66 protein-coding genes, 1 pseudogene and 2 other annotated features are annotated in these 56,739 nt (G+C 36.1%); of the genes and pseudogenes, 18 read left to right on the top strand and 49 right to left on the bottom strand.

Features of this window, described 5'->3' with window-relative positions; all coding sequences use genetic code 11:
* Window positions 1-3 precede the first annotated feature (3 nt).
* The 9 genes from ACIQXF_RS15340 to hmpA form a co-directional block, all read right to left on the bottom strand.
* The gene (locus tag ACIQXF_RS15340; RefSeq protein WP_402784192.1) at window positions 4-1,131 is read right to left on the bottom strand and encodes an MBL fold metallo-hydrolase; all 1,128 of its coding nucleotides are present in this window, start codon (window positions 1,129-1,131) and stop codon (window positions 4-6) included.
* A 111-nt stretch (window positions 1,132-1,242) separates the two neighbouring features.
* A complete protein-coding gene (locus ACIQXF_RS15335; RefSeq protein ID WP_402784190.1) occupies window positions 1,243-1,638 on the bottom strand; it encodes a DsrE/DsrF/DrsH-like family protein in 396 nt (131 codons plus the stop codon).
* Between the two features lie 12 nt (window positions 1,639-1,650).
* Window positions 1,651-2,205, bottom strand: a complete 555-nt coding sequence (locus ACIQXF_RS15330) for a sulfurtransferase TusA family protein (RefSeq protein WP_402784188.1) — start codon at window positions 2,203-2,205, stop codon at window positions 1,651-1,653.
* A 76-nt stretch (window positions 2,206-2,281) separates the two neighbouring features.
* Window positions 2,282-2,578 (bottom strand): rhodanese-like domain-containing protein, encoded by a 297-nt coding sequence (locus ACIQXF_RS15325; RefSeq protein WP_402784186.1) that lies wholly within the window; start codon window positions 2,576-2,578, stop codon window positions 2,282-2,284.
* Window positions 2,579-2,590: 12 nt separating this feature from the next.
* Window positions 2,591-2,932 (bottom strand): rhodanese-like domain-containing protein, encoded by a 342-nt coding sequence (locus ACIQXF_RS15320; RefSeq protein WP_402784184.1) that lies wholly within the window; start codon window positions 2,930-2,932, stop codon window positions 2,591-2,593.
* Window positions 2,933-2,975: 43 nt separating this feature from the next.
* Window positions 2,976-3,236: a metal-sensitive transcriptional regulator gene (locus tag ACIQXF_RS15315; RefSeq protein WP_402784183.1), complete on the bottom strand. Its 261-nt coding sequence runs from the start codon at window positions 3,234-3,236 to the stop codon at window positions 2,976-2,978.
* 270 nt (window positions 3,237-3,506) lie between these two features.
* Complete coding sequence (locus tag ACIQXF_RS15310) at window positions 3,507-3,731, bottom strand: sulfurtransferase TusA family protein (protein ID WP_402784182.1); 225 nt, start codon at window positions 3,729-3,731, stop codon at window positions 3,507-3,509.
* A gap of 16 nt (window positions 3,732-3,747) precedes the next feature.
* Window positions 3,748-4,809 (bottom strand): YeeE/YedE thiosulfate transporter family protein, encoded by a 1,062-nt coding sequence (locus ACIQXF_RS15305; protein WP_402784180.1) that lies wholly within the window; start codon window positions 4,807-4,809, stop codon window positions 3,748-3,750.
* A 160-nt stretch (window positions 4,810-4,969) separates the two neighbouring features.
* Window positions 4,970-6,136, bottom strand: coding sequence for an NO-inducible flavohemoprotein (gene hmpA / locus ACIQXF_RS15300; protein WP_402784178.1), 1,167 nt, complete (start codon window positions 6,134-6,136; stop codon window positions 4,970-4,972).
* A gap of 191 nt (window positions 6,137-6,327) precedes the next feature.
* Here hmpA and ACIQXF_RS15295 point away from each other — a divergent pair, with 191 nt between their 5' ends.
* Window positions 6,328-6,765, top strand: coding sequence for an Rrf2 family transcriptional regulator (locus tag ACIQXF_RS15295; protein WP_402784176.1), 438 nt, complete (start codon window positions 6,328-6,330; stop codon window positions 6,763-6,765).
* A 41-nt stretch (window positions 6,766-6,806) separates the two neighbouring features.
* Here the strand turns inward: ACIQXF_RS15295 and ACIQXF_RS15290 are convergent, their stop codons facing one another.
* From ACIQXF_RS15290 to ACIQXF_RS15275, 4 genes are all read right to left on the bottom strand, one after another.
* Complete coding sequence (locus ACIQXF_RS15290; protein WP_402784174.1) at window positions 6,807-7,787, bottom strand: GNAT family N-acetyltransferase; 981 nt, start codon at window positions 7,785-7,787, stop codon at window positions 6,807-6,809.
* 127 nt (window positions 7,788-7,914) lie between these two features.
* The gene (locus ACIQXF_RS15285) at window positions 7,915-8,292 is read right to left on the bottom strand and encodes a VOC family protein (RefSeq protein ID WP_402784173.1); all 378 of its coding nucleotides are present in this window, start codon (window positions 8,290-8,292) and stop codon (window positions 7,915-7,917) included.
* 189 nt (window positions 8,293-8,481) lie between these two features.
* Complete coding sequence (locus ACIQXF_RS15280; RefSeq protein WP_402784171.1) at window positions 8,482-9,135, bottom strand: YdeI/OmpD-associated family protein; 654 nt, start codon at window positions 9,133-9,135, stop codon at window positions 8,482-8,484.
* A gap of 139 nt (window positions 9,136-9,274) precedes the next feature.
* A complete protein-coding gene (locus tag ACIQXF_RS15275; protein ID WP_402784169.1) occupies window positions 9,275-9,769 on the bottom strand; it encodes a DUF1648 domain-containing protein in 495 nt (164 codons plus the stop codon).
* A gap of 311 nt (window positions 9,770-10,080) precedes the next feature.
* On the opposite strand from ACIQXF_RS15275, the gene ACIQXF_RS15270 reads away from it, so the two are divergent.
* Both ACIQXF_RS15270 and ACIQXF_RS15265 read left to right on the top strand, forming a co-directional pair.
* The gene (locus ACIQXF_RS15270; protein WP_402784167.1) at window positions 10,081-11,775 is read left to right on the top strand and encodes a methyl-accepting chemotaxis protein; all 1,695 of its coding nucleotides are present in this window, start codon (window positions 10,081-10,083) and stop codon (window positions 11,773-11,775) included.
* A 157-nt stretch (window positions 11,776-11,932) separates the two neighbouring features.
* Window positions 11,933-12,175 (top strand) — a binding site (T-box leader).
* 143 nt (window positions 12,176-12,318) lie between these two features.
* Window positions 12,319-13,890, top strand: coding sequence for a 2-isopropylmalate synthase (locus ACIQXF_RS15265; RefSeq protein WP_402784165.1), 1,572 nt, complete (start codon window positions 12,319-12,321; stop codon window positions 13,888-13,890).
* 92 nt (window positions 13,891-13,982) lie between these two features.
* Here ACIQXF_RS15265 and metG read toward each other — a convergent pair whose 3' ends face one another.
* From metG to rsgA, 4 genes are all read right to left on the bottom strand, one after another.
* On the bottom strand, window positions 13,983-15,617 hold the full coding sequence (metG, locus tag ACIQXF_RS15260) for a methionine--tRNA ligase (RefSeq protein ID WP_402784163.1): 1,635 nt from the start codon (window positions 15,615-15,617) through the stop codon (window positions 13,983-13,985).
* Window positions 15,618-15,914: 297 nt separating this feature from the next.
* Window positions 15,915-16,216, bottom strand: a binding site (T-box leader).
* Window positions 16,217-16,360: 144 nt separating this feature from the next.
* Window positions 16,361-17,008 carry an HAD hydrolase-like protein gene (locus tag ACIQXF_RS15255; protein WP_402784161.1) on the bottom strand — a complete coding sequence of 216 codons (648 nt, stop codon included), beginning with the start codon at window positions 17,006-17,008 and terminating at the stop codon, window positions 16,361-16,363.
* Between the two features lie 14 nt (window positions 17,009-17,022).
* Window positions 17,023-17,445: a FosM family fosfomycin resistance protein gene (fosM, locus tag ACIQXF_RS15250; protein ID WP_402784159.1), complete on the bottom strand. Its 423-nt coding sequence runs from the start codon at window positions 17,443-17,445 to the stop codon at window positions 17,023-17,025.
* 67 nt (window positions 17,446-17,512) lie between these two features.
* Window positions 17,513-18,583 (bottom strand): ribosome small subunit-dependent GTPase A, encoded by a 1,071-nt coding sequence (gene rsgA, locus ACIQXF_RS15245; RefSeq protein ID WP_402784156.1) that lies wholly within the window; start codon window positions 18,581-18,583, stop codon window positions 17,513-17,515.
* Between the two features lie 546 nt (window positions 18,584-19,129).
* Here rsgA and ACIQXF_RS15240 point away from each other — a divergent pair.
* Window positions 19,130-20,212, top strand: a complete 1,083-nt coding sequence (locus ACIQXF_RS15240; protein ID WP_402784154.1) for a type III polyketide synthase — start codon at window positions 19,130-19,132, stop codon at window positions 20,210-20,212.
* Window position 20,213: 1 nt separating this feature from the next.
* Window positions 20,214-20,756: an isoprenylcysteine carboxyl methyltransferase family protein gene (locus ACIQXF_RS15235; protein ID WP_402784152.1), complete on the top strand. Its 543-nt coding sequence runs from the start codon at window positions 20,214-20,216 to the stop codon at window positions 20,754-20,756.
* 20 nt (window positions 20,757-20,776) lie between these two features.
* On the opposite strand, the gene ACIQXF_RS15230 is transcribed toward ACIQXF_RS15235, so the two are convergent.
* Window positions 20,777-21,970: a GTP-binding protein gene (locus ACIQXF_RS15230; RefSeq protein ID WP_402784150.1), complete on the bottom strand. Its 1,194-nt coding sequence runs from the start codon at window positions 21,968-21,970 to the stop codon at window positions 20,777-20,779.
* Between the two features lie 169 nt (window positions 21,971-22,139).
* Here ACIQXF_RS15230 and rpmG point away from each other — a divergent pair, with 169 nt between their 5' ends.
* A complete protein-coding gene (rpmG, locus tag ACIQXF_RS15225) occupies window positions 22,140-22,289 on the top strand; it encodes a 50S ribosomal protein L33 (protein WP_004231780.1) in 150 nt (49 codons plus the stop codon).
* Between the two features lie 148 nt (window positions 22,290-22,437).
* Here the strand turns inward: rpmG and ACIQXF_RS15220 are convergent, their stop codons facing one another.
* From ACIQXF_RS15220 to ACIQXF_RS15205, 4 genes are all read right to left on the bottom strand, one after another.
* A complete protein-coding gene (locus ACIQXF_RS15220; RefSeq protein WP_402784146.1) occupies window positions 22,438-23,253 on the bottom strand; it encodes a hypothetical protein in 816 nt (271 codons plus the stop codon).
* A 14-nt stretch (window positions 23,254-23,267) separates the two neighbouring features.
* Complete coding sequence (locus ACIQXF_RS15215; RefSeq protein ID WP_402784144.1) at window positions 23,268-23,564, bottom strand: hypothetical protein; 297 nt, start codon at window positions 23,562-23,564, stop codon at window positions 23,268-23,270.
* On the bottom strand, window positions 23,557-24,132 hold the full coding sequence (locus ACIQXF_RS15210) for a hypothetical protein (RefSeq protein WP_402784142.1): 576 nt from the start codon (window positions 24,130-24,132) through the stop codon (window positions 23,557-23,559). The genes ACIQXF_RS15215 and ACIQXF_RS15210 overlap by 8 nt, the downstream gene beginning before the upstream one ends.
* Before the next feature lie 140 nt (window positions 24,133-24,272).
* Window positions 24,273-24,905, bottom strand: a complete 633-nt coding sequence (locus ACIQXF_RS15205) for a BMQ_0737 family morphogenetic spore coat protein (RefSeq protein WP_402784140.1) — start codon at window positions 24,903-24,905, stop codon at window positions 24,273-24,275.
* A 226-nt stretch (window positions 24,906-25,131) separates the two neighbouring features.
* On the opposite strand from ACIQXF_RS15205, the gene ACIQXF_RS15200 reads away from it, so the two are divergent.
* Window positions 25,132-26,190, top strand: a complete 1,059-nt coding sequence (locus ACIQXF_RS15200) for a hypothetical protein (RefSeq protein WP_402784138.1) — start codon at window positions 25,132-25,134, stop codon at window positions 26,188-26,190.
* 213 nt (window positions 26,191-26,403) lie between these two features.
* Window positions 26,404-27,006 (top strand): exosporium glycoprotein BclB-related protein, encoded by a 603-nt coding sequence (locus tag ACIQXF_RS15195; protein ID WP_402784136.1) that lies wholly within the window; start codon window positions 26,404-26,406, stop codon window positions 27,004-27,006.
* 126 nt (window positions 27,007-27,132) lie between these two features.
* Here the strand turns inward: ACIQXF_RS15195 and ACIQXF_RS15190 are convergent, their stop codons facing one another.
* The 9 genes from ACIQXF_RS15190 to ACIQXF_RS15150 form a co-directional block, all read right to left on the bottom strand.
* Window positions 27,133-27,645, bottom strand: coding sequence for a YfiT family bacillithiol transferase (locus ACIQXF_RS15190; RefSeq protein ID WP_402784134.1), 513 nt, complete (start codon window positions 27,643-27,645; stop codon window positions 27,133-27,135).
* A gap of 37 nt (window positions 27,646-27,682) precedes the next feature.
* A complete protein-coding gene (locus ACIQXF_RS15185; RefSeq protein ID WP_402784132.1) occupies window positions 27,683-28,636 on the bottom strand; it encodes a hypothetical protein in 954 nt (317 codons plus the stop codon).
* Window positions 28,626-29,156, bottom strand: coding sequence for an RNA polymerase sigma factor (locus tag ACIQXF_RS15180; RefSeq protein WP_402784130.1), 531 nt, complete (start codon window positions 29,154-29,156; stop codon window positions 28,626-28,628). The genes ACIQXF_RS15185 and ACIQXF_RS15180 overlap by 11 nt, the downstream gene beginning before the upstream one ends.
* A 134-nt stretch (window positions 29,157-29,290) precedes the next feature.
* On the bottom strand, window positions 29,291-29,773 hold the full coding sequence (locus tag ACIQXF_RS15175) for a hypothetical protein (RefSeq protein WP_402784128.1): 483 nt from the start codon (window positions 29,771-29,773) through the stop codon (window positions 29,291-29,293).
* 102 nt (window positions 29,774-29,875) lie between these two features.
* Window positions 29,876-30,520 (bottom strand): hypothetical protein, encoded by a 645-nt coding sequence (locus ACIQXF_RS15170; RefSeq protein ID WP_402784126.1) that lies wholly within the window; start codon window positions 30,518-30,520, stop codon window positions 29,876-29,878.
* Window positions 30,521-30,532: 12 nt separating this feature from the next.
* Window positions 30,533-31,006: a GNAT family N-acetyltransferase gene (locus tag ACIQXF_RS15165; RefSeq protein ID WP_402784124.1), complete on the bottom strand. Its 474-nt coding sequence runs from the start codon at window positions 31,004-31,006 to the stop codon at window positions 30,533-30,535.
* Window positions 31,007-31,133: 127 nt separating this feature from the next.
* Window positions 31,134-31,628: a DinB family protein gene (locus ACIQXF_RS15160; protein WP_402784122.1), complete on the bottom strand. Its 495-nt coding sequence runs from the start codon at window positions 31,626-31,628 to the stop codon at window positions 31,134-31,136.
* A gap of 21 nt (window positions 31,629-31,649) precedes the next feature.
* On the bottom strand, window positions 31,650-32,216 hold the full coding sequence (locus tag ACIQXF_RS15155; protein ID WP_402784120.1) for a nucleotidyltransferase family protein: 567 nt from the start codon (window positions 32,214-32,216) through the stop codon (window positions 31,650-31,652).
* 21 nt (window positions 32,217-32,237) lie between these two features.
* Window positions 32,238-33,047, bottom strand: coding sequence for an alpha/beta fold hydrolase (locus ACIQXF_RS15150; protein WP_402784118.1), 810 nt, complete (start codon window positions 33,045-33,047; stop codon window positions 32,238-32,240).
* 279 nt (window positions 33,048-33,326) lie between these two features.
* On the opposite strand from ACIQXF_RS15150, the gene ACIQXF_RS15145 reads away from it, so the two are divergent.
* Complete coding sequence (locus tag ACIQXF_RS15145) at window positions 33,327-34,079, top strand: sulfite exporter TauE/SafE family protein (protein WP_402784208.1); 753 nt, start codon at window positions 33,327-33,329, stop codon at window positions 34,077-34,079.
* Here the strand turns inward: ACIQXF_RS15145 and ACIQXF_RS15140 are convergent.
* Both ACIQXF_RS15140 and ACIQXF_RS15135 read right to left on the bottom strand, forming a co-directional pair.
* On the bottom strand, window positions 34,076-34,435 hold the full coding sequence (locus tag ACIQXF_RS15140) for a YybH family protein (protein WP_402784116.1): 360 nt from the start codon (window positions 34,433-34,435) through the stop codon (window positions 34,076-34,078). The two genes, ACIQXF_RS15145 and ACIQXF_RS15140, sit on opposite strands and share 4 nt — an antisense overlap.
* Before the next feature lie 253 nt (window positions 34,436-34,688).
* Window positions 34,689-35,648, bottom strand: coding sequence for a proline dehydrogenase family protein (locus ACIQXF_RS15135; protein WP_402784114.1), 960 nt, complete (start codon window positions 35,646-35,648; stop codon window positions 34,689-34,691).
* 115 nt (window positions 35,649-35,763) lie between these two features.
* On the opposite strand from ACIQXF_RS15135, the gene pdxR reads away from it, so the two are divergent.
* Both pdxR and ACIQXF_RS15125 read left to right on the top strand, forming a co-directional pair.
* Entirely contained in the window at window positions 35,764-37,158 is a 1,395-nt protein-coding gene (gene pdxR, locus ACIQXF_RS15130; protein ID WP_402784112.1) for a MocR-like pyridoxine biosynthesis transcription factor PdxR, read from the top strand.
* A gap of 11 nt (window positions 37,159-37,169) precedes the next feature.
* Complete coding sequence (locus ACIQXF_RS15125) at window positions 37,170-37,661, top strand: SRPBCC family protein (protein WP_402784111.1); 492 nt, start codon at window positions 37,170-37,172, stop codon at window positions 37,659-37,661.
* Between the two features lie 642 nt (window positions 37,662-38,303).
* Here the strand turns inward: ACIQXF_RS15125 and ACIQXF_RS15120 are convergent.
* From ACIQXF_RS15120 to ACIQXF_RS15110, 3 genes are all read right to left on the bottom strand, one after another.
* Window positions 38,304-38,729 (bottom strand): hypothetical protein, encoded by a 426-nt coding sequence (locus ACIQXF_RS15120; protein WP_402784110.1) that lies wholly within the window; start codon window positions 38,727-38,729, stop codon window positions 38,304-38,306.
* 104 nt (window positions 38,730-38,833) lie between these two features.
* Complete coding sequence (locus tag ACIQXF_RS15115; protein ID WP_402784108.1) at window positions 38,834-39,358, bottom strand: DNA-deoxyinosine glycosylase; 525 nt, start codon at window positions 39,356-39,358, stop codon at window positions 38,834-38,836.
* Window positions 39,359-39,376: 18 nt separating this feature from the next.
* Window positions 39,377-40,171 carry a DUF2268 domain-containing putative Zn-dependent protease gene (locus ACIQXF_RS15110; RefSeq protein WP_402784106.1) on the bottom strand — a complete coding sequence of 265 codons (795 nt, stop codon included), beginning with the start codon at window positions 40,169-40,171 and terminating at the stop codon, window positions 39,377-39,379.
* A gap of 108 nt (window positions 40,172-40,279) precedes the next feature.
* Between ACIQXF_RS15110 and ACIQXF_RS15105 the strand changes: the two genes are divergently transcribed.
* Window positions 40,280-40,540 (top strand): hypothetical protein, encoded by a 261-nt coding sequence (locus ACIQXF_RS15105; protein WP_402784104.1) that lies wholly within the window; start codon window positions 40,280-40,282, stop codon window positions 40,538-40,540.
* Window positions 40,541-40,629: 89 nt separating this feature from the next.
* Here the strand turns inward: ACIQXF_RS15105 and ACIQXF_RS15100 are convergent, their stop codons facing one another.
* On the bottom strand, window positions 40,630-41,367 hold the full coding sequence (locus tag ACIQXF_RS15100; RefSeq protein WP_402784102.1) for a polysaccharide deacetylase family protein: 738 nt from the start codon (window positions 41,365-41,367) through the stop codon (window positions 40,630-40,632).
* Between the two features lie 316 nt (window positions 41,368-41,683).
* Here ACIQXF_RS15100 and ACIQXF_RS15095 point away from each other — a divergent pair, with 316 nt between their 5' ends.
* The 3 genes from ACIQXF_RS15095 (at window position 41,684) to ACIQXF_RS15085 (ending at window position 43,144) form a co-directional block, all read left to right on the top strand.
* Window positions 41,684-41,806, top strand: a complete 123-nt coding sequence (locus ACIQXF_RS15095) for a hypothetical protein (RefSeq protein ID WP_402784101.1) — start codon at window positions 41,684-41,686, stop codon at window positions 41,804-41,806.
* Between the two features lie 294 nt (window positions 41,807-42,100).
* Window positions 42,101-42,403 (top strand): YunC family protein, encoded by a 303-nt coding sequence (locus tag ACIQXF_RS15090; protein ID WP_402784099.1) that lies wholly within the window; start codon window positions 42,101-42,103, stop codon window positions 42,401-42,403.
* 117 nt (window positions 42,404-42,520) lie between these two features.
* Window positions 42,521-43,144 carry a DUF2238 domain-containing protein gene (locus ACIQXF_RS15085; protein ID WP_402784097.1) on the top strand — a complete coding sequence of 208 codons (624 nt, stop codon included), beginning with the start codon at window positions 42,521-42,523 and terminating at the stop codon, window positions 43,142-43,144.
* 157 nt (window positions 43,145-43,301) lie between these two features.
* Here the strand turns inward: ACIQXF_RS15085 and ACIQXF_RS15080 are convergent.
* The 5 genes and pseudogenes from ACIQXF_RS15080 to ACIQXF_RS15060 form a co-directional block, all read right to left on the bottom strand.
* Window positions 43,302-43,937, bottom strand: a pseudogene (locus ACIQXF_RS15080) (phosphoribulokinase).
* A 25-nt stretch (window positions 43,938-43,962) separates the two neighbouring features.
* On the bottom strand, window positions 43,963-44,508 hold the full coding sequence (locus ACIQXF_RS15075; protein WP_402784095.1) for a histidine phosphatase family protein: 546 nt from the start codon (window positions 44,506-44,508) through the stop codon (window positions 43,963-43,965).
* 180 nt (window positions 44,509-44,688) lie between these two features.
* A complete protein-coding gene (locus tag ACIQXF_RS15070; RefSeq protein WP_402784093.1) occupies window positions 44,689-45,570 on the bottom strand; it encodes a DUF4097 family beta strand repeat-containing protein in 882 nt (293 codons plus the stop codon).
* Between the two features lie 21 nt (window positions 45,571-45,591).
* Window positions 45,592-46,284 (bottom strand): ABC transporter permease, encoded by a 693-nt coding sequence (locus ACIQXF_RS15065; RefSeq protein ID WP_402784091.1) that lies wholly within the window; start codon window positions 46,282-46,284, stop codon window positions 45,592-45,594.
* A 1-nt stretch (window position 46,285) separates the two neighbouring features.
* The gene (locus ACIQXF_RS15060; protein WP_402784089.1) at window positions 46,286-47,200 is read right to left on the bottom strand and encodes an ABC transporter ATP-binding protein; all 915 of its coding nucleotides are present in this window, start codon (window positions 47,198-47,200) and stop codon (window positions 46,286-46,288) included.
* A gap of 159 nt (window positions 47,201-47,359) precedes the next feature.
* Here ACIQXF_RS15060 and ACIQXF_RS15055 point away from each other — a divergent pair, with 159 nt between their 5' ends.
* The 3 genes from ACIQXF_RS15055 (at window position 47,360) to ACIQXF_RS15045 (ending at window position 49,794) form a co-directional block, all read left to right on the top strand.
* Window positions 47,360-48,082, top strand: a complete 723-nt coding sequence (locus ACIQXF_RS15055; RefSeq protein WP_402784087.1) for a response regulator transcription factor — start codon at window positions 47,360-47,362, stop codon at window positions 48,080-48,082.
* Entirely contained in the window at window positions 48,073-49,167 is a 1,095-nt protein-coding gene (locus ACIQXF_RS15050; protein ID WP_402784085.1) for a sensor histidine kinase, read from the top strand. Before ACIQXF_RS15055 ends, ACIQXF_RS15050 begins: the two co-directional genes overlap by 10 nt.
* A 381-nt stretch (window positions 49,168-49,548) precedes the next feature.
* Window positions 49,549-49,794: a group-specific protein gene (locus ACIQXF_RS15045; protein ID WP_402784084.1), complete on the top strand. Its 246-nt coding sequence runs from the start codon at window positions 49,549-49,551 to the stop codon at window positions 49,792-49,794.
* A 45-nt stretch (window positions 49,795-49,839) separates the two neighbouring features.
* Here the strand turns inward: ACIQXF_RS15045 and ACIQXF_RS15040 are convergent, their stop codons facing one another.
* The 7 genes from ACIQXF_RS15040 to ACIQXF_RS15010 form a co-directional block, all read right to left on the bottom strand.
* Window positions 49,840-49,998, bottom strand: a complete 159-nt coding sequence (locus ACIQXF_RS15040; RefSeq protein WP_082172635.1) for a DUF1540 domain-containing protein — start codon at window positions 49,996-49,998, stop codon at window positions 49,840-49,842.
* A gap of 163 nt (window positions 49,999-50,161) precedes the next feature.
* Complete coding sequence (locus tag ACIQXF_RS15035; RefSeq protein ID WP_402784082.1) at window positions 50,162-51,424, bottom strand: erythromycin esterase family protein; 1,263 nt, start codon at window positions 51,422-51,424, stop codon at window positions 50,162-50,164.
* Window positions 51,425-51,584: 160 nt separating this feature from the next.
* Complete coding sequence (locus ACIQXF_RS15030) at window positions 51,585-52,322, bottom strand: ABC transporter permease (protein WP_402784080.1); 738 nt, start codon at window positions 52,320-52,322, stop codon at window positions 51,585-51,587.
* Window positions 52,323-53,033: an ABC transporter permease gene (locus tag ACIQXF_RS15025; protein WP_402784078.1), complete on the bottom strand. Its 711-nt coding sequence runs from the start codon at window positions 53,031-53,033 to the stop codon at window positions 52,323-52,325. It lies immediately after the preceding gene.
* Window positions 53,030-53,941, bottom strand: a complete 912-nt coding sequence (locus tag ACIQXF_RS15020) for an ABC transporter ATP-binding protein (protein WP_402784076.1) — start codon at window positions 53,939-53,941, stop codon at window positions 53,030-53,032. The genes ACIQXF_RS15025 and ACIQXF_RS15020 overlap by 4 nt, the downstream gene beginning before the upstream one ends.
* 447 nt (window positions 53,942-54,388) lie before the next feature.
* Entirely contained in the window at window positions 54,389-55,756 is a 1,368-nt protein-coding gene (locus ACIQXF_RS15015) for a sensor histidine kinase (protein WP_402784074.1), read from the bottom strand.
* Window positions 55,753-56,421 (bottom strand): response regulator transcription factor, encoded by a 669-nt coding sequence (locus ACIQXF_RS15010; RefSeq protein WP_402784072.1) that lies wholly within the window; start codon window positions 56,419-56,421, stop codon window positions 55,753-55,755. Before ACIQXF_RS15010 ends, ACIQXF_RS15015 begins: the two co-directional genes overlap by 4 nt.
* Window positions 56,422-56,739: the final 318 nt, after the last annotated feature.

Raw genomic sequence — 56,739 nt, 5'->3', positions numbered from 1 at the left:
AACTCATCTTACAGCACAACGGTTTGGACCGATTTCCATCTCTGTTTGTTCATCCTGGTCTGGGGTAATCTTACCCATATTCACCTGGCGAATTTCTTGATATGCATTTGGCTGTGGAGGCAAATTATCTGTTACAACACTACGGAATTTTTCTTCATCCTCAATATTTAAGCCGTGATTCTCTGCAAATAATTGTCCAAGAGGTTTTGCAACAGTTCCATCTTCATTTAATTCATCAATAATCATAAAGTGGGCTGGCAAAACAATTAGTTCATTCGATAATTCTCTGTATCGTTTATACAGTGTTTCGCGTAGATCATCCACCCAATCTTCTGCGAGACCCGCTAAATCCGGGCGTCCAATTGAATCAATAAATAAAATGTCGCCTGTTAAAAGATATTTGCTGTCCACAACAAATGACGTTGAACCAATTGTGTGACCTGGTGAGTAAAGTGCACCTACATCAATTTTCGATGCGCCAATTTGTACTGAAGTTCCATCTACTAATGGTGTATAGTTAAACACAACCTCTTCTGCATCTTTTGGTGGTAGATAATACGTTGCACCAGTTGCAGCTGCAATATGGCGTCCACCTGAAATATGGTCAGCGTGTAAATGTGTATCAAATACATGTTTGATCTTCACATTTTTCTCTTCAGCAAAGTTTGTAAATACTTCTGTAAAACGAACTGCATCAATAATTGCTGCTTCGCCCTCGGAGATAACCATATAAGAAAGACAACCTTTACCTAAACGAACAAATTGATAAAGCTCGCCGCCACCTGTTAAATCGCCAACTTTAATCGGCTCTAGATATTCACTCCACGTCTTCATTCCACCCTCTAAATAAGCCACTTTACGTCCTTCATCTGATAGCATCTCAGCTACCATCATCGATGACCCTTCTTTTGCACAAACGACTAATACATCTTTATCAGTTGGAATCTTTGGTAAAATATCTTCGACACCGTCTAATAGCTCAAAATACGGAATATTAAGGTATTCAAATTTATGTCCATCAATTTTCCAATCTTCAAATGCATCCGCATTACGAACATCTAAAATAAATAATTCTTCATTATTGATTACTTTCTTCGCTACTTGTGCTGCGCTCCATTTTACAATCGACACTTCTTTTACCCCCCACGGTATTATTTCTTTGATTTTTTTAGCGGAAAGGACATTCCTCTCCGCCTGTATAACCTTGATAATTACAGCTTCAAGATTGAATATTACTATTAATTAGAACGTTAATGAAGGTGCTGCATCTTTCGCAAATTCTAAGAATGTCACAGCTCCCCCAACTTCAATACCATCAACAAAATCATCAGTAGTTAAACCCATTACATCCATTGTCATTTGACAAGCGATAAACTTCACACCTAATTCCTGTGCCATTTCCACTAATTGCGGAATTGTTGGTACATTGGCTTTCGCAAAACCTTCTGCAAAATGCTCCGCTCCAGCAGGCATTGGCAATGCATGCATACCTTGCTTATGAATTAAGTTTAATCCTTCAAATGTGAAGAAGATAGCTACTTCTTTCTCCGATGCTGCCCCCGCAGTTGCAATGTTGAACACCTTATATGCATCAAAAAGACCACCGTTACTTGCAATAATCGCTACTTTATTTGACATAATAAATTCCCCCTAAATGTTTTTTGTTAAATCGCCCGTCCAGGAAGTCATCCCTGGCAGAACGTTAAATACCTTTTTAAAGCCATGTGCCGCAAGCTTTTGTGCGGCAAAATCACTGCGCTTTCCAGTACGGCAAACGACATAGATTTCCTGCTCTTTATCGAGCTCAGAAAGGCGTGCCTCTAACTCACCCATCGGTATGGACTTTGCTCCCTCGATATGACCAAAAGCAAACTCCGCTTCCTCACGAACATCAAGAATTAGCCCTTCCCTATCTGTAATCTGTTCTAACTCAATTGTTTGTTCAAACGCTTTGTCATCCATCATTTCATTTGAACATTTACGAATGTAGTGCTTAAGCACATTGTCTTCTTCCATCGTCCCAATGTATTGGTGTCCGACAGTTTCAGCCCACGCGGCAATATCCGCCTTTGAACCCTTATCTGTTGCTGATACTTCTAGAATTTGACCATCTACTAATTCAGCCATTGCTTTTTTCGTTTTAACAATTGGCATAGGACAAGAAAGCCCTTTAGCATCTAGCTGAAAATCCACTTTAATACTCATAACTTCCTCCTCATACCTACAAGGGTATTATTTCGGTCAAAAAAATATAGTAAGTGATACAGGTCCCTGCATTTTCTTACTGTACTTCGCCTTCCCAAGCTAGCATGCCACCAACCATATTAGATACATCAAAACCATTGCTTTCTAATATTTGAGTAGCACGCCCACTGCGACCACCTGAACGACAAATCATAACATACGATTTATTTTTATCTAGCTCATGCATACGAAATTCTAATAACCCTAGTGGAATATGAATGATACCTGGGATATGTCCAGCCTCCACTTCGTCTACTTCACGAACATCGATTAAATTCAATGCCTGACCTTGCTCTAAAACCTGTTGTACCTCTTTTGCTGAAATTTCCTTCACGTTGTTCTCCCCCTAGTAAGCGCTCATGCCACCACGAACATTAGTAACACGCTCGAATCCTTGTTTTTTTAATTGCTTACATGCTTGACTACTACGCATCCCACTTTGACAAATGACCACTATCTCTTTATCTTTCGGTAATTTATCGAAACTTGAACCAAGTGGAATATTTTTGAATTGTGGAATGTTACGACCTTTATATTCAGCTGGTGTTCGAACATCAACGAATACTTTGTCTTTATCATTCAATATGTTTTTTAATTGTGTTGCCGAGATAGTCCCCACTCCTTTTGTAGGTTTCATGCGCCAAATTAAAAACGCAACTACAACAGCAATAATAATCCACATTTCCAAAATAATTCGTCCTCCTATCCATACTGTTAAGGGTATATATTAATTATCTACTTTTCACGACTAAATCCATGGCATCTTGGATAGCCGAATTCATTTTTTCTGAATCGCCATTAGCCGTTGAGACACAATTCAGTAGGTTTTCACTGACGATAACACCTATTGTTCTATCTACAGCAGAACGCACCGCAGATAGCTGTGTAATAACGTCCTTACAGTCTTTTTCGTCTTCCATCATTCGTAATATCCCACGTAATTGACCTTCAATTCGCTTTACCCGATTAATCGCCTTCGCATCATATGCCATACTGTGCACGCCTCCTTTCGAAATAAGTGATTCATCTTGCTTACGAGTCTTATAATATACCCCATTAGGTATAATGTCAACACGAAAGTTCTAATTTTTTCTTAAACATCGTTGCAATGTTATTTTCCACTTGTATCAATGTTTTATCCCGCCAATTCAAGTTGTAATTCTCATTTTCTTTTCTATCTTTATTAAAAAAGCGAGAAATTCGATGTTAGAATCATCAAATTTCTCGCTTAATTAAATTTTATAACACATTGCTATGAAATCTTATTTCTTTTTAATAGTAATTGTCCAAGCAGCTTCGCCAACTTGTTCATATTCTGTTACCTCGTGCCCTTCTTCAGCAGCCCAACGAGGAATGGATTCTGTACCTTGTGTACAATCAAATTGCACTTCTAATTCATCACCTGAATTTAAGTCTCTTATAGCTTCTTTTGCTTCTACTAAAGGAAATGGACAAACCATCCCCATTACTTCTAATGTTCTTTTCATTGAAAACACTCCTTTTTTACGCTGGTATTACTTGCGTAGCTTGCTTAGCTTTTTTACTTGGCCGAACAAATACAAAGTAAGATGCTGTCCATGTACCTAAAATCATAAACCCTAAAGAAATCCAACCTTGCCAAGTCATCATTGCTGTCATCACCAATCCATTACCAATTGAGCAGCCTCCTGCTAAACCTGCGCCGAACCCCATCATCAGTCCACCACATAAGCTGTTAATCGCCGTTTTTGTATCTGGGATGCGGAATCTAAATTCTCCACTCATTTTTGCAGCGAATAATGATCCTAAGAAAATTCCTAGCACTAGGAAAACACCCCAGTTAATGAAGCTAATTTCTCCTGTCACCAAAAATTGCAAAATATTAGCAGAAGGTGTTGTAACTCCTAACCCACCTATACGACCAGTAGCAACACTTAATGGCCATGCTAAAGTTGCAATCACACCAATAATCGTTGCAGTTATGAATGGATGCCAACGTTTTTCAAATAAAATATGTGCTAATCCCGTTTTTTTCGGCTTTAACCCCGGGATCTTCACTCGTGGCTTCTTTAGTTCACGGTAAATGATAAATGCAACAACTACTACAAAAATCGTAATAATCAACCAGTTGTTTACGCCAATTGCCTCTGCAATAGAATTAGTTTCAATGCTCGTTTCTTTAATAGCCTTATCCAATGGCAATAATACGCCTGATTTCATCATTGCTGCTACGAGCATATAACCAGCTAATGCAATCCAACTGCCAATTAAACCTTCTCCCGCCCGATACCAAGTACCTGTTGCACAACCACCAGCTAAAATAATGCCAATTCCAAAAATAAATGAGCCAACAATAACAGCTATGATTGGTAAAGAACCAGCACTGAATTCAAATACCTTTAAACTAATTAAGGTATATACACCAACACTTTGAATTGCTATTGCAATAAGTAATGCGTAAAACATACGATTATCTTTTGTCAAATACATATCGCGGAACCCGCCAGTTAAGCAAAAACGACCACGTTGCATAACAAATCCAAGTAAAGCTCCACAAATAAGTCCTGTAATAATCATTTGGGCCATAAATTATTCCCCTCCCTATATCTTAGTATTCTTATAAGATATAATACCACTACATTTACTATGGATTCAATTGTTTTTTATAACTTTTTCATCTGTATACACAAAAAACCCCTGCTACAAGTGCAGAGAACTGCTTCTTATAACAAGGGTTCATATTTATTTATTTTGCTAGTTGCATAGCTGGACCAAAGAATTCATAATGAATTTTTTCGTCTTTCACGCCAATCTCATGTAAATTTTCAATGACTGATTCCATAAAGCCAACAGGTCCACATACGTAAACGTCTGCATTATTGGCAACTTTTTCAGCTAATAATTCTTTTGAGATTTTTTTCTCTTCATCTGAATATAACGCTGTGTACGTTGCATTTGGAAGTACATTCACTTTCTCTTGAATGTCATCGCTAAATGCTACTACTTTTTCATTGTGCGCACATTGGATAAAGTTCACTTCATTTGCCGCATCATCTTTTAATGATTGTAGCATACTGTTTAATGGTGTAACGCCTATACCACCACTTACGAATGTAATAGGAGCATGAGTTTCCTCTAAAACAAATAGCCCTGCTGGAGCACTTACATCCACTAAATCTCCAACCTGTAATACGTCGTGGATAAAGTTTGATACTTTTCCATTCGGCGTATGGTCGCTTTCACGTTTCACAGAAATGCGGTAGCCATCTTCAGCACTTGCTTGCGAAAGTGTATATTGACGGTTCATTAAATACTCTTCGCCTGGTACTTTCACACGGATACTGATGTATTGGCCTGGCTCATATGCTGGTAGAGGGGAACCATCTTCATTTTCAAAGTAGATAGATGTAACAAGTTCACTTTCTACTACTTTTTTCGCTACTTTTAATGGTTTAAATAATCGCCATCCACCATTATTTACTGTTTTTTGATATAACTCTTCTTCAACCTGAATAAAGATGTCTGCAATTACACCATATGCTTCAGCCCAAGCATTAATAATATCATCTGTCGCTGCATCACCAAGTACTTCTTTAATCGCTTTTAATAAGTTTTCTCCAACAATTGGATAATGCTCAGGTAAAATACCTAGACTACGGTGTTTATGAGCAATTAACATCACCGCTGGTATAATAGCTTCTAAATTTTCAATATGAACCGCTGCAGCATAAACTGTGTTTGCTAACGCTGTTTGCTGGCGACCTTTTTCTTGGTTTGTGTGGTTAAAAATATTCAATAATTCCGGATGAGCTTCAAACATATTTTTGTAAAACGTCTTCGTAATTTCTACACCATGAACTTCTAACACAGGGACTGTTGCTTTAATAATTTGTACTGTTTCTTGTTTTAACATATCGCATACCATCCTTTCGTGATTACAATATAACGCTTTCATTTCTTTAAAGCAATATATAAAATACATCTTTAACAAAATGGACATAATTAATGTATTTTAAATACATCTTATAAAAAGTATTGAATTTACTATACTTCAAAGTAAAAATGTTATAATTATTATGGAACTTCAGAAAGTAGGGTGTTCTTATGCGACTAACTTTATACACAGATTACTCTCTTCGAACGCTCATATATCTGGGTGCGAAGGAAGACGGTCAACTAACTACCATTCAAGAAATTTCGGATGCGTATAATATATCAAAAAATCATTTAATGAAGGTGACACATCAGCTTGGACTACTGGGTTACATTGAGACCATTCGTGGACGAGGTGGCGGTATACGTCTAGCAATTGATCCAAAAACCATAACAATTGGTGAAATAGTGCGTCATACAGAAGAGGATTTTCATCTTGTGGAATGCTTTGATAAAGAAAACAATCTATGTAAAATTGCACCAGAATGTCAGCTAAAAGGCGTGTTAAACGAAGCTTTACAAGCCTATTTTGCCATCTTAGATAGCTATTCACTTGATGATTTTTTACATTCGAAAGAAAAGTTGATGGCACTGTTGCTTGGCGAATAGAAATACCCGCACAACATAGGTTGGACGGGTATTTTTTATGTCTATAAGGTTTTGGAAAAGAAAATCATATCTAATGCACGTATACCATTTTCATAGATGGGCTCTGGATAGTGACTAAAAAAATCTTTTTCAATTGCTTCCATACGAAAGCCTGCTTTTTGATAGAATGCAATGTTATCAATACTAGAATTTGCTGTTCCAACTATCATTACTTTATAACCTTGTGATTGACAAATCGTTGTTAATTGTCGCAGCGTTTCTTTCCCAAGCCCATTGCCTTGATACTTTGGTACAATAGCAATATTTTTTATCTCTACTGTCATATCAGATTGTTCAACAAGTAACGCTACTCCCGCTAATTGCTCACCACATTTAATTTCATATAATTCACCGTCATGTAAATATTTTCGAACGACTTCTTCACTTTCATCAGCTAATAATAGTTGGGGTAAATATTCTTCCCGCACGCCTTCAACTTTCTTTACGGCTGTACGATATCGTACAAAATCTTCACGTTCAAAAACATTGAAAACACATGGCTGCTTTTCTTTAACCTCTAACCATGCATGCTCCTGTGGAAACTCATTTTCTACTCCTAAACGTATGAAAGGCAACTTCTCCTGCGCCTTTCGTGAGCGAGTATTAACCTTTCTAGCTCCTGCAAAAACACGCTCTAGCCCTAATTCAAAAAAGGCAATATCTAAAATTGCAATTTTCGCTTCAAGATTATAGCCCTTTCCCCAAAACTCGTATCCTAACCACGAACCAATATGACAACTTTTTTTATCTTGGTCTATAAACATTAACGCAGTTACACCTATAAGTTGCCCTTCCTCATCCAAGACAACACGAGGAACTGTTTTTCCAGCCTCTTCGTCTACACATTCGCGCTTAATAAAGTTGATTGTATCTTCCACTTTACCAGCAGGTAACCCTAGTGCATCTCGAACCTGTGGCATAGAAGACAACGCATGCATTGCTTCGGCATATTTTATGTCGTGCCTCACTAAAGTTACTGCCATGCTCTATACTCCTTTTAAATGATTACTCTTTGTTGTTATAGCAAATATGCATGGATTTTTCGATTTTCCTCCATCGACATATGAGCTTGTTCTATTCAATTTTATTCATATATACTTCATTTCAAACTCAATTATACGTAAGTTGCCAAGATACACCGAAACGATCCTCAATCCAGGCAAATTGTTTAGAAAATCCATAATTATCAAGTGGCATTAACGCCTGTCCACCTTCTAAGATCTGAGTAACAAGTTCACCAATTTCTTCCACTGATTCACACTCCACATAGATAGATGTTGCAGGTGTAAAAGTAAAGTTATGCTGTATTACACTATCATTGATCATTATTTTCAGACCTTTTAAATTGAGGATTGCCATTGCAACCTGTTGTGAGTCTTCCATATAAGTTAAGCTTTCAACCCTTAGCTCTGAAAACCATTGCTGGTATTGTTGGATAGCTTCATTGGCTTGCCCCTGAAACATTAAAAATGTAGTGGCACTTTTCATTTAGTTAACTCTCCCTCATATTTTGAAATCCATTGGGCTGGTGTCATTTTCGATACAAGCCCCTCAAAATCAATTATGCCTCTGCATAATTGCGCCCGGATTCGGCTTTGTGCTTGCGATAATGGTACTAATAGCTTATCACGTCATAAGACAAAAGGGGGCTCATACAAAAAAAATTTATCATGTCATTTATACTTTACCTTCAGCCAATGCCTTTCGATATAACTTCTTTGTCTTGTAGCCTAATCTAATAATTTCGCGCATCTCCTTCAAACGTGCTATCTGCGTTTCTTCCTTTTTTGCACTATAGATATAACGAGCCCAGTCTTTTTGATATCCAGGTGTTAATCCTTCATAGAATGTTAAATCATCCGGGTTTTCTGCAAGTGAATCACGCAATTGAGGAATCATACCTTCATAATCACTCACGCATTGACTACTCGCCGTCTTCTTCTTGCCGCGCCCCTTGACATCTCTCTTTATGCTTAATATAGAAAATGTCTCATCTAACGACATAAGACTTGCAAATTTATAATCACTGCCAACAATGTATTTTTCCTCGTCCACTTGAATAGCTGGGAAAATTTCATCACGATGAATAAACTGTTCATACTTATTATTACCCTTTTTCGGATAAACAAAAAATAAATAGCCCTGCTCTATAAGATTGTTAGTCTTTAGTGCATTTTGTAAATACGTTACCATTTCATCAATATTAAACACAAAGGAAATTATTCGATCGTAAGGTGCATTGCCTGATTGGGGTATTCCCTCTAGCATATCCTGTGGTTGATTATGAATTGCAATGGATAGTCCATCCTTAAGTTTAAATTTCTTTTCCATAACTTCGACACCTCTTCTAATTATCAATACAATTTTCTCATAGTTTTGATAGTATAGCTGATTTAGTGAATTTTTCGAACAAAAAACGCTCGAATTTTCTCGAGCGTTTAAAATGTTTATTATGATAAATGCATATAAGCTACTTTATTTTGAAAGTCGCGACTATTCCTCTAATAATTGGAATGGCTGTTACAATCAGTACAACCGGTAGGAACCACCACCCTATAGTCTCTACCTCCCCTAATGAAATTCGTACCATTTGGATTGATATACCTGCAAAGATGAGCAAGCAAATGTTTTTTACTTGATTTAATATTTTTCGGCTATTTAAATAAAATGCCTCCACATTATTTTCGTTTAAGCGTGCCGGGTAATTATGCATATGCGGTGCTTTTTCAAGTAACCCCATCAATATCCACAGAAATATTCCAATAAACGGAAGAATAAATAATTCCATTTTTGAGCCCCAACGATTTACTTCTCCTGCACTATTAAAATGGGCAGGGATTTCCTCAGGCAGTTTGCCCCACATTACAATAATATAAAGGATGGATAGCACAAATAACCCACCACCGATGTAGTCCCATACTTTTTCATAATTCGTTTTTGGTAATTTTAAAATCGGCCTATACACCTTCCCACCCCCTAGTTTAGTCTTTATTACTTTTACGTTACTATGACTCATCAAGTTTCAAATTTGTGAATATTGTCACATTTGTTTTTGCTGCATCGTTAATTATCCGCTTTCAATAACTGTGAACGGCAATTCATTCTGCTTTTATTAACATTCTACCTACAACTTACCTCCTTTTTAATTCCAGTAATTACTGTGAAAATACTCATAATACTTTGTAAAATTCATATAATCTGATATAAATGGTATATATAAATATTTCATTTTTTTGTAACATTTCTACTAAATAACTGAGAAAGGGAACTGCAACTATGAGATTTACTATCTATAAGAAATTAATACTCGGTTTTTTTATTGTTATTTTGGTATTAGTTGGAACAATTGGGTTGAATTTTAAACAACTCAATTCCGTAAACAAAACATATCAAGTGTTACTCGAAGAACAAACAACTAAATCTATTCGTATTCAAGAGTTGCGAGTGATTGCTAAGCAAGAAATTGTAAGTATGAGAGGTTATTTATTACTTGGGGACAAACAAAATTTGCAAAGTAATAAAGAGTCACGTGAAGAGTTTAAACAAAGATACGAGGAATTAATGGCATCATTCGATTCTAAAAAATCTATTGAATTATTAGAGGCTATCAATAACAGCGAGGAAAAAGTCCAACAGTTCGCAGATCGAATGTTTTCATTAAGGGCCGCTGGGGAAACTGAGCAATATGAAAAGCTTGATAGCACACAAGGACGTCTTATTATTAAACAATTCGATGAACGCGTAGAAAACCTTGCCGTTTATCAAGATGAGTATATAAACGGAAAAATCGCTGCTACATCAAAAGAGATTCAATCAATAAAACTCCAAATGATTACACTTGGTGCGGTTGCTGTCATCATTAGCCTGATAATTGCTATTGTCATGGGTAGAATTATTTCTCGCCCTATCAAAGGTATGGCAAAGGCTGCGAAAAAGATTGCTGAAGGTGATTTAACTGCTAAACAAATCCGTATAAAAAATCGCGATGAAGTTGGTGATTTAGCACTTGCCTTTAATCAAATGGCGCTAAATCTAAAGGACCTCATTACCAATGTGCGTCATAACACTGTACAGGTAAGTGGCTCTGCTGCTGAGCTAACTGCAAGTGCTGAACAAACCATCCAAGCAACAGAACAAATTACTTCCTCTATCCAAGAAGTAGCTAGTGGCTCTGAAGCACAAGGTAAAAATGCTACCGAAAGCTCTGAAGCTATGAAAAATATGACAAAAGGTATTCAACAATTAGCTGTCACTACAGCTGCTGTTTCTGAACTTGCTATAGAAACAAATTCTGAAGCAAACAAGGGAAATGAATCACTACATCGCGTTATTATGCAGATGAACACGATTAATACAGCCGTCTTAGAGTCTGCAAACGTTGTCAAAAACTTAGGCAACCATTCCATTGAAATTGGGAATATTATTAGCATTATTACAGATATCGCGGAGCAAACAAATTTATTAGCATTGAATGCTGCAATTGAGGCGGCACGTGCAGGTGACCATGGCCGTGGCTTTGCTGTTGTTGCAGATGAAGTAAAAAAATTAGCAGAGCAATCTAAGCAGTCTGCTGAACAAATCGCAAATCTTATTTCAGAAATTCAGCAGGATACAAATCGTGCAGTTACAGTAATGGATACTGGTACGCAAGAGGTTCAAATTGGTATGCAGGTTGTAAAAGTAGCAGAGGAGGGCTTCTCAAAAATCGTTGAGCTTATTGAACAAGTATCCAAGCAAATTCAAGAAGCAACAACCGTTTCTGAAGAAATGTCATCAAGCGCTGAGCAAATTTACGCATCTTTCGATGAGATTGCAACAATTGCACAAATGTCTTCTGTCAATTTGCAAAATGTAGCTTCAGCATCTGAAGAGCAGTTAGCGACGATTGAAGAAGTTGCCGCTTCTGCAGCTACTCTTTCTAACATGGCTGAAGAGTTACAATCCCAAGTTTCACGCTTCAAAATAGAGTAAAAGCGTCAAAATCAACTATGCCTCTGCGTAATTGTTACTATCATTTTGTTTACTGAAATTTATTAATATCTACATCCTATAAGACAGAAAAGAAATAATTTTTAGAATATTATTGACAGATCGACAATATCGAAGTAATATAGCTTTCAACAACAAATTGTAGGCCAAGATTGGAAATAGTAAAAATGCCTGTGTACTTGTAGAGAGCCGGTGGTTGGTGGAAATCGGTAGACACACATTTTGAACTCGTCCATGAGCTACTCCCTGAACCTTTAAATAAGTAAGGGATGTCGGTTTCCTCCGTTATCGGGATAGACAGTGATGGCTGTCGATAAGGGGACTTTTTCTGTAAAGAGAAGGTCAATTAGAGTGGTACCGCGAGCATAAACTCGTCTCTATATTTTTATATAGAGACGAGTTTTTTTATTTACCTAGAATCGATGTTTATTGGCCTAGGTGTAGATTTCGTCTCTAGCAATGCCATTGTGTAGGGCAGAGACATCATTCATATCAAAACAATTACAACAAAAGGAGTGTTTGAAAATGGGAAGAAAAATTTGGGTGTTTGATACAACTTTACGTGATGGCGAACAAGTGCCAGGTGCAAAACTGAATTTATATGAAAAAGTAGAGATTGCACAGCAACTCAAAAAATTAGGTGTCGATATTATCGAAGCTGGTTTCCCTGCTTCATCACAAGGTGATTTTGATGCAGTCAAAGCTGTCGCACAAAAAGTTGGTAATACAAGTGACATAATGATTACTGCATTGGCACGTGCTGTTAAAGCAGATATTGATGCTGTTTATAATGCTGTAAAATACGCAGAAAATCCTATGATTCATATGGTACTTGGTACTTCTGATATTCATGTTGAGAAAAAATTTAGCAAGTCCAAAGATCAAATTCTACAAATTGGCGTTGACGCAGTAAAATATGCGAAAACCCTTTTACCCCAAGTGCAATATTCAACAGAAGATGCATCTCGTTCAGATTTCGAGTATCTTTGGAAAACAATTGAAGCCGTAATGAAGGCTGGTGCAACAATGATTAATGTACCTGACACAGTCGGTTTCGCCGAGCCAGAAGAATTCGGAGCAATGATCTATAAACTAAATGAGCGCATGAAAAATTTAGACGATAGCGTTTTATTAAGTGTTCATTGTCATAATGATTTGGGTATGGCAACTGCTAATACACTTGCTGCGATTAAAAACGGAGCAGATAAGGTAGAATGTACAATTAACGGCATTGGAGAACGCGCAGGTAATGCTGCATTAGAAGAAGTCGTAATGGCTCTGAAAACACGTAGCTCTGTATACAATGCTGAGACACGTATCAACACAAGAGAAATTATGAATACCTCTCGTCTTGTTTCTAGTTTTATGGGCTTAGACGTACAAGTAAACAAAGCAATTACTGGGGATAATGCATTTGCCCATTCTTCTGGTATCCATCAGGATGGCCTTCTTAAATCTCGTGATGCTTATGAGATAGTGCATCCAGAAGATGTAGGTCTTGATGATATGGAGCTAGTCCTTACAGCTCGCTCTGGTCGTCATGCGGTGAAAAATGCCCTAGAAAAACTTGGTTTCTCAAATCTTTCTACTGATGAATTTGAAGGAATCTTCGAAGGCTTCTTAAAACTAGCTGACGCGAAGAAAGAAGTCTATGATCACGATTTATATGTGATTGTTGAAAGCTACTATGAAAAACATGACGCTAACAATGATAATGCGACTCATTATAGCGATCAGTTCTTTGACTTCGACGATTTACAAGTCGTCAGCAACACAAACTTCCCGTCGGCAAGTGTAAAAATTCGTAAAGGTGACGAGGTGTTTAAAGCAAGTGCAGTTGGCTCAGGTCCCATTGATGCCTTATATTCTGCCATTGCAGAAATTACAAACATTGATGTGAAACTAGTGGAATATAATATCAATAGTGTATCTCGTGGTAAAGAAGCACTTGGTAAAGTAAAAATCACTATCGAGCATGAGGGCGAAAAATATATCGCCAAAGCTGCAGATACAGATATTTTAAAGGCTAGTGCACTGGCTTACATTAATGCCATCAATAGCATTGTTGTTGCTAAATTAACGCCTGTTATGAACTAAATAGATCAATTATGCCCCGGCATAATTGCGTCCAGAGGCTTTAAGTTGAAAGCAGTATGATAATATTGAGTCATACTGCTTTCCTATTTTTCCTATTGGCTATTCTTCACTAACTTTTGATATTCCTCTTCAATCAGTTCAACATCAAGACGCTCAAACAGCGGCGTCACTTCGCTAATGCTTTCTGGTAACTTCACCTGTTCATGCCACATTACTTCATTTATGCCTAACATTTTTCTTACCTTCTTAGCTGAAAACGGTAAAAATGGATGTAGAAGCTGTCCAAGATTAGCAATTATATATACACAGGTTGTTAGTGTTTGATTCCCAGCTTCCACATTCTCTTTCACTTGTAGCCATGGTTGTTGCCCATCAAAATAACGATTGGCCGCACGAATATATTCAAAAATAGCCTCTAAAGCCACTTTGAAATGACCTGCTTCAATATGAATACCCACATCATGAAACAGCCGAATCGTTTGTTTTCGAATAGAGTTATCTACCTCAACTTGAGGCACTTGACAATCGAATGATTTCTCTAAAAATTTCAATGTACGATTAACAAAATTACCATAAGCGCCAAGTAACTCGCTATTATGACTATAAATAAATTCTCGCCAAGAAAAATCAGTATCTCGATTTTCTGGTGCATTCATTGTTAAAAAATAACGAAGAGAATCTGCATCATAGCGACTCAAAATATAAGGCACCCATACCGCCCAGTTTTGGCTCGTCGATAATTTTCTTTTTTCTAATGTTAAGTATTCGTTTGACACAAAGTGTGTAGGTAATGCCTTTGCACCTATCCCCATTAGAATAGCTGGCCAAATAACTGTATGAAACGGAATGTTATCCTTACCATGCACATAATATGAAATTGTTTCTTCATTCCATAAATCTTCAATAGCAATTTGGTGCTGCTTTGCCCATTCGATACTAGCCGTTAAGTAACCTGCAACCGCTTCAATCCACACATATATTTTTTTACCCTCAAAGCCCGGAACTGGGACATCAATGCCATTCGGTAAATCTCTTGTTACAGCACGATCCGGAACTCCCTCCGCCAAGTAACGCTCCGTTAAACCAATGGCATTTTCTCGCCAACGTTTCTCTGCCTTTGCCTCTGCTAAATAAGTCTCCAGCCTACCTTGAAACTGACTAAAAGCAAAATAAAAATGCTCTGTCTCTCTAATAATTGGCTCATTGCCGCAGATTTTACAGCGCTTATCGATTAAATCTAGTGGGTCTAAAATCGTTGAGCAATTATCGCATTGATCGCCACGTGCCTTCACTCCACAATTCGGACAAATCCCTTCCACAAATCGATCAGGTAAGAACTGCTTATCTGTTTCACAATACGCCTGTTCAATTTTCTTTTTATATAAATAATTATTAGCTAAAAGCTGTAAAAAAATAGTCTTAACAGATTCATGATGGTGCTTAGCATCTGTTCTTGTATACAAATCATACGTAAACCCTAAATCATTGAAGCATTGTGTAAACTCCTCATGATAATGATTAGCAATAGCTTCTGTTGTAGTGTTCTCCTGTGCGGCACGAATGGAAATCGGTGTGCCATTACAGTCACTGCCTGACACATATAAAACTTTTTCGCCTTTTTGTCGGTAATATCTAGCCAAAATATCACCGGGTAGTAATGCAGCAACATGCCCTAAATGCAAAGAACCATTTGCATACGGCCAAGCGCCTCCAATAACAATTGTCATCCTAAATTGCTCCCCTCAAAAAAATTGTAGATCAATTACGCCCCAGCGTAATTTCGTCTGGATTTTGAATTGTGCTAAGGCCTGCGTGAGGGCCGACACGATGTCGGTCATTTCGGTAAAGCCACAGGACGTGGCGTTTTTACCGATGCAGGTCAGTTAGCCATTATCGCATGGATGCGATGATTTTAGGCTAACATCCTATATTCTTCCTTTCAAAATCCGTGACACCAGCTGCGGGCTTTATCTTCATTCAGGCAAGTCCTGAATGAAGATAAAAAAAACGCCCTAATCAAAATTGATTAGGACGAGTATACCCGTGTTACCACCTATATTTACAAATAGCTCACACTATTTGCCTCCATCAGTACGTCACATAATCAATTATGCCTCAGCATAATTGCGCCCGAAATCGGCAAAAAAATTGAGAGATACTGCCGCTGTTGTAACGAGTGCCTACCTCGTCGTAATCTACTCACTAAAATGCTTTCGGTACGAAGCTCAAAGGTCATTTTCAAAAGGGTTCATTTACCTCATTTCCACCAACAGAGGTTCTCTATGAAATGCTTATCCAATTTACTTTTCCTTCTCAATGCTTTTACTATAGATTTCCACCATTCTACTCTTTCTGCTTAGGAATTGCAATTCATGTCGATAAACGGCAGGAAATTTTCGATAAATCATTAATAGTTCTCGATAAAACGAAAAAGTTGGGCGATAAATCAGAAAATGTAGTCGATAAAATCTTATCCTAGCTTTAAATCAAGTAAACTTTTTAAATCATCAATAACAATATCTGCTTTTCGCAATTCTGTTTCCTGTGCAAAGTCGAAGCGTACACCAACAGAGAGTAACTGATTGTCATGAGCTGCCTGAATATCAGAAGAACGATCACCTACAACTGCACCGCACTCAATAGCATTCTCCTCGATAACTTTTTTCACTAAATCTGATTTATGACCACTTGAAATGGACTGAATACTATAAGTACCTTTGAAAAAACGCTCTAATTGATAAATTTCTACTATTGCTTGTAAGTACTCCGTCAGTCCATTACTTGCTATGTATAACTCATAGTTCTCTGCTAGAGTAGCCAGAGTTTGCTCTGCATTTGGATATAACGCACCCCAACCATTCCGTATTCGCTCAATTAGCTTAACAAGGAATAATGCATCGCTCTCTTCTCGTATCGCTAAAGTATGCATTGGACATAACGTTTCCCATACAACTGGTAATGGAACCCCCATAATTTCGCGGTATTTCTCTATTGGTGTTTCTCCCTGCCATAAACCTTTAGCACGCAGAACATCAAAGGTTTCTGCAAGAGCAGGCTCTAAAATTAGATTTGTTTGAAATAAAGAACCATCCATATCAAAAATAATCGCTTTCTTCATAAAATCCCCCCTCACTATTCAAAAAACTCCATATGTCGTTTATCTTTTTTATAGTAATCCAAGCGATCCTGTAAAGTGCCTGTATGGAATTCGAATTTATGGCCATCTGGATCTGTAAAATAAATCGATTTTTTATCTTTTACATTTCTTTGTCTACCTTCCAGAATGTTGACATTATTTCGTACTAATTTTTCATACATTTGATCAAAATCGCCCTCTTGGATTGAAAATGCTATATGAGTATATGATTGATGTATGTCATTACGTGGAATATCCTTTTCTACATTAAGGGCAAGCCACAGCCCATTTACATCAAAATAGGCTGTACTTCTCCCTTTTACTAACAGCTTGGCATCAAAAACTTTTTCATAGAATGCGATGGATTCCTCTAGGTTAGAAACTGAAAATAACAAATGATTAATGTTTTGTATTGTCATGTATAAAACCTCCAACTATGGATAGTGGTTCGATGGTAGCCCTTATCTAGATAAAATAAATATATCTCTATTTTTTTCCTTTTTTCTCCCCCTTCGCAATTTGTTTCCATTTTCGTTGCTGATCTAATTTTGCTTGGGCATTTGTTTTACGTTCGATAAAAGCAAGCTCCCTCTGTAGCTTAAAATAGCTTTGAAGGCGAGATTGTTCGAGTACACCATCTGTAATTGCTTGCTGTACAGCACAATGTGGCTCCTTTTGATGTGTGCAATCCCGATAACGACAGGTCTCAGCAAGAGCCTCAATATCCTGGAAACTAGAGGATAAGCTATCACTCTGATTCCATAATTGCAGCTCACGCATTCCAGGCGTATCAATCAAACACCCACCACCTGGCAGTACAATTAACTCACGATGTGTTGTTGTATGGCGACCCTTTGCATCATCCTCACGAATATTTGAAACCTTCATAAGCTCCTCGCCACTCAGAACATTTGTTAATGTAGATTTTCCTGCACCTGACGAACCAAGTAATGCACCCGTTACACCTTCCGTAAATAATGCTTGAATATCAGCTAAGCCTTCACCCGATAGAGCGCTAGTTACAAAAATATCTACACCAAACGCTACAGACTCAACCTCACGTATCATGCTAGAAATATCTTCACATAAATCAGCCTTCGTCAATACAACAATCGGCTTTGCCCCAGAATCCCAAGCGGCTACTAAATAGCGTTCTAAACGGCGTATATTAAAATCTGCATTCAAGCTCATGACGAGTAACACAATATCTACATTCGATGCTACAATCTGCTCTTGTATTTCCAGCCCTGCAACCTTGCGGGAAAAGACTGATTTTCGTTCAAATAATTGATGAATAATTGCCTTTTCCTCACCAGGCATTTTCTCCACCAGCACCCAATCGCCAACCGCTGGAAAATCCTCACGTGCTAAAGAAGCATAAGCAAAATGGCCTGCAACTGTTGCTAGCCACTCTCCCTCTTCCGCCAATACACGATACGAATGCTTATGCTCTAATGTAACCCTTGCAGGTACACAATTCACCAGTTTGGCCTGTTTCTTAAATTCAATCATTTGCTCTTCAAAATATGTTGAAAACCCTAAAGTAGATAAATTCAATTCGTTTTCCTCCTAAATGTGCATATCAATTTGGCCTTGGCGTAAATGCATCCGAATATTGAAAATCCGTGACATCCGCCGAATGAAGACAAAAAAACCTTGTATCTGCGCAATTCGGCAGTTACAAGGTTTCACAGGCACGTTTAAGAGAATATACAACTAGAGCTATTGAACTCAAGTCAAATTGTATATATTAGGCGTGTGAAATTGAACAAACCGAATTGCTGTTCGTTAAAAGCGGCTCTATTCATCATGTCACATCACCTTCTTCCAGTTTAGTTGTCTTCAATATACCTAGATTTCCCTAAATTGTCAAATCAATTTTCCGCATCAATCCACCAACATGATATTAGTACTCAGTAGTGTGTTACTGACATTTAACTTACTCATAGATATATTTTGCCAAAGGACATGGCAATTTTGCGGAATTCTTCTATAACTGGCGTTATTAAAACATTTACTGAATGAAGCTAAATCTATAAGCATCTATCCCCCTCCTCCTTGCATAGAATAAACAAGACCACTACTTATGAAGGAGATGTTGAAGTGTCAAAAATCATTTCTATCAGTACATATCAACCACCGTACACATTACAACAGACAAACGCAGAGGAACTAACGAAGGAACTTTTTTATGCAAAAATTCCAAAATTAGAACGTTATTTAAAAGTATTTGAGAATGGAGGTATTGCAACACGTCACTTCTGTGTACCACCAGAATGGCATCGTACCGATCATTCCTTTGAAGAACGCAACGATTTATATATTGAGCTTGCAACACAATATAGTGTTAAAGTCATTCAAGGCTGTTTACAAAATGAAGCATTTTTAAAAACATCGATATCTCCTAAAGAGATTGATGCCATTATTTTTGTGAGTACTACAGGCATTTCAACACCAAGTATTGATGCTCGAGTTATGAATCAGCTACCTTTTTCAGACAGACTTAAGCGTATTCCACTTTGGGGACTTGGCTGTGCCGGTGGTGCGGCTGGAGTTAGTAGAGCCTATGATTATTGTCAAGCTCATCCAAAAGCAAAAGTTCTTGTCGTTTGTGTCGAACTTTGCAGTCTAACTTTTCAGCCAAACGATTTTTCAAAAAGTAATTTAATTGGTGCTTCCCTTTTTGCAGATGGTGCAGCGTGTTTGCTAGTTTGTGGAGATGAAGTAGAGATTGAGATAAAAAGATCGATACCATCTATCCTTGCAACTGGCTCTAAATGGATGCCAGATTCAGAAAATGTCATGGGTTGGAATATTAAAAATAATGGTTTACATGTCGTTTTTCAGAAAAGTATTCCTACTATTATCACCAATTGGTTTGGTCCATTCATAGAACAATTTTTAATGGAACAGGAACTTTATAGTGAACAGCTTAATCACTTCATTGCGCATCCTGGCGGTAAAAAAGTTTTAAAAGCCTATGAAGATACGCTATATCTAGCCCCCCAAAAAACCGACATTTCTCGGGAAGTATTAAAAAATAATGGAAATATGTCATCTCCTACGGTGCTATATGTATTAGAGCAATTTATGTTAAATGAAGGACAAGTGGAGGATACTGGATTGCTCGTCGCTCTCGGCCCAGGCTTCTGTGCTGAAGCTGTATTACTTAAATGGAGGGAGTAGAATGTTTTTTTATATTATTTTGATTCTCGTTATTCTACAAAGATTGATAGAAGTTTTAATTGCAAAACGCCATGAAAAATGGATGCTTTCACAAGGTGCATATGAAGTAGGTGCCTCTCATTATCCATATATGGTCGCTATGCACATCAGTTTTTTCCTGTTTTTAACGGTTGAAGTGATTACTAATGATAAAGGTTTATCGCCCTTATTTCCGTTATTTTTCTTTTTATTTTTAGCTGTGCAAGCATTACGTATTTGGTGCATTCGATCTTTAGGAAACTTTTGGAACACAAAAATAATGATACTACCTGGTGCACAAGTAGTAAGGAAAGGGCCTTACACTTTTATGCGCCACCCTAATTATGCTGTTGTTTGTTTGGAAATTCTTCTTCTACCTTTAATGTTTCAAGCATATTTTACAGCATTTTGCTTTACACTTTTAAATATTACAATACTGTCCATACGCATTCCAATCGAGGAAAAAGCTTTACGTGATGCGACTAATTATAATCATATATTTCAAAAGAAGATTTCGGAATCCTAGCCGAAATCTTCTTTTTGTCCTTACTGCCATTCCCAATTGAATGGATCCTGTAAATTCCCCCAAGGTTTGTTATACTCATCTTCTGTTAATAAACAGGCATCCAATTCTTCGATAATTGCCTCTTTATCTAAATCAACTCCGATAATAACGAGCTGTGTCATACGATCCCCATACTCTTTATCCCAATCCTCTAAAACCTCAGGACTTTGCGAGAAAACATCCTGCTGTTGTTCCTTTGGTAAAGCGGCTACCCAATAAGAAACAGGTTCTATTTTGGCAGAAGAGCCTGCCTGTGACAGCAATAATGCTACATCCTGGTGTCTTGCACTCCAAATAATACCTTTTGCTCGAACAATCGTTTCTGGCATATGATCACACCATTCTACAAAACGCCTTGGATGGAATGGTCTCCTACGATTATAGGTGAAAGAAGAAATACCATACTCCTCCGTTTCAGGCGTATGATTTTCATGACCTAGCTCCAATTCTTTTAACCAACCAGCAGATTCTGATACCCGTTCAAAGTCAAATCGGCCAGTATTTAGAATTTCTGCTGATTCTATGACACCGTTGATTGCACGAATTAGCTTAGCTTCAGGCTGTAATGCACGCAATATCCGTTCTAATCTTTCTAGATCTACCTCGGACACTAAATCACATTTGTTTAATACAAGAACATCACAGAATTCGATTTGGTCAATCAGTAAGTCGGCAACATCCCGTTCATCTAATTCACCAATTGCCTCCTTTCGCTCTAATAGACTTTCACCTGACTGAAAATCGTGCCAAAAACGATTCGCATCCACAACAGTTACCATCGTATCGAGTTGGCAAAACTTTGTTAAATCAATACCAAGCTCCTCATCCAAATAACTGAACGTTTGGGCAACCGGTATTGGCTCACTTATTCCTGTCGACTCGATTAAAATATAATCAATAGTACCGAGCTTTGCGAGACGCTCCACCTCTTGCAATAAATCCTCACGCAATGTGCAACAAATACAACCATTCGATAATTCCACAAACTTTTCCTCAGTCCGTGAAATGCCGCTTCCATTCGCGATTAATTCTGCATCAATATTAATTTCACTCATATCATTAACAATTACAGCTACACGCATATTTTTTTCATTTTGCAGAACATGATTCATCATTGTCGTTTTACCAGAGCCTAAATAACCACTTAAAACTGTAACTGGAATTTTCTTTACCATTTGCACAACCCCTTAAATCGTAATCATTACTATTTATATTTTGTAATTAAAACATAGAAACTAACAAAATGCAACGTTGAAAATTTTGTAAACATACAGCATTGACATATGACATGAAACATAATATTGTATAAAACGTAATTATTACGATTTAAAAGGAGGTATTTTTATGCGTGTTCAAGTAACATTAGCTTGTACAGAAACAGGTGATAAAAACTATATCACTACAAAAAATAAACGAAATAATCCTGAAAGACTGGAGCTTAAGAAATATTCCCCTCGTTTGAAAAGAGTGACATTGCACAGAGAAACGAAATAACACGTGATATGGTTACTCCACACTAATCATGTAGAGTCTCCCTAATAAGATAAAACGGCTGTTCCAAAAGTGACTTTACTCTTTTGAAACAGCCTATCTAATAAGGTATAAGGTAATTGATAAAATCTCCTTTCAAAAACGTACTTTATCAATTTTTTTTAGTATCTATATCTATAGCTAGCTCTTTCAATTTTTGCTCCAGATGATCAAGAATACGTAATTTTTGATCTAACTGTTCTTCAAAATCTATTGCTTGAGCCAATACGTTATTTACTTGAGTATCTAAGCTTGTAAGAACCTCTTGATTGAGTATTGTTTTTCCACTCAACATGTTAGTATCTAATGAAGAGTCTTGTTTTTTTACATCTACTAATTCGTTTGATAATTTTTCTATCTCACTGCTCTTTTCCCCAATTTCTTTCGTTAAATACTCATTGAGATTATTTGAATTTAACTGTTCTAATCGCGATCTCTCAATTGCGTCAATTATGGTCTCCATTTGTTGGCCTATGTCTTTTGTAAAATCGCTCAGCATATTTTCAAGACCATCTATTGTAGTCTTATATTTGGCATCTGAATTCACAGAAAGTAATTCATCTTTAGTGACTTTTATTGTGTCCTTTAATAGCTTATTTTCTTTGCGAAGCTCTGCTATTTCTTTCAACAATGCCTCTATCGATGAAATTTGTTTTTTCTTTTGGATTTCTATAGCTTGGATACTTTCATAGTATGCTTGTGCTTCTTTTTCGTATCCTCTCTTCAGCTTTAAAAGCTCCATCGAAAGCTCCTTTTTTTGATTTGTTAATTGGACATTTTCTCGTTCAAGTCTTAGTACAAATGAATAATAATCACTTTCTTTGAGTCTTTTAACCTCATTTTTATATTTTGCTAATTCGGCTCTTAGAAAAATGATCATTTGCTGAAGCTGAATAGGATCATTGATTTTAACAATATCATTATCCATATCTAAACCTCCTATCATGATAACTTTCTAAGTAAACCTATCACTTCTTCAAATTGCTCCTTACTCTCTTCTAGCATCTCATCAAGCAGCTTAATAAGCTTTAATTCTAATTCTTCATTACCGATTCCTTTAGTTTTTGTCTTTTCTTCTGATAATAAGTAGGCAATTAGTAGATTCAAGGTACCTTTTTCAAGATAAGCAAAGCTATTATTTTCCTCATTTCTATAGTCAGATAGATTTGTGAGCTGTTCTTTCATAAGTTGATGGATAACACTATCTATTTTTTGATTCGTTTTTTCATACTCACTCATTTTCATCCTCCTGTGTTTGACTAACTCCATTGAGATTTATAGGATTTAAGACAGCGACACCATCTTCTAGCTGATCACAATATGTAAAACCCATGATACTTCCTGAATAAGATAAATTATGTGACCATTTAATCTGAAAGTTAGAAAATGATAGCGTTTCATTAGGTTCGATCGTCGTTTTTCCTATAGGTCTAAGCCAAAATTCTTCCTTGCTCGATTGATCATTGATTCGCTCCCAGCTACTGTTCACTTTTAAATTTGGAGCGAAATGTTCGTAGACATACCTTCCAGAGAAGGAGAATGGGGAGTCTTCAGGCAGTTTTATACATAGATATGGATTTGTTATAGGCTGATTACCTATATTGCGAATATGATAAGAGCCCAAACATAAGCTTTCCTGAATAGGATCATAAGAAATATTGAACGAGGATGTGAAATAACTAATGACATTCACACTGTCAGAGATGGTGAGTTCACCAACCATTTGTTTAATCTCATGAACATAAAAATTCGTTTGTTTTTTTAATTCATTTATTTTCTCTTCTACACGATTGATGCGTGTAATCATAATCGGTACCCCCTGCTAATAGCATTGCATTAATCTATACATATTCAAACTTCTTTATGTGAAAGTTACTTCTTTTCATAAAAAAAAAGAGAGGATTACCCTCTCTTTACAATATGATTTTCTTCTATGTGTTAGTACCATTAACCAGGGAAAACTGTTGGGCACTGATTTGGACGGACCACAGCTGGACATGTGAATGGCAATTCTGCTCTTGGTTCGCAGAAAGTTGCTAAAAACTCAACAGTAACTGGGAATGTAGATTGAATACTTTGGCAAACCGATATAGTAATTGTTAATGCAGAAAACGTAATTGTACCTTCTCCAGCTGTTAATGTTCCAGTTGTACACACGAAACAATCTAAATCTGTGAATAAAATTTCTACATCTGTCCCTTTCGGAGCACATAATGTAACTTGTTCACAACGAGAAACTGGGATAGTAGTGCTTGTGAACACCGTACCACCTGGTAATGTTACAAATAACGTAAGAAGGAAATTCTTTTGAATCGTTAGATTTTGAAGACATACCGATGACCCATCAATAGTGAAATTGCGATTCTCACGGTTCAAAATAACAATAGGATTAGTTGTTGCTGGAACTACATTACAAGTAACTCTTGCACCTGTTAAAACTGTGCTTGGTGTTATCTCTGGAAAAGAAATTGGTCCAGTAAGAGTCATATCAAACGACATTTCCTTCACAATCCAGTCAAATACCTTATCGACATTAATACAAATTAATTCCGGCTCGGGGGATTGCATATGCTCTTGCATCCTTTTGACACCTCCATGAATTTTTTATCTTTCGTTTGTATCATATGTTTTCTAAATTTAAGTGTATGGGCTAATAAATAATTCGTTATGATGCTTGTTACAATACTTAAATATCCGTAGTGTATTGTTTTTGCTTTAGCAAAAATGTTTAAAAAGCACCGGTATATTTGTAACATAAAGTAAATATTTTTAATAAAATATGAATGGACTGAAAGGAGTGAAATGCATGGGAGATTCAAAATTGTACTCCACTCAAGACATTGACAAATTGAAGCAAAGGATAGAATCCTACAAGGAGTCGTTAACTACATTAAAAATGGGAACTTCAATAGAAGATTACCTTTTGTTGAAAAAAGATTTTGAGGGCATTAAAACACAAATTGCACATTTAGAAGGGTTAACAGAAACATTAGAAGATAAGCCAAATAAACAAACCAAGGGCTATGAGGAGCAGATAAAACTTCTTTCCACTCAAATCGAGTCTCTGAATCAAACCATTGAGGAAATGAATCAGGAAATTTTAATAGTTCTAAATAAATTACTGACGATTGAAGACACTGACGCTCCAACCCCTATACCTAAAACTGAAAACACTTCTACTTTTATGGCTAACAGTGTACAAAGGAATCTGAGAATCACACCGATAGCAGATCAATCGGAGGTTCCATCAAAGCAGCCATCTTATAAATTGCTACAAAGTTTGGCAGGTAAAGCAGCCAATTTACAGTCAAATATAAACAATGACATACCCTCTACTAGCCATGAAAATCAAAGAAATAAGCCTAAAGAGCGCAACTTTAATCAACAATACTTTCAATCAGTAAATACTCATCCAAGCCAAGTAAATAATGGTGTATACAGAAATACCATCGCAGAAACTACCTTCCATTTCAAAAATACTACTACTCCACAAGAAATCGCTGATAATATTTATGATCCTAATACCTTACCACCTTCAGAAAACAATGATTCTACTGATTATAATGGCATGAATCCTTCTAATGTCGAAGAAACGGTCAATTATGAAGAACCAGAAAAAATAAATAACACTGTCGATGAAATAAATGCTGAAATAACAAATGAGCCAGTCGACACAAATAAATCGCCTGCTTTAAAAAGTGAGGAAATGGAAGTTTTTGAAGCTTCAGCCGAGGAAGAAAATGAAATCCACACGGAAATTGAAGAAGTAAACAAGCAATCTGATCTTATAGAAAAAGCAACTGAAGAAGAGCATAAAAAAGCGAGAAACTCCTCGTTTTTCAATTTCTTTCGAAAATGGAGTTAGTGATACACAGATTATAAAAAACGTATAAAATGAATCTGTCCAATAAGTATAGAAAATACGTATTGGACTTTTTTATGTTCTATTAAATCCTACGGAGAAGACAAGTTTTATAAGGCTTTAACCACCCTTGAAAATTACCAAATTAATTGTAGATAATTGCCCTCGTCCCCCCAATCTTAGCTGAATAAGATAATGAAGAAAGGGGGTGTGAAAATGTGTAAGCATAATTCTAGATGCGGCTGTTCATCTAATAGGCAGTGCGAAAACTTCGGACCTTTTGTAGCGATTGACGCTGCATGTATTACTTCTCCTCCACTAACTACAACTACAGGCTCCATCATCCCATTCTCTTCAGGAATTGAAACTATTTTTTTAACATCTTTTGAGAGTGGCTTAATTGAGAGTGTAAGTCTTATAGGATTCGGCACGGGGATTAATGGAGTATCTCTTACTGGTACAAATATCGTAACAACTACTTTAACGGAGGCCTTTTCAGTTCCACGCGCTGGTACTATTACATCTATTTCAGCTACCTTCTCTGCAACGGCTGTCTCACCACTTCCAGGAGTAACAACAATCCGCGCCCAAATTTACCGTGCAACTGCGGGAAGCAATGTTTTCAGTCCTACGACAGCATTTGTTGATCTATCACCATCTCTCACAACAATAGCAGTAGGTACTATTGTAAGTGGTACTGCAAACGTTACACCTGTGCCAGTAACCGCTGGTGATCGTTTACTAATGGTATTCTCTGTTACTTCCACAGGGGCTGTTACGATTTTTGGTAATGCTAGTGCAGGAATCAATATTGTATAAGTGATTATGTTAAAGTTAGATAAAAGCTGAAAACAGAATTATCACCGGGTAAGAAATTAAACAATTCATATAGGCGATTTTCTTCAAATCAAGAAATCGCCTATTTTTAGCTAAAAACTTCATTCTTTATTTCGCTAAAGCATATTGAATATGAGCTAGATGATGCTTCCCATGCCAAGCATATAGGGCTAAGGCTTTTTCGAGTGTCATCAACCCAGAATCAGGATGATTAAATGCACGCTGTAATTGCACTTCTGTTAAACTTGTTAGCAAATAAACCCAGCGTTCATGTAAACTCTCAATCATTTGATAAGATGTCGAGATAGGCATTTCTGAATCTGAAAGCTTTGCCCACTCTTCCTCGTTATATGGCTTAATCGTTGGAACATCCTCTGTCAAAGCCAGCTTAAAACGGATATAGCTATTCATATGACTATCAGCAATATGGTGAACAAGTTGCGTAACAGTCCAGCCATTCTCTCGGTAGGATTTTGCTAATGAGTGTTCACTTGCACCACTAAGTGCCTCTGCTAGTTGTCTCGGTAAAAGACGAATATCCTCAATCCATTCCTTTACTTGCTGTGCTGTAACTACTTCTGGAAATCGAAATTGGCCAATTGGATATCGTAAATCGGTCATATAGCTCTCCTCCGTTTCTATTTTCTTACTTTTTATATTACCAATTTAATATTTTACGCGCTACTGACATTAATTTTTCATGGTCTGTTTCTTTTTCATTAGGTAATTTTGAACCTAATATATTCACAATATAATTCTGTCCATCATCTTCTTTCACAAAAATAAGTTCTGGAGATTCTTTATTAAAAAGAAATTCTAGACCATTTTCCTCAAATTTATTATATTCTCTCTTCTTAGTAGAGTTAATTGAGATGGCACCACTAACAGATGGATTAATATTGATTTGTGCATAGTCAAAACCATTATGATATTTTAAACTTAACGAGGCAATTTCAGACGTCAATTTCAATGTTTCTTCCTTAACGATGTAAGGTACATTTTTCTCCTTTGCTTCTAAATACATAGCTTTATTTCTACGCTCAGCTTCCTCCAATTCCATATCTGGCTGCTTATAACTAATGGACCCCTCTGAAAAGCTATTAGCACCAAGCAAGTCCTCACTTAAATGGAATTTTTCTTTTAATTCCATCGGTATTTGATTGATATTATTTATTTTTAGATCATTTTGATAGGAATGGACAGATGTCAAACCATATTTTTCATAGGCTTCTACAACTAAAAAATAAAAAAACTTCCCTTCTGGTAGGTTCGCCTTTAATTCATTTATAGTAGCATCGTATTGAGTAAATATTTTTCTTATATCATTATATTTCTCAGCCTCTTGTTCAGCCATATTATCAACTGTTAGTATTTGTTTTCCCTCATTATTAAACAGTTGCCATCCTGTTAACTCCATTGCTGTAGCAATTGAAGCTGTTATAAAGATAGTAAAAAAAACAAGCACAACAGAGACTCTTGTGTAGATAGGTCTTTGCCATTTTCCACAATTCATGATTTTATCCACTAAAATCTGCTCGTAAGAAGGCTGGGGAACAGCTTCATTCTTTAATCGATCTTCAAATTCCAGAAATGACTTTATGTTATTTTTCATCGTGTGCAGTCCTTTCAATGATTTTTTGAACCTTTATTTTTACTCTTTCATATCTTTTTCGTGCAGTAGCAGGTGTAATGTTTAAAATTAAAGAAATCTCTGCAAAATCCTTATCTTCAATTACTCTTAAGACAAGTAAGGCACGTTCCTTGGCCTTAAGTTGAGACATAATTTCCTCTAATTCAATGTCGATGCTTGGATTGTTAGTAATACTCACATCATGTATCTTTGCTCCCCCATCAAGCGCAATGAATTTTATAAAGGATTTCCTCTTCATCTTATTTAAACAATGATGATAGGCAATTTTATATAACCAGGCATTATAGTTCTCAATTTTCATTAACTTATTATTTTGAAAGGCTTTCATAAATACTTCCTGTACAGCATCCTCCGCATCATGAGCATTCCTTAATATGTTAAAACAATACACGTAAATTTTTTGATAATACTCCTTTAATAAATAGCTAATTCGATCATCTTTTGTTTCATCAATACTTTGTTCAAAAATTTTTGTATGCATCTAATCCCCCCTTTACCCACCTATATATGTAAACCAACAACTTACTTACAATGTGACAAGAAATGTATAAAACCCTCATTTTGTAAGAATTATAGCTTACAAAGCGAGGGTCAGAGTGTAACCTATTAACTTTTCTATTCATTGATATCATATATTAATGTATCAAAGTAGCTCCCATTGGTATAAAGTAAAATTGCCCATTCACCTGGCTTTGGGATTTTCACACTTGAAGGTGCATGAGCATCTGCGCCATTATTAGGTCCATCTAGGCCTATTAACCAACCATCCACCAATATCGGATGTATTGTTTTGGAATCTCTATGATAGCCAATTATCGTTAACTTTGTGTCACGGTAAGCCTCTATTCCCCAAAGATGCCACATCCATTTTTGAGTACTTAAACTTGGCATACTAACACCAATCACACCTGATTTATTGTCATTGCCAATAATACCTCTATCTCCGAATTCTACTGCCTTTTTGTTCCAATCAATCGATTTAAAATCACTTTCTTGCACGAAATCAGGTACATCCTCTGGCAGAGTAACTGCCTTCTCATTCATTGAACAGCCTACTAAAAGCAATAACACTGTAAACAAAAGTAAACATCGCTTCATATAAACACTCCTTTTTAAGTCATGGTTATTTCCTATGAAACGATGCTTTCACACACATTGTTACAGATTATTCCGAAAACTCTAGCATTACCTATCCACCTGTTATTCTATTGAACCTAGCACAAATTTAACTAACGGCTTTAGAGGATGGATAATCATGAATGCTGTCTCATTTTCAAACTGCTGTGCCGCCTCAACCATTGAAAGCTGCGCAACAGACGTTTTCCTTTGCTCTCCCCTTATATGATGAAGGGTTTGAAAAATAACGCTATTATAAGCTTCTTGTTTTCCCTGCATAATCAGTTCAAAAGTATTGTCGATCACTTTTGCTACAACATCAATATCCTTTTCATGCTGCTTTGCGTATTGCTGAAGCCTTTTCATTGTACCTTCCACAGTTCCAGGATTCGTAAAAAGGATCATTTGAGGCTGTTCGTCTTCACAAATGGCTTCAAAATAAGGTTCATCAATTTTAAGTATGGGAATTGAGAGCTTCGGAGGTTCTTCCTCTAACAAGGCAATATAATTAGTACATGTTATTAAAATGGCATCTATATGACAGCTCTCCATCCATTCAAGTTGCTCTTTAACTTTAAAAGCTAACCCATCAGCTCCCATAGAAGCTCGTTGTATAAGACCTGGATCCACAAAATGGACTAGCTCTATGCTATCGATGCTTTGAAATGCTTGCTCTATATACGTAATATTTGAATAGTGTGCATGTAAACAGCCTAACTTTTTCTTCAAATTCCGTCGCCCCTAACTAGTAAGCTTTTTTTCCATTGTAACTACTGAAAGAGAGTCGCCATTACGATTCTCAGACATTTCTTCTTTTGTTACAACATAACCCACTGAGCGATATAACTCAATATTTCTTGGCACACTCATACGAACCTTACATTCACTAATCGTTTTTTCATTAGCAAGCGCATATTGTTCAAGCTCCTGAAGTAATGCTTTAGCCAAACCGTGCCCTTGCTTCTCGGGAATAACAGATAATCTAAAAAAATAAATACCCTGAGCATTAAGTGTAAATCTTACCATTGTAACGGGCTGTTCATCGATATATCCAATAAAAGCATGTTCTCCTTTCTTCATCGCTTGTTCAATCGATGCAACGGTTTCACTTAGTGCGCTTGATGGTGGTGTAGCGTGTTCATACTCTTTAAAAGCCTGTAGCATAACGTTATGAATTACTGAAGCATCCTCTACTTGTGCTAAAATAATGTTCATCTATCCACACTCCTCTTATGATTAAAAATACATTATAATGCATTTTTAATCATAAATAAACCGCATTACCAAAGATAATGCGGTTATCATTATTAATTTTCATTCACAAGACGTATATTCTTCTCATTTATAAGCACGATTTTTCTCTACGATCCCCACTGATTTCTAAAACATTCTGAATCTGTGAAAAATGATGCAAATCGTGTTCCACTAAACCAGCAAAGTAACGGTGAAGCGTTAACTCAGATGTCCCAATTTTAAAGGGCTGCTGCCATTGTTGGTCTTCTATTTGATTAAGTGCATCCATTAATAGTTTTCTATATTTTTTAAAATGCGCTATCGTCTCTTCTTTACTTTGCTCACGACTTTCCCTTGCTGCACTTGCATTCATTTCCTCCGCATCCGGCCCTTTTGGTAGGCTTTCTTCAGTAAAAAGAAACGGAATCCGTAGATTTAACACGAATTTATCCCACGGAGTAAGATGTCCAATTACCTCTGCAACCGTCCATTTTCCAAGTTCAATTGGCGTACGCCATTGTCCTTCCGTTACATTGGCTAAACTCCCCACAAATGCTATGGATTTATCATAATGGGAGAGTATTTGATGCTTATCTTGGTTCAAATTCTTTACCCCTTTACTTATTTAGTAGATAACCTGTAGCTTCGGCCAAATTGATTTCCATTGCTTGTTTTGAATCCTGTTCTTATAAATCCCATGCATTTGGGAGTCTTTTTGAAAATACGGCGTAGGAGCAACAATCCCGGTAATTAAATGCTGAATACCATGAGGCGCGTTTATTTCAAGAATTCCATTAACGAGTCTTACACCAATAGCTGTTGGTGTTTCTGGGAAATGCGCTATTCCATCTGTAGAAGATTGATAGGGTTCACTCCCATTAACAACATGCATTCTCGCCTGATTTTTCACAGACCATGGCACATTTGATAAAGATGATTGTAATGCTTGCTCATAATTTTTCTCATTTTCTTCTGAGAGATTTGCTTTATCAAAATATATTACATCAATATCAGCTAAAGGCGTCCTGAGTTCATAATGATGAAGATAGTCCCACACCTTTGAACGGATAAATCCAGCACATACCCAGGAATCAGATAAATGTAGGCTCTCTACAGTCGTTAAGATTTCCATCATCCAAACATCAGCCGCAATTAAGTTTTTTAACTCTTTCTCTGTTTTTAAGTACTTCATTTAACCACCCTATGTAGATTCTTAATGATGTATCCATTGTTTTATTTTTTTAGCGATGCAGTTGGGAGCATCCCTAAAAATATCATGGCCTGCCTCTGCGATAGATTCAACTTCTAAATTGTTTAGTTTAGCTTGCAAGTCTTGGATACCTTCTTTTCTAACGGTATCTAACTCCGCAGGCTGTGTTGCATATATTAAAAGAGATGGACAATTAACTCGACTTAATATATCAGCAGCTGGCTCCGTATATATCCCTTTAATCATCGATTGTGCGGTAAAAACAGAAAGTGTTAATTGTATTTCTCCATCTCTTTCCTTAACCTGTGCTCTTGATGCAGCTTCAAGCTCTTCTGACCATCGGGAAAGTTCTTCTTTTTCTGATTCAATAAAAATCTCCCAAGAAGGAAACTTTGTGTCATTGCAAAAATTTTCAACGTTTTGTAATTCACTTTCCAATGTCATGCCTAATTTTTCAGCAGACAAATATCCACCATCTAGTAGAATTAGACCCAGAATTTGTTCAGGAAACCTTGCAACAACATGCAATGCCAATTCTGCTCCTAGCGAATGGCCAATCAAATAAAAGGATTTATTCCCCTGTTGTTGGCTTATTATTTTTTCTATTTCCACAATCAAATTAGTTGGCAAATAATCCTTTTCTTCTTGTAAGGCTTCTGCATAGCCATGGCCTGGTAAATCAAAAGATATTACATGATACTCTGCTAAAAGCTTGGCGAGTTCCCCAAACGCTAATCCTGTACTCCCTAATCCATGTAAAAAGATTAAAGTAGTATTTTTTTCGTTACCCCACTGATAGATATGCTGCTGCATAATAAGCCTCCTCTACATTTTATGTCGGAAAACTCAATTTCCATTAATTACAATTATAAAGGTGTTATTTGTAGTAGCCAAGAGGAGAAAAATGATGGAGTGACCTATAACGAATTTACTCATAGGTAAGAAATACAATACTTATAAATTATTTTTATACAAATCTAAAAATAATATATTAGATTTATAAATCAGTTGCATATACCCTGTAACTATCAAAGTTAAAGGGAGACGCTTATGAAAAAATCTTTTATTTTGATTGTAACCTTTGCCATTATAATGGGACTTTTTTATACAAAGCTTTCACTGACGCTTGTCGGTATTGGAATTATTGCTGCTTTTATTGGTACCCTTGCTGGAGGGGCTGGGCTAATTACAATCCCTGCTATGATGCTTGTTGGTATACCTATTCAAACAGGCATTGCTACGAATAAATTTTCATCTGGGATTGCAGCGTTGTCGAGCATCTTTTATCTTCTTTATCATAAAGAGCTTCGACTAGCATCTATTATGAAATATATTGCTATAGCCATTACAGGAGGCGTTTGTGGAGCACTCCTAACAGTATCTATATCAGAAAAAACCATGAATATTATTGCATGTATTCTACTTATTTTCGCCTTATTTATAACGTTGAAAAATAAGGAGTGGACTGTTAGCTCAGAAGAAAATGACATTAAACACAGCAATAAATTATGGCAGCCTTTTTTAATCGCGGTTTATGATGGTGGATTTGGGCCTGGCTCTTCAACCTTCAGCATACTACATTTTTTACGCTATCATTACTCCTACATAAAGGCTGTACAGCTCACACGTGTACTTATTTTTGGGAGCTGTACAGGGGCATTTATAGTTTTTTACCAAACTGGCTTTCTACAATGGCAATATGCAATTGCGATGGCGATAGGCTCTATTATTGGCTCTCAACTCGGCCTTTTAGTTCTGCCAAAAATCCCAATAAAAGGGGCTAAAATACTACTAATAATCATCATTTCATTACTACTTATTCAAGTAGCAATAAAACTGATTTAACTACTTAAGTGTTCATGAATTAACTTCCATTCATTGTTTAAGACCGTAAAAATATTCGTTGCTCTCCCGCTACCTGATACAAGTTTTCCGTTATGATAGCCTTCATAATGGTATGTATAAATACATGTAGCTGATTGTTCATCAATTGTAAGCCACTGTACATCGGTAGCTGTGTATACTTCTTCTTTTATCAATTTCCACGCATTGTTGAAATAGGCCTCTATTTCTTCTACTGTTGTGCATGTTTTATCGGTAAACCAATAAACTGCTTGCGGATGCAAAATCTGCTTCACGTTATTGAAATCATGGGAATTCGTAGCTGCAATATAGCGCTCTAAAGCTTGTTGATACGGCATGGTAATCCCTCCCTTTTTTAAATTATATTAGCTTAAATTCTACTACTTAGAAATACTATTATTAGAAAGAAAATAAAGGGCTCCCAAAATAAAGCTAAAACCAAGGCACTGTATAAAAAATATTTCTTCACCTAGTAGTATTGAAGATAAAACAATACCGGAAAACTTTGTACAACAAGCTTACCCGCCACAACTGAGCTACCAACTATAGTCATAACTAAAAGTATTTTTACACTTGGAAGTAGTTGCTTGTTCAATAATCTTTACTTCTAGTTAACATAGCTGGATTAATAATGTCTGCTACAGCCAAAAATAGATTCTCTGGATATTCAGCAAGACGATGACATAAATATAAATACCACTCTCTTCCATACGTAAGATAAACCTTACAACGATATCCCTTCGCTTTTAATTGATGAATCAAATCTGGTCGTATGCCATAAAGCATCTCTATCTCAACATTTGGTTGATTAAAATATTGTCTTTGTTCCATTTCTTGAATCAATACCTCATCATGCGTAGCTATCGAGATTGGATGATTGGCATTAGTTAACTGCTCTACATAATGAAGATAACGTTCATTAAGTGCTTCTGATCTTTTCAGCGCGACATCGATTGGCTCCTGGAAAGCGCCTTTAACTAGCCTTATTTTCCCTGGGTATTGAATGAGCTGTTTAATATCATCCTCCGTACGATAAAGATGTGCTTGTAGTGTAATCCCGACATTGGAATATTGACAAGCTATTTTTTTATAAATATCGAGGGTATCGCTCGTCTTTGATGACTCCTCCATACTAATCATTAAAGTAATTTCATATTGATTTGCTTTTTGAGCAAGATCTACCAAGTGCTTATAAGCAAGTTCTGCGTTGATAGAAAGACCAATATGAGACAAATCAAACGAGACGGTTTGTTTCATTGACGAGGCACCCATGCTCTCAATAAGTTGCAAAAATTCATCTTTGACCTTCTGGCATTCCACCAAATCCGTTGTATTTTCCCCGATTAATTCAATGGATATTTGATAATCCTTGGCGATGAATTCTAAAGCCATCGGGAGGGCATCCTGTCTCTTTTCACCCGTAACATATCGTTTTGCCGCCTTCCATAATAACGGATAGAGTTCTGTTGACTGTTGAACGGCATGTTTCATTTGTTCATCTCTCGCCGCAGATTTTAATGCTTGAATCACTAATTCTTCTGTATTTTTCATTTTTATTCCTCCCCTCACCTATTTACCAGTACTTTAACATGATAAAATTGGTAGCATAAGAACCACTTCATAGAATTTTTCAAGGTACCACTTTTAAATGGGAGGCGAGACAAAGTTGTTATGGATACCGATTGACCGTTCTTCAGATATTCCTTTAAATCGGCAAGTATATCAGCAAATTCGGGAAAAAATTTTAAATGGACATCTTCAAGCAGGCGAAAAGCTAGCATCAACCCGTGAACTTTCTGCCGAGTTAAAGGTTTCGAGAAATGTCATATTGGAGGCTTACGATCAGTTGTTAGCTGAAGGATTTTTAATTGCACGAGGAGGTTCAGGAACTTTCGTTGCAGAAGGAGCCTTTTTAACACAGCGTGAGACACTATTTGAATTAAATGAAGCCGAAAATAAGACAAAAGATCCTATTATTAATTTTCGTTCGGGCATTCCAGCATTGGACTTATTTCCACGTAAAACTTGGGCAAAATTATCACATCAGCTATGGAACGATATTGAACCAACGAATTTTGGATATGACTCCCCAGAAGGTCGTCTAGAATTAAGACAAACGCTAGCACAATACTTATTGAGAACTAGAGGTGTTACCTGTCATCCAGAACAAATCGTTATTACATCAGGCGCTACACAAGCAATGACACTTGTTTCTAGGTTGCTTTTAACACCTAAGGATACAGCCATTATGGAAGATCCTATTACAAATGATATTCAAACAATTTTTAAATCTTCAGGTGCCTCTATTTATCCGATACCTGTAGATGAAGATGGCATGAAGACAGCCTTAATACCAGAAAATTTGCACCCAAAATTTGTCTTCCTAACTCCATCCCATCAATTCCCTCTAGGAGGTACTTTACCAATACAGCGCAGAATTCAATTAATCAATTTCGCTAGAAGGAATAATTGTTTATTAGTTGAAGATGATTATGATAGTGAGTTTCGCTATGAAGGTTCACCTGTTAGCTCTTTACAAGGCTTAGATTCAGAACTTGTACTCTATATTGGCTCTTTTAGCAAGATCCTCTCTCCAGCATTACGAATAGGTTACATCGTACTTCCAACTCATCTAATTGAGAAATGTCGGCAGCTGAAATGGTTTACTGATTTACACACACCATCATTAGATCAGCTTATTCTCGCTCGTTTTATTAAGGATGGCTACTTGGAGCGACATATTGCAAAAATGAAGAAATTTTATAAAAGCCAGCGAGATTTCCTTATCCAATGTTTACATACAACCTTTTCACATAAAGTGAAAGTTTTAGGTTACTCTACTGGCATGCATTTAATTGTTGAACTGGAGGATGTTCATTTTTCTAAAAAATTATTGTTACAAATCGAACGATTTGGTGTAAAGATATACCCCGTAGAGGATCATTCGATAGAGAAAGGGAAATATACTAATCGGATTATTTTAGGGTATGGACATTTAAAGAAGAATGAAATTGAAGAAGGCGTGACAAGAATATTTCATGCAGTTTATGATAAGGAATAAGGAGGATATCCATGCTTGCTACTATTCAGAAACAACAAAATAGCTATTTCGTAAATTTCAATCGACCATTGTCACATTCAGTTGATGCAGTGTGGGCAGTATTAACGGAGAATGACAAGATCCAAAAATGGATGAATAATTTAGAGATTATTGATCTTCGGAAAAATGGTAAAATCCGTTTTAATATGAACGATGGAACAGATACATATCTGGAAATTACAATTACAGACTATGTTGTGAAGGAAGTGCTCGAATTTGACTGGGGCAAAGATACGGTAAGGTTTGAACTTTCCCCTAATTGCAACGGCTCCATATTAGTATTACTTGAATCGATTGGTGAGCTAACTGAGCATACGCCTAAAGATTTAGCCGGCTGGCATGTATGCTTAGACCTACTTTCGGACTTATTAAATGGAACTGTACATGAAGAATTTCCAATGGAAGAATGGCAAAAATATTTTACTAAGTATAAGCAAATTGTGGATGAGGCAAGAAAAATTTAAGTTTATCATGAACAAACTCCTAGAGTGAAAATGCTCTAGGAGTTTTCGTTAATGATAAAAAGCGGTAGCAATTTCAAGTGCTTTTAGAGGTTCCTTTATTGAATCAAGCGTATAGACAAGCTTTTGATCCTGCCAAACCATTAAACATCTAAATGTGCAAAGCGGTTTTGTTTGGAATAGGTAGCATATGTTGTTCTTTTTTGTTACCTTCTCAAGAAAATACCTATCATGTGATACAACAAGTAAAGTTCCCTTATACTACTCTCCACTTGAGGACAAAAAAATCCCTCCAAGTATTTTGGAAGGATTAGTCACAAAAATATCATATACAAACAAGCTACTTTCCGACCCGCTTCTAAATAAAGACGGTCGGATGGAAAATCAATATAGTACAACTTCAATCAACAATTTCGTTGATACAAGTTGTGCGTTATGGAAAATAGGCAGACTAATCCTATTGATTGAAATATAAAATTTCATGCGCAAAAGTAAGATTAGTTAATCATTAGCCACCCATCGTCAACTTCATCTGAAATTACATTAATTGTAACATCATTTTCTTTAAAAACGATAAAATTACGAAATAACTCCTTAACATCATACTAATCAGGGAATTCTTATTGGTGCATAGTATAGTCTAAATTACCATCTCGAACATTCATAAGAACGAATATTTCTTCTTGCAATGCTATGGAAGCGCCAACCATTTCTACTACTCCATCTGAATCCTAAAATAAACTCTCTTCCTACAGCGGTCGGGAAGAACCAAAAAGCTGTTCCGTTTAACGTCCATATATACGTATTTCTAAATAAGCATGATTCAATACCACTTGAACCTATTCCCCAAGGTGGAAGCGATGGCACAAAGCTAGGGGGTGGACCAAGAGGCATTTGACCTGCTGGTGGTGGTCCGAAACTAGGTGGACCAAATGATGGTGGTGGTCCGAATGACGGTGGTGGTCCAAAACTAGGCGGTCCAAATGATGGTGGTCTAAAACCAGGCCGTCCGAATGATGGTTCGAAACCGGGTTCTGGAAATGTAATAATTTCTTCATATGGATTGTACATGATAAACCCCTCCTTCTACATAACTCAATATATGTAAAAGGGCTAATAACCGTTGAGCAATTGCCTAATGGTAATGCATTATGTTTAGTATTTGTTTGGGCTTTTTAGCTTGTTGGTGTGTTACGTAAATAGGGGTGCATCACTCGCCAATCCTCAAGCTTTTCCTCAAAAGATTTAATATTTTTACCAGGTATCGGGCTAGTTGATGGCATTTTCTGATAGGCTCGATCAGCTAAAACTTCAAAACCAATATGCCTTTTAAAAACATCAAATGCCTTTGCTCCATTAAAAAGTACTAACTCAATATTAGGATAGTGTTCAAAAAGCATTTTAAAATCATTCGGCTTTTCATTACGAATGGCTGCATCTAAGCTTCCTATACGCTCGCACGATTCAATTGTATCCCAGAGGCCAATATGATTGCTCTTTAATAAGTGTAATCTTTGTTCATAGTCATCTGGTATAGCTACTTCTAATATTTCCCCAATAATCGCCCAAAAGTGATTGCGTGGATTACCATAATATTGCTGCTTCTCTAATGATTGCTTTCCTGGCATTGAGCCGACAATTAGCACCTTCGTTGACAAATCAATAACTGGCGGTAATACATTTTTTAGTTCATTTGACACATCAATCACTCCTTCCTTCTATTGTAGCGAAAAATCAGAGCCATTAAGTATTTCCTGCGAACTTTTTAAATGAAGTTGGTTTGAAGAATGATTTTTTATATACGACCTTACTATCTCATAGCCAATGCAATATCCAATCCACTGAGGGAGCTTTCCACCATATAGATATTCAACATGACGTTTTATTCCTTGAACATTGATCTGAGGTAAAAAGTGCTTCTCCCATATGTTCAACATCTTATCCAATGAATAGTACTTCAACCATGGCGATAACCATCTATCTCCGTAAATCTCCTCCACTGCACATTCTGCCAAGCCTTCTAAAATTAAAGAATCCAACAAGGTCACTTCGTTTAGAGATTTATTTAAATATTGCAGACGACAAACATGATTGTATTCATGTGCAAATAACGCCTGAAGTTCCTGTTTTTTAAGTTCTCCTACAAACAAAAATAAAGCATTTGGATAGGCAGCACCATTTTTATTTGTCATTGTTTGCTCCTGCGTTATAGGGAAAATATAGATTGGTATATTGGGACCGCTCCATCTTTCTTGTAAGTAAATAAATTCCTCCTGTACAATTTGCCAAACATTTCGTTCTTTTAATTTTTGAATATCGATGTTTTCATGTGGCTGATAAAGCCCCTGTTGCTGCAGTTCATATTGTATTTCTTCCGAATTTCCACCATTAAACACCTCTACTAAACGACTACAAAGAGTAGAGCGTTGTAATTCATAAAGATTTCTATTTTGATTATGTTTTTGAATGTTCTTTATTTCATTAAGCCACTCATCTGTCGGCATCACTGACATTTCCTCACCCCCTGTCATAGTTTATGTCATAAATAGACAATCGGCTAATGATAGATATATGAAACAGCATATATTAGTTTGTAAGGAAGTCGAAAGGGGGGATATTTTGTGAATCCAGCTGATACTTATAATCTTTGCTGTAATTATCATGGTAAACGTGTAAGAATTACAGAAACATGTGGCAGAGTACATTACGGAGAAATAACTAGGGTGGATAGAAGACAGGTATGGATTCTACCTGATAGACGATTCGGTGGTTATGGTTTAGGTTATTGGGGTTATGGAGGTTTTGGAGGAGCAGGCTTTGGTTTTGGAATCGCACTTGGGGCAATTGCCGGAATTGCATTAGCACCACTATTTTTTTGGTAATATTGAATACGTCTAAATATGAGCATCCGCTGCTTGGTTTTAAAAAAAATAAGCCATTTCAATCTATTGTTGAGATGGCTTATTTTCCCTTAATGCACTTGCTCTTGCTGTTGTTTGCTTTCAATTAACTCGGATATTGTGACAAAGGTATAGCCTTGTTTTTTTAGTACTGGTAATATTTCTTCCAGCGCCTTAATGGTCTGCGTGCGATCGCCACCTCCATCGTGGAATAAAATAACATCTCCAGGCTTTGATCCTTTTAGTACCTTTTGTACGATTTTATTTACACCAGGCTGCTTCCAATCTTGAGTATCCTGATGCCAAGACCACATAACTACTTTATATCCATCCTTAACAGCGGCGTTGATCATTCGATCATTATAGTTCCCACCTACAGGACGAAACAAAACTGGGGAAAATCCAGTAATACCATAAATTATTTCCTTCGTCTGACGCAGCTGTGCCTGTAATTCTGTTATGGAAGCTTTAAACGGATGTGAATACGTATGATTGGCCAACTCATGCCCCTCAGAATAAGATCGCAAAACAATGTCTGGATATTTTTCTGCATTTTTTCCAATAATAAAGAAGGTAGCCTTTGCATCATACTTTGCCAATAGATCTAGAATAGCTGCCGTATATTTTGGGTGAGGTCCATCATCAAAGGTTAGAGCAATAATTTTGTCTTCTGTGTTAATGTCCCATACAACTTCCCCTGTCTCCTCATAATAAGGTCGACCTTTATCTGCATAGGTTGTCAGCTCTGTAAAAAATACCGAGATGATTGAAAAACAAAGGATTAAAACCAATACATATTTACGTGTCATAGCATCACCTCCCAAGTTCAAATTCACATAACTCCGTCAACTTACTATTTACGAATTACAATGAATTATACTTGTGAAGGATTGGCTGTTTACTCCTTACACTATTTCAAAATAATTTTTTGTGCGTATTTATCACCAAATAATTGTTGATGTTTTTCATGTATAATTCAAATAAATTTGAACAAAATGTGAAAGTAATTACATAGTACTTTATTTTTTCAGCGATTGATGTAAAATAAAACGCATAACTGATATATAACAACTAACATTTTTATTTTATTTGTTATAGTACAAAACAACAAAGGGGATTTCATATATGTGGGTTATTACAGTTTTTGAACAAAACACTTATCGCATGTTCGAGTACAAAACTAAAAACGAGGCAACGGTTGCATTAAAAAAATTCAAGCAAACAGCTATGCTTTCTTATACAAAATAAATGAAAAGGATCAACTCATTTCTACGAGTTGATCTTTTTGCTTTTTACGTAATCTCGGCAACAGACTTTAATTTTTCAGGGCATGGTCAACACCAAATCCAATTACTACCTGTATTCTATTTTTAGATAGCCATGCTGTACCACTGATACCTTTCCCCATTATTTTCAAATTTATGGGGAAATTTTTTCACATTAGTTTTAGGTAACAGACTAACTTTACAATAATTTTTAGTGAAAATATCGAACACCTTTTTATCTATTGCCATATGTATAGAGAGAAAAGGGGTGATTTTGATGGTAACAATTGAGCCTATTATGATTCAAGGGCATTTTTTCACTGCTGTAATTGTTCAATTACCAAAAACAACACTACTAACAATTTCAAATGAAACAGGCTACATTATGTGTGGTGCTTTAGATGTTGGTTTGTTAAATGATCGCTTAGCAGACCGGAAGATTATTGCTGGTCGAGCAGTTGGCGTGAAAACAATCGATGAGCTATTAACGGCTCCATTAGAATCCGTTACGTATGAAGCGCAGCAACTAGGTATTACTGAGGGAATGTCTGGTGTAGAGGCATTATTAAAAATGATTTAACAAAATTCTTACAAAGCGTCAGTGCAATACGACTAGGCGCTTTTTTCTTTGGACTTATGTAAAAGTGTATAAGCTATTTACTCTATCCCTATACTTTAGACAAAAGGAGTGTTCGTTTTGGATAAAGATAAGCATAGGAAAATACATGTAATTTTATTGTTAATAGTACTTATTATTTTCGTGTGGTCTGTCATAAAACCAGTATCCTATTTAGACTGGCTCGCAGAAGTTAGCCCTGCTGTCGTTGCAATTATTATTGTAGTCGCTATTTATAACAAGTTTCACCTTACAACACTTTCTTATTATATCATTGCCCTTTTGTCTATTCTAACATTTATTGGTGGACACTATACTTATTCGGAGGTTCCACTTTTTAACTGGATTAAAGAGGAGTTTCACTTAAAACGAAATGACTACGATCGATTTGGGCATTTCCTAAAAGGTTTGATGGCCATTGTCATAAGAGAAATATTAATACGAAAAACACCACTAGTAAAAGGCGCCTGGTTAACAGGCATAACAATAAGCATTATGCTCGCTATTGCTGCTCTCTATGAAATTATTGAATGGCTCAGTACAAAAATTTCAAAGGGAAGTGGAGGAGCGAATGATTTTGTAGGTATGCAAGGAGATCGCTGGGATGCACAATGGGACATGCTTTCGGCCTTCCTCGGGACAATTTTAGCTTTACTACTATTTACAAAATTACATGACAGATTATTAAAAAAACTTAAAAAGTAAAAAACAATGTTACTTCTGTAGTAAGCATAATAGCTAGTATTACAATGTATTTCCTACCCGCCTCAGCCAATCGAGATATTGAGGAACATGAAAAAATGAGCCTTCTATCCAAATCTCACGAAGGCTCGTAAAATTATTAAAGCAGATTTATTTGTAGCTAAAATTTAAATATATTTTTTTCTACATAAAATGTTTCATCGGAAGTTTTAAAAATAATATCAAAATACTCACTATAGGAATGCATAAACAATTCTTATTGAATTCGACGTCATGGGACTGCTTTAAATAATTTATATCTGTTCCCCTTTCAAGTACATCTCGGCCAGACCTTCTCTTTAATTCTGTCCCACCATCTGTATAAAAATAATTTTTCAAATCAAATAATTCCGGATTAATAAATGCTACACTCATTCCCTCGACAATCGTTACTTTAGTTTTTGAAGAAATTAATGCACTTTTCATATAATGCGTATCTACTGTCAATAAATCTAAACCTTCTCTAACCATCTGAATATCTCTTTCCAAAGAAGGTAAATGATGTGCCGCTGGATGGCAAGCAGTCATTTTAAAATGGTGCTGTTCGTTTCGATAAATATAGTTGATAATAGTATGCTTTCGTATATCCGAACTAACAATATACGGGTCTGTATTAATATAATTCACTTCAGCCTGATTTAGTAAATCTATTGGCAAATGTTGTTTTTCCTGCAGCTCCATGTCCAGAAATACCAATAACAATTGGTTTATCTCCTTTGTCAGTCCAAGTAACGATCTCTTGCAATAACCTATCCATTTTTCTCCTCCCAATACCGTTCCTTTTATAATTCCCATATACGTTCTAGAGTCACTTCATGATCCTTAACACTTAGTTGAAAAACATCTGGATTACTTAGCTGGGTCCAAAATTGAAAGTCAACATTACTATTATAATTTTTCAAAAGTAAGGTAATTATATTTCCATGACTAACGATGATTGTTTGTTCGGCGTCACTTTGGAGAATTCCCTCAACAACATTAACGATACGTTCCATCGCTTCTTTACTTGATTCTCCACCATCAAATTTTAATTCCATATCAATGAATGTTGCTTGCAGTTTTTCATACCAATCTGGTAAATCTCTTGTGCTTAAAATGCGTTCTGAAAGGCGTTCATCAATTTCAATATTTATATTGTCCATCGTACTCAGTGGTTCTATAGTTTGAATTGCTCTTAAAAAAGGACTAGCAATAATTCGATCAATTTTTTTGTCAGCGAAAAACTCGGCTAAAACTTCAGCCTGATGAAAGCCATGTTCTGTTAAAGAAGCATCCGATGATTGTCCTTGTGCTTCGCAATGTCTAATGACATAAATATGTTTAACCATATAAACCTCCTAAAGAAAATATGGAGAACCTACATCATTGTTATTCACCACAATATCTGCTTTTTGTTAAAGGTTATGCTCCTTTAAACAAAGACTCGATGCTGCGTGATACCTGTCCAAAACATTTCCTCTTCTTTTTCATAGCTTCCTAATGCAATCGTCTCCTATATTGCTCCCTTTTTATTCGCTACCTTTTACAGTTATTATACCTTCTTTGCTAATTAGCTCCAATTTGTTTGACGCATCACCAATCTTACCTTTCTTTAATTTATTCGTATGTTTTTCTTTCTGATAACCTTCTAAATTAACGCTTATGTCAGATGATTCGCTGGTCGCTATAAGTCCTAATGATTTTGGTGCTTCTTTGTATGATATTGTAATATCCCCTGAAGCAGTCTCTACAAATAGTGATTTTCCTTCGATGATTTCTTTCATAAAAACTTCACCGCTAGTCGAAGTAATTTTCGTTTTCGGACTGTTGACTCTAGTAATATAGCTATCACTGTTAGTAGAAGCTATTGTTAATTCGTTTATAATGCTGTCTACAATACTCAATTCACCATCTTTTGACGTGATTGTCCCTTTATCAGCCGATAGTCCCTTAATGATTTTAGTACCAGAATCCGTTGAAATCGAAAGTTCTTCTGTTTCAATGTTGTTAATTTTGATATCACCATCGCTGTTTTTTAATGCAATCTTATTCACAGCATTTTTAGGAACAGAAATGTGAATAGTACCTTTTTTCCCAAAGCTAAAGTTTTTCATAACTCCTACTTCAGTGTCTTGTTGATGTACTTTAATTTTATTTTCATCTTTCTTAATTTCAACAGGATTGCTTTCCTGCTTTTCTTGTAGCTTACCCTCAAATTCAATTGTTAGTTTTTCAGATTCTGTATTTTCTAATGCTATATCCCAAGACTCCATGTTTATTTCTAATTCTTCAATTTGCTTAGCATCAAAGGACTGTTCTTCATTGATGCTCTTTTCACCATTTATTTTAAGGATAAAGATAATTCCTCCTATGGTAATTACGAATATCAAAGCTGTGATCGCTTTTTTCACTTTACATCCTCATTTCTCATTTTAGGTTAAATCTACTTTGTCGACTTTATAGTAGGAAAGATAGCCGATCATTAGCCCTAAAAGACACATCGTTATTGGGACAATAATAAATTGAAATAAACTAGTAGATGTATCTCCGACCGTTGCATTAATGACAAATCCAATTAATACAGCTGATGTAATTGTCGAAGCTGTTGATTTTTTTCGCATGCCGAAATACAAAGGAATTAAGCTTACTCCAGCCATCATAAAAGCGTTGATTAAAGTAGACGGTATTGTAGCTACCATCTCCTGTATCTCAATAGGTGTTTCAAACAAGTTCATCATTGGGTTTAAGAAATAAACAGCGATATTAATCGTAAAGGTCGCAATGATAATGCTAAAAAAACAAAATAAAAAAACTAGAGACAGCTTAGCAAAAATAATTTTTTTCCTTTTTAATGGATACGTAAATAATAATTGAACCGTCTTATTTTTGTATTCATCTATGATTAAACGAGATAAAATTACACTCGAAAAAATGATAAAAACAATTCGAATTAAAATATTTGTTAATGACATAAAATCTGTATAATCCTGAAACATCTTTTCATCTCCAGAACCCACGGCCATAAGTGCAACTGCCGCAAAAATCCCAACAATACAAATGATTAAGCCTTTAAAATAGCTAGCTATACGATTCTTTTTCCATTCAAGTTTTAATAGTTTAAGCAAATTAGTTCCCTCCATTAATAAGATTTAAGAAGTACTCTTCTAAATGCTGTTGCTGTTTTTCAATCCCATTGACTGCAATGTTATTTAAAATAAGTTCTTTATTAATTTTAGACTGGGAAATGTCATGTTCAAAAATTCGAATACAATGCTGATTGACAATTTCATATTTTCGAATACCTAGCTTGTTCTCTAGCACATCAATCGCTTTTTTCACATCGTCTATTTTAATCTCCAGATACTCCATGTTCTCTTTTCGAATGTCCTCCATTTTCACTTCCTTTAATAATTTACCGTTATGAAGGATGCCGATTGTATCTGCAATAGATTCAATTTCTGACACGATATGGCTTGAAATTAATATAGAGATGCCATAATTTTCCTTTAGATGTACTAAAAGCTCTCGTATATCTTTAATACCAATTGGATCAAGACCATTAATTGGCTCATCCAAAATAAGAATTTCTGGCTTGGCAACAATGGCACGTGCGATGCCTAACCTTTGCTTCATCCCTAGCGAAAATTCATGTATTCTTTTATGTTCAACACCATTGAGTCCTACTATTTCTAACGCTTCCTCAGCTGCTCCTTTTTCATAAACCCCAATATACTCACAGTGAAGCTCTAAATTTTCCTTTGCAGTCAGCCTTTCATAAAATTCTGGGTACTCGATAATACTGCCTATTTTGCTCAAGTATTGATATGAAGTAGTAGCAATGGATTGATTAAATATTTTAATATCACCTGAAGATGGTTTTACTAAGTTTAAAACCATCTTCATAATCGTTGTTTTCCCAGCCCCATTTGGACCTAAAAACCCATAAATCTCCCCTTTCCTAACATTCATATTGACATTCGAGACGGTTTCAACACCTTTAAAGCTCTTACTTAATTGATGTATTTGAATAACGGTTTCCATGTTATTTACTCCTTACCATTTTGAATTCGTTACATTAAGCTTAATAAGTAAAAGTAAAATCAAAGTAAACTCGATGGAAAATGACAGTAATTTTTCAAGTGAGTAGAGATATGAGGATCAGAAGCTGTTATGATGAGATTGAAATGAGGGATAAACAAGATGGAAGCTGCAAAAATCTTAATCGTAGATGATGAAATTGGCATCTTAAAATTATTAGAAATTACGTTACGAAAAGAAAACTTTGTAAATATTGATACTGCCTCAACGGGCAAAAGTACACTACAGCTTGTAAAAGAAAATCATTACGATATTATTTTGCTCGACATAATGCTACCAGATATCAGTGGCTTTGAACTTTGTACAGAAATACGTAAGCAGACAATTACCCCCATTATTTTTGTTAGTGCTCGCTCTACAGATTTTGATAAATTAACGGGATTAGGGATTGGTGGAGATGATTATATTACAAAGCCATTTAATCCTTTAGAAGTCGTCGCTCGAATAAAGGTCATCCTTCGACGTCAAAAAATGTATGAGAGTTCTTGGCAACAACAGAGTACAAAATTTGATTTCGGTTATTTTGCTCTCAATCCTGAATCTGCTACATTAAGAGTTAACAATCAGCTCGTAGAATGTACAGCTAAGGAGTTAGAGCTACTACATTTCTTTTGTAAAAACCCTAATCGTATTTTTACCACCTCACAGCTCTATGAATTTGTGTGGGGAAACGATGTATATGGGGAGGAAAAAACAGTTACGATCCATATTTCTAAGCTACGGAAAAAGCTTGGGGATGATACACGTAAACCTAAAATCATTGTGAATTTAAGGGGCATTGGTTATAAATTCATTCCCCCAAAAGAGGATTCACTATGCGAATAAAAACTAGATTTACATTGCATCTATCATTGGGGATAATTCTGTGGATGTTTATGAGTGGTATCTGCATTCTTATAGGGCTTGAGGGGATTCTTCCACTCTTCAAAAAGTCTGTTAGTGAAGATTATGAGAATTTACTAGTAGTATGGATTTTTGGATTTAGCACGGTTGCTTGTATCGTAGTATTTGGGTGGTATTTTGGGGGTCCGCTTGGATTCATAATGTCTTGGATTCATCAGCTATCACAAGAAAACTACAAACAGCCTGTTGGACTATCTAAAATCTATACACGCAAAGGGAAGCTCCGTATGCGTTATATGTTATATCAAGAGGTACTTCATCACCTTCAATCCTTATCAGGAAAATTAAAAGCTGCTGAAACAGAACGTGAAAAGGTTGAACAAGCCAAACAAGAATGGATTGCCGGTATATCGCATGATTTAAAAACACCATTAACGTATATTACAGGCTACTCTACTCTATTGTTAAATGATCAATACGAATGGTCCAAGGAAGAAGTCTGTTCCTTTGTTCAAGAGATTGCAGATAAAGGCAAGCATATGGAGGAACTTATTCAAGATTTAAGTCTCGTCATTCAGCTTAATAGTCCAGATGGCCAGTTTCCATTGCACAAAACAGATCAGGATATTGTGGAATTCACCAAAAGAGTTGTAGCTACTATTAGTAATAATCCACAAGGAAATGACTATAAATTGCATTTTAAAACAGAGACACCTGCTATAAACATTAAATTTGATACTAAATTCATGCAACGAATATTGCAAAACATTCTTATGAATTCCATTATCCACAATCCACCTAATACAAATATTTATACAAAAATTTTCGATAGCAATGAATATGTAGATATCCACATTGTTGATAACGGAGTAGGTATGTCCTCACACATGCAAGAAAATATATTCCAGCAATATTATCGTGGAACGACAACCGATTCCTCTTCTGAAGGTACTGGACTTGGTATGGCGATTGTTTATAAGCTCGTTCAATCTCATAAAGGTACTATCTCTGTACAGAGTGAGCCTACTAAAGGAACAACGTTTATTATTACATTGCCTAAAAGATAATATGCATGTACATTGAGTAGTTCTTCGGCGAACCCGAGCGATTTTGGACCCTACCTGAGCAGTTCTTCGGCGGACCCGAGCGATTTTAGACCCTACCTGAGCAGTTCTTCGGCGAACCCGAGCGGCTTTGGACCCTACCTGAGCAGTTCCTCGGCTGATCCGAGCGATTTTGGACCCTACCTGAGCAGTTCTTCGGTAGACCCGAGCAGTTTTGGACCCTACCTGAGCAGTTCTTCGGCGAACCCGAGCGATTTTGGACCCTACCTGAGCAGTTCTTACAGCGAACCTGTGCTATTTGAAGAACCAACATGTACTATTCATGAAATCATATTGTCTGACATATATTTAAACAACTTAAATTGGCTCAATAAGGAGGATTCCATGCAATCTGAAAAATTGCGACTAAGAAAGATTCAACACCTTGCTCATGAAATTACTGATAAAATGAATAAAGGTGAAGAACTTACTCACTCAGAAACGTTAATCCCTATTATTGATAATTTATCTCGGGCAATTGGCGATTTAACCGATTCCTATGGACAGTTTTCATTAGATTATGTAGAGGAAAAAGTAAAAAACGCTCATACTCTTTTATTCAACATGGAAAAAATCAATGTCTATTTATAAAGATACGGGAAAAGGGTAACCATTTATATAGTTACCCTTAAAAAATTAATGTGTTTCAGGATTAAATGTTTTACAATCTGTTTCTTCACTATTAGATGCCTGCTGTCCCTTTTGACTTACAACATAGATTTTCTCTGCACCACATCGGTTTCCAGAGTTCCAAAATGTACAGTTATTGACTTCACAAAGAATTTCTTGTGCCATCGTTTCCACACCTCCTCTTTTTTTATCATTAACAAAATTAAGGTATTCAATACTTATCTATAGAGGGTGTCATAAAACAGAAGTAAACATCCTATATGGTTGTTTGTCATAGGTATAAAAAAATGCTATTGCCTTCATATAGGTAATAGCATTTTTCCGTATGTTACTCTATAACCTTTGTTGGTGTTGCCTCTTGAACAATTATAATGCCATCATATGCCTCAGCAGGTGTCATTTTAATCGTATAAAGCATCTGTGTAAACTTGTACCAAAAACTAAAATCATCTCCGACATTCCCCATTCTTTGTTTCTTTGCTACGATGTCAGCTAACTCTTGAGATTCATTTGCCTTTTTAAAGTCAACATAGAAAGTATTTTCCTTCACTTCGCTGAAAGCATCTATTAATGCATTATGATGCTTAACTGTATAAGTTTTTCTTTCACCAGAACCGTTTTGTGCCTGAAACGTATTGTTAACAAAGTCAGTCCCAATGGCAAAGTACGCATCTTTATACACTTCGTCTAAGTGTTGGCCCATAGATTTATATCCTGCCATATTTGCAGAAGTTTTCTCTATATGTCCATTATGAGCAGACATTAGTACTTTACTATGACCTTGAGTCGCTTCAAAATCAACAATCCATTGTAAATTGTTAGCTAAATATTTATCACGAAGATTCATATAATCACCGTCATTTAAAAATAATTGTGTGCGCTGCTTCATGATTTGTGCGTATTGGGCAGCAAATAAATAAGCTTCTTTCGATGATTGTTTTATATATGTATCTTTATTTGTTTGCAAATCCTTTATAATAGAATCAATAATTTTGTCCAGTTCTTTTAGTTGGTCATTCTTTAAATCGCGCATTGTCTTATTTGAAACGTGTTGTAATTGGGATGCATATTGCTTTGCATTATCATAATCAACCACTTCAAAATAATCCAATAAACCTTTTTTACTATAATCATAGCGTTGCATATCGTTACCGTAAAAATAAACTTTATCTTTCTCAGCGGCTGTCATGTTATAATCATGCATCCACTGAACAAACTCAATCATTTGCTCCGTTTTATAGATACCATAATCCAAAGACTTTACCGCTTCCTCCGCTGTGCCAGTACCATTTAAAATAAACTGATTGATTTGCTGAGCACCACCAAAATCACCCTCTAATACAAAGACATGAACATTTTCATTTTTAATTAGAGCCTGAAACACATCCTTCTTTAATGTTTGGAATTCAATGTTTCCATGTGTTGCTTCTCCGAAACCTATTACTTTCACATCAGTTGGAATGTCGATATCTTCAACTGCGGATGTATATTTTGAAGCATCCTTAACGGCCTCTCCTTTTCCGCATCCCGCTAAAGATATTAAAAGAAATAGTGCTGAAATTAATAAAAAGCTCCTTTTAACAAATACCATTTTAAAAAATCTCCCTTTATCTATAAAAAAGTTATCCCGCATTAACAAAGCAGTAGTTCGCATTTTAGAAGGAGTGAGGGATTAATTGACCTTAATCGCCCAATTGGTGAAGACTAATAATCAGCGGGATAAAGTAAATCCTCACTGATTAAAGTTCACTTTATACAGCTTTTCGTTGGAAATACAAATACCCTCCAAGGAAAAACAATAAGAACCCTCCTCCTACAACTGTTAATAATTGATCCCAAGGCACGAAGAATACATCATCCGTATTGCCTCCTACATACATCATTGAGAATGGTTGAGCCCATGGATAATACGGTCCAATAGTTTTCGAATTGATGGCTAATATAGAAGGTAAAGTAAAGATTACATTGACTGCAAATGGAGCGGCAAAGCTTTTAAACATAATGGACATCCACAGCTGCAAGGCTACTAATGGTAATGTCGCTACCCATCCTCCGAAAATGCATTTCCGTACAATCTCCATTGGAAAAGGCTCCGTATAGCCCTTCATCATGCCTACTGCAAATATAGAACATAAATATAATAATTGCATTGCCATCACAAGAATCACGATTAATATGTACTTAGCAACAAATACTCTTCCTCTTGTCACAGGTAATGCTAAAAGCTGTTTCCAGCCACCAGATTGATGCTCATATCTACAAATAAGACTCGCAAATACCCCTGCAATTAAGGGTAGAAACAATAATGCGTATGTTAAATTCATTGAAAGCAAAGAAATATACCAATGATTCACATCAAGGCCTTGCGTATTAGATTCTAAATTTGATGTTAATCCGATAAAAAGTCCGATTATAGGCCCCGCTAAAATAATTGGTACCATTTTAGATTTTCGCAGTTTAAACCATTCAGCGCTCAGTATAGACCACATTTACTTTACATCCCTTCTAGCGAAATCTATCATTCCGATAATATACAGCAAAATACCGATGCCGATTCCAAGCATGACATTTATAACGGGTTCATCCCATTGATTCATTAGAGATGGCCATTTCCAAATCATCCAATCAGGCAATACAAAGGAGGAATACGCAAAAATCACGCCGAAAATGCCTACTGTAATTGGGATCCCCTGATTATGACAAACACTTGCGATCCAAAGTTGAAGTGCCAATATTGGCAATGAAGCAAAGTATGGATAGTAAGCAAATTTAGCAATTTCCTTATATGGTGTGCTATCGCCTAAGTCTAAAAAGACTCCGTAAGCCAGTGTCATTAGCATTAAAATCGTGGAAGATAAGAACAGTAAAATCGCTAGAACAGTGAACTTCGATAAATACACCGTTAATTTAGACACCGGTAGTGCAATTAATTGTTTCCAAGCGTTTGTTTCATTTTCAATGCTCGCGATTAATGAAGTTAAAATAGCAATCCCTAAAACGATAGCAAGTGGAGTAAATGAATGAACATTTAATAAATAGAAACCCCAATCGTCCTCGCTTTGCTCTAACAAATAGTCCTTCCTTACGCCGTAATTCACCATTTGCATGGCAACAACACCAATTGGTCCTAAAGCTGTTAAAAACCATAATCCTTTGCGTTTAATTTTCAAAAAGTCAGAAGTTAACAGTTTTCCTATCATAGCGCTTGCTCTCCTGTTGTCATTTGAAGGAAAATCTCCTCTAATGATCGCTTCTCTTCCTCTACTCGATAAACCGAAATGCCTTCTTGTACAAGAATTTGTACAATATGCGCTACCTTTTCATCTGAGCATTCATCGAATAAAATGAGGTCACCCTTATGTTCTGCCTTAATGCCATTTGCTACTAATGAACGCCAGCCCTTTTCACTATCGCTCACTTTAATGACTACTTTTGGCTGGGCAAATCTGCGCATTGCTTCAATTGAATCTTGGAAAATCATTTTCCCCTTAGTAACAATGCCTACTTGCGTAGCCATTTGATCAATTTCAGATAATAAATGACTAGAAATAATAATCGTCATTCCATACTCTGACGGCAGTCGTTTAATTAAATTACGAATTTCGATAATACCAGATGGATCAAGACCATTCGTTGGTTCATCTAAAATAAGTAATTCGGGATTATGTAACAAAGATGCAGCAATACCTAAACGCTGCTTCATCCCAAGAGAAAAGCCCTTTACTTTTTTATTTGCAGCATCCTTCAAACGAACAATTTCTAATACTTCATCAATACGTGATTTCGGTACACCCAATATTTTCCTTAACGCTTCTAAATTTTCATAAGCTGTTAAATGTGGATAATAGGAAGGGTTCTCTACTAATGAACCAACCTTTGCTAAAATGTTAATTCGTTCCTTCACCAAATCTTTTTGGAAAATTTTAATTGATCCAGAAGATGGCTTCATTAACCCAAGAAGCATACGAATCGTCGTAGTTTTCCCCGCTCCATTGGGTCCTAAAAATCCATATATTTCACCTTTACGTATTTTTAAATTTATATTTGATACAGCTTGCTCTTTACCAAAACTTTTTGATAAATTTTCTGTTTGTACGATATATTCCATGTCCTCACCTCTGTAATTATCATAAGAAATGAAGGTTAAAAATAGGTAAGGTCCAAGGTTAAATTTTGTTTAAAAATGACTCTTTATTATAGCGAGGGTTGATTTCCGTTCCGGCTGGGCGCCTTGTTGCTGTCGCTTCGCTTTCGCACAGTAAACATTTGTTGCTGTCGCTTCGCTTTCGCACAGTAAACATTTGTTGCAGGTCGCTTCGCTTTCGCTAATCCCCCGAGGAGTCGCCCAGCCCCTATTCCAATCAACTTATTCGCATGACATACGTTTTAGCAACATTTCATCTCAAACTTCCGATGATGGATCAATTTATTAAAAATCATTCATATGGCTCATCACTAAAACGATGATTTTCCACCTTGGAATCAAAAAAATAGCATGCCATAAACTTTGTTGGCATACTATTTTTGGATAATCACTATAAGTATGAAAAATGAGTCATACCTTAACATGCTTCATAATTTTAATCTTTGTTCCGGATTCGTTTGACTCAATAGCCCAGTCTAAATTCATGCCCTTCACCATAATATCAACAATAGATAAGCCGATACCTGCGCCTTTAGCATCGGATTTATTTTTCATTCCTTTTCCATGATCCTTTATGATAAATGCATCATAGTGCTCAGTCGATTCGGTTTCCACGCTAATATATTTCCCACTATTCGCATGGCGTAATATATTTTGAAATAAATTATCAAATATACGTCCAAACCAAATCGGATCAACTTGCCATTCATTTTTCTCAAATGGATAAAGCTCAATATCGATTTCAAAGTCTTCCTTTTCAAACACTGGATACCATGTAGTCATATGCTCACGTACAAAACGGATTACATTGATTTCCTTCGGCTCAAACTTATATTTACTAGCCATCAGCAATGTATAGGACATTAAATTTTCTATTAAGGCGTCAATATTAACAATCGACGTTTCCATTGCTTTAATCGCTTGTCTTCCATCCTCTGATAATGCCTCTTTACTAATTGAATATGATTGCGCTCGTATTTTCGTTAATGGTGTCCGCAAATCATGTGATAAATTAGCAATCAATTCGCGTCTTAACTGTTCTTCCTTCTGCTCACGATCCTTACTTTCCCTAAGCTCACAAACCATACGATTAAAGCTTTGTTCAAGCTGGCCGATTTCGTCCTTCTTCGTGACCTTCGTTTCAATAGGTAAGCCATCTACATCTCGAATTTCCATCGCTTCCTGTAGATACAATAGTCGCTTCCGAATCCCTCTGAAAAATAAAATGGATACTATAATGAAAAATAAAATAATTGCAAAAACACCGAAAAATATGAACGCTCCATATTTTTCATAAACATTTCTAAGTGGTGGCTTAAACACTTCTTTAGGAATCTCAAGAACAATAAACCCATTCGATTCATCCTCACCTAAAAAGGCAATGACGGTAAATGGATCCCCACCATAACGCTCTTTGATAAATTTTGTAGTAAATGCTGGCGTCCATTTTGATGGCAGTTGCTCCGTCACATTCAATGTTGTGAGCAATGTACCATCCTCACTTACCCAAAACATAGAAGATTTTGGATATTGTTTTTTCCAACTTTTAAAATGTTGATCAATTTCTTCCTCTGTAATATTTTTTATGCTTTTAGCTTCTGCATGCCATTTTTCTTCTACTTTACTCTCAATCTCAGCTCCATTTGAAAGATCCTCTTGTCCATTTTGGGCAATCCCTAAAACAAAAAGAGGAATGACAAGATAGGCTATTTGAACAATGGAAATAGCAAGCAGAATAATTAACATATACTTTGCTAATAATGATCGAAATAATTTCATAGTCTTACCCTATATCCAATGCCACGAATGGTTTCAATAATTGTCGGTTTGGCTGGATCTATTTCTATTTTTTCTCTTAAGTATCGAATATGTACCATTAATGTTTTATCACCTTCTAGATAGGTTTCACCCCAAACCCCTTCATAAAGTTGTTCCTTCGTTAAAATTTGATTTAAGTGGCGCATAAAATACTGTAACAAATAGAACTGCTTACCGGTTAATTGAATCTCTTCATCGGTCTGCTTGTTGATAATCCGCATATCTCTCGTATAAATTTTTAAATGCTGAAGATCTAATACATCATCATTCTTTTGGTATCTTCTAAGTAAAACCTCCACTCGAGCTATAAGTTCCTCTGGGTGAAATGGCTTTGTCAAATAATCATCTGCAAAGTTAAGTCCCTCTATTTTATCCTCAACAGCAGTTCGTGCTGACAGCATTAAAATCGGGATATCTTTATTTTCTCGCTTAATTCTTTTGCCAACTGAAAAGCCATCTAATCCTGGCAACATCACATCTAATATAGCAACATCCTTAAAAGCTATGTGCTGCTCGACCTGTTCACCAGATTTAAGCCACGTAACTTCGTATCCTCTTTCCGTTAAATCCTTTGTAACCCATTGGCCAATCTCTTGTTCGTCTTCTATGTACAATATGCGATACAATGGTAACCCTCCCAATCTACGCTAGTTTTTAGAAATAAATGTTATTCTGAAGCATATTCGTATTATACGATTTCATAGATTTGTACTCAATCATTGTCTGGAAAGTGAGTAATTCATTGGTATTTCGATAAAATTAATAAGTTGGGCGATAAATTTTGAAAGTTGGGTGATAACTTTAAAATTTCGTCGATAAATGAACAATATTTCTCGATAAAACATGCTAACAATCGAGTAGGAGGGGGTGACTAACCCCCGACCTCTCTCACCACCGTACGTACGGATCCGTATACGGCGGTTCAATTAAGATGAATAACGCAA

This window comes from Lysinibacillus sp. NPDC097231 (assembly GCF_044761885.1).
GTDB lineage: Bacteria > Bacillota > Bacilli > Bacillales_A > Planococcaceae > Lysinibacillus.
This window is presented reverse-complemented; position numbering and strand designations above follow the sequence as displayed.

Excerpts from the sequence above, each read along its gene's own strand:
- ACIQXF_RS15335 (WP_402784190.1), bottom strand. The coding sequence starts at position 1,638 with ATGTCAAATAAAGTAGCGATTATTGCAAGTAACGGTGGTCTTTTTGAT.
- ACIQXF_RS15330 (WP_402784188.1), bottom strand. The coding sequence starts at position 2,205 with ATGAGTATTAAAGTGGATTTTCAGCTAGATGCTAAAGGGCTTTCTTGT.
- ACIQXF_RS15315 (WP_402784183.1), bottom strand. The coding sequence starts at position 3,236 with ATGGCATATGATGCGAAGGCGATTAATCGGGTAAAGCGAATTGAAGGT.
- ACIQXF_RS15310 (WP_402784182.1), bottom strand. The coding sequence starts at position 3,731 with ATGAAAAGAACATTAGAAGTAATGGGGATGGTTTGTCCATTTCCTTTA.
- ACIQXF_RS15305 (WP_402784180.1), bottom strand. The coding sequence starts at position 4,809 with ATGGCCCAAATGATTATTACAGGACTTATTTGTGGAGCTTTACTTGGA.
- hmpA (WP_402784178.1), bottom strand. The coding sequence starts at position 6,136 with ATGTTAAAACAAGAAACAGTACAAATTATTAAAGCAACAGTCCCTGTG.
- ACIQXF_RS15295 (WP_402784176.1), top strand. The coding sequence starts at position 6,328 with ATGCGACTAACTTTATACACAGATTACTCTCTTCGAACGCTCATATAT.
- ACIQXF_RS15290 (WP_402784174.1), bottom strand. The coding sequence starts at position 7,787 with ATGGCAGTAACTTTAGTGAGGCACGACATAAAATATGCCGAAGCAATG.
- ACIQXF_RS15285 (WP_402784173.1), bottom strand. The coding sequence starts at position 8,292 with ATGAAAAGTGCCACTACATTTTTAATGTTTCAGGGGCAAGCCAATGAA.
- ACIQXF_RS15280 (WP_402784171.1), bottom strand. The coding sequence starts at position 9,135 with ATGGAAAAGAAATTTAAACTTAAGGATGGACTATCCATTGCAATTCAT.
- ACIQXF_RS15270 (WP_402784167.1), top strand. The coding sequence starts at position 10,081 with ATGAGATTTACTATCTATAAGAAATTAATACTCGGTTTTTTTATTGTT.
- ACIQXF_RS15265 (WP_402784165.1), top strand. The coding sequence starts at position 12,319 with ATGGGAAGAAAAATTTGGGTGTTTGATACAACTTTACGTGATGGCGAA.
- metG (WP_402784163.1), bottom strand. The coding sequence starts at position 15,617 with ATGACAATTGTTATTGGAGGCGCTTGGCCGTATGCAAATGGTTCTTTG.
- ACIQXF_RS15255 (WP_402784161.1), bottom strand. The coding sequence starts at position 17,008 with ATGAAGAAAGCGATTATTTTTGATATGGATGGTTCTTTATTTCAAACA.
- fosM (WP_402784159.1), bottom strand. The coding sequence starts at position 17,445 with ATGACAATACAAAACATTAATCATTTGTTATTTTCAGTTTCTAACCTA.
- ACIQXF_RS15235 (WP_402784152.1), top strand. The coding sequence starts at position 20,214 with ATGTTTTTTTATATTATTTTGATTCTCGTTATTCTACAAAGATTGATA.
- ACIQXF_RS15230 (WP_402784150.1), bottom strand. The coding sequence starts at position 21,970 with ATGGTAAAGAAAATTCCAGTTACAGTTTTAAGTGGTTATTTAGGCTCT.
- rpmG (WP_004231780.1), top strand. The coding sequence starts at position 22,140 with ATGCGTGTTCAAGTAACATTAGCTTGTACAGAAACAGGTGATAAAAAC.
- ACIQXF_RS15220 (WP_402784146.1), bottom strand. The coding sequence starts at position 23,253 with ATGGATAATGATATTGTTAAAATCAATGATCCTATTCAGCTTCAGCAA.
- ACIQXF_RS15215 (WP_402784144.1), bottom strand. The coding sequence starts at position 23,564 with ATGAGTGAGTATGAAAAAACGAATCAAAAAATAGATAGTGTTATCCAT.
- ACIQXF_RS15210 (WP_402784142.1), bottom strand. The coding sequence starts at position 24,132 with ATGATTACACGCATCAATCGTGTAGAAGAGAAAATAAATGAATTAAAA.
- ACIQXF_RS15205 (WP_402784140.1), bottom strand. The coding sequence starts at position 24,905 with ATGCAAGAGCATATGCAATCCCCCGAGCCGGAATTAATTTGTATTAAT.
- ACIQXF_RS15200 (WP_402784138.1), top strand. The coding sequence starts at position 25,132 with ATGGGAGATTCAAAATTGTACTCCACTCAAGACATTGACAAATTGAAG.
- ACIQXF_RS15195 (WP_402784136.1), top strand. The coding sequence starts at position 26,404 with ATGTGTAAGCATAATTCTAGATGCGGCTGTTCATCTAATAGGCAGTGC.
- ACIQXF_RS15190 (WP_402784134.1), bottom strand. The coding sequence starts at position 27,645 with ATGACCGATTTACGATATCCAATTGGCCAATTTCGATTTCCAGAAGTA.
- ACIQXF_RS15185 (WP_402784132.1), bottom strand. The coding sequence starts at position 28,636 with ATGAAAAATAACATAAAGTCATTTCTGGAATTTGAAGATCGATTAAAG.
- ACIQXF_RS15180 (WP_402784130.1), bottom strand. The coding sequence starts at position 29,156 with ATGCATACAAAAATTTTTGAACAAAGTATTGATGAAACAAAAGATGAT.
- ACIQXF_RS15175 (WP_402784128.1), bottom strand. The coding sequence starts at position 29,773 with ATGAAGCGATGTTTACTTTTGTTTACAGTGTTATTGCTTTTAGTAGGC.
- ACIQXF_RS15165 (WP_402784124.1), bottom strand. The coding sequence starts at position 31,006 with ATGAACATTATTTTAGCACAAGTAGAGGATGCTTCAGTAATTCATAAC.
- ACIQXF_RS15155 (WP_402784120.1), bottom strand. The coding sequence starts at position 32,216 with ATGAAGTACTTAAAAACAGAGAAAGAGTTAAAAAACTTAATTGCGGCT.
- ACIQXF_RS15150 (WP_402784118.1), bottom strand. The coding sequence starts at position 33,047 with ATGCAGCAGCATATCTATCAGTGGGGTAACGAAAAAAATACTACTTTA.
- ACIQXF_RS15145 (WP_402784208.1), top strand. The coding sequence starts at position 33,327 with ATGGGACTTTTTTATACAAAGCTTTCACTGACGCTTGTCGGTATTGGA.
- ACIQXF_RS15140 (WP_402784116.1), bottom strand. The coding sequence starts at position 34,435 with ATGCCGTATCAACAAGCTTTAGAGCGCTATATTGCAGCTACGAATTCC.
- ACIQXF_RS15135 (WP_402784114.1), bottom strand. The coding sequence starts at position 35,648 with ATGAAAAATACAGAAGAATTAGTGATTCAAGCATTAAAATCTGCGGCG.
- ACIQXF_RS15125 (WP_402784111.1), top strand. The coding sequence starts at position 37,170 with ATGCTTGCTACTATTCAGAAACAACAAAATAGCTATTTCGTAAATTTC.
- ACIQXF_RS15120 (WP_402784110.1), bottom strand. The coding sequence starts at position 38,729 with ATGTACAATCCATATGAAGAAATTATTACATTTCCAGAACCCGGTTTC.
- ACIQXF_RS15110 (WP_402784106.1), bottom strand. The coding sequence starts at position 40,171 with ATGTCAGTGATGCCGACAGATGAGTGGCTTAATGAAATAAAGAACATT.
- ACIQXF_RS15100 (WP_402784102.1), bottom strand. The coding sequence starts at position 41,367 with ATGACACGTAAATATGTATTGGTTTTAATCCTTTGTTTTTCAATCATC.
- ACIQXF_RS15095 (WP_402784101.1), top strand. The coding sequence starts at position 41,684 with ATGTGGGTTATTACAGTTTTTGAACAAAACACTTATCGCATGTTCGAG.
- ACIQXF_RS15090 (WP_402784099.1), top strand. The coding sequence starts at position 42,101 with ATGGTAACAATTGAGCCTATTATGATTCAAGGGCATTTTTTCACTGCT.
- ACIQXF_RS15075 (WP_402784095.1), bottom strand. The coding sequence starts at position 44,508 with ATGGTTAAACATATTTATGTCATTAGACATTGCGAAGCACAAGGACAA.
- ACIQXF_RS15060 (WP_402784089.1), bottom strand. The coding sequence starts at position 47,200 with ATGGAAACCGTTATTCAAATACATCAATTAAGTAAGAGCTTTAAAGGT.
- ACIQXF_RS15055 (WP_402784087.1), top strand. The coding sequence starts at position 47,360 with ATGGAAGCTGCAAAAATCTTAATCGTAGATGATGAAATTGGCATCTTA.
- ACIQXF_RS15050 (WP_402784085.1), top strand. The coding sequence starts at position 48,073 with ATGCGAATAAAAACTAGATTTACATTGCATCTATCATTGGGGATAATT.
- ACIQXF_RS15045 (WP_402784084.1), top strand. The coding sequence starts at position 49,549 with ATGCAATCTGAAAAATTGCGACTAAGAAAGATTCAACACCTTGCTCAT.
- ACIQXF_RS15040 (WP_082172635.1), bottom strand. The coding sequence starts at position 49,998 with ATGGCACAAGAAATTCTTTGTGAAGTCAATAACTGTACATTTTGGAAC.
- ACIQXF_RS15035 (WP_402784082.1), bottom strand. The coding sequence starts at position 51,424 with ATGGTATTTGTTAAAAGGAGCTTTTTATTAATTTCAGCACTATTTCTT.
- ACIQXF_RS15030 (WP_402784080.1), bottom strand. The coding sequence starts at position 52,322 with ATGTGGTCTATACTGAGCGCTGAATGGTTTAAACTGCGAAAATCTAAA.
- ACIQXF_RS15025 (WP_402784078.1), bottom strand. The coding sequence starts at position 53,033 with ATGATAGGAAAACTGTTAACTTCTGACTTTTTGAAAATTAAACGCAAA.
- ACIQXF_RS15020 (WP_402784076.1), bottom strand. The coding sequence starts at position 53,941 with ATGGAATATATCGTACAAACAGAAAATTTATCAAAAAGTTTTGGTAAA.
- ACIQXF_RS15015 (WP_402784074.1), bottom strand. The coding sequence starts at position 55,756 with ATGAAATTATTTCGATCATTATTAGCAAAGTATATGTTAATTATTCTG.